This is a genomic window from Aeromonas sobria (genome assembly GCF_006243315.1).
In the GTDB taxonomy this organism is placed as follows: Bacteria; Pseudomonadota; Gammaproteobacteria; order Enterobacterales; family Aeromonadaceae; genus Aeromonas; species Aeromonas sobria_A.
Map to the genome: position 1 here is coordinate 1 of NZ_NKWE01000022.1, position 44091 is coordinate 44091.

Here is a 44091-nt window from a genome sequence, read left to right on the forward strand (position 1 = left end):
GTTCAGCTCCAACGGCAAGGACTTCGAGTTTCTGCAACAGCGCCGAGCCGAAGGCGTCGACATTCACGACGCGGTCTATGAGCTGGCACTGCTGCGCTTTGCCGACGAAATGGAGGCCCTTGCATCATGGCACCATTAATCCCCCCGCCGCCCACGGACAACTCCCCCGCAACCAGAGCCCCCCGGCGCACTGCCCTGGGATGGATGCTGGCACTGGCGGTGCTGACCGCCCTCAACCTGGCCACAACCGGCTGGCTGGCCCTGCACCGTACGCCAACCCCGGTGGCCTTTGATATGAAGGGCACCATCGATCAGTTCATGGAGCAATCGGCCAGCCAGTCCCTGACCGAAGTGCAAAGCAAGCAACTGGTTGCCCGCTTTACCCAGGCGCTAGATGCCAGCCTCTCCGCCTGGCAGCAGGAGCACCGCGCGCTCATCCTGGTTTCCCCCTCGGTGGTACGGGGGGCCGATGACATTACCCGCACAATCCAGCACGACATCGCCACCCGGATGCGAGCGCAGCTTGCCCAGCCAGCCACCACCTGGCATGAGGGGGCGCAATGAGGGTCGCCTGCCTGTACATCGCTCTGGCCCTCGGTGGTCAGGCCCATGCTGCCAATCTGGGCACCTGGGGCGATCTCTACCCCATCACCGAGCCGGATATGCTGACCACTATCCATGACCGCCTGCAGGCCATGCAGGAGAGTGGCGAACTTGCCGAGCAACAGGAGGCATTCAAGGAGCGGGTGATCAAAAACAGCCTGCGACCAGCTCCTGTCAGGGGGTTAAAGCTTGCTACCCAGAACAGTACCCATTTCATTGATCCCACCTTCGTGGTTGGACAGGATCTCGCAGATCACGAGGGTCGCGTTTTTGCACGCAAGGGCGACAAGGTTAACCCGCTTGATTCCGTGCCATTCATCCAAACACTCTTTTTCATTGATGCCGATGACGACCGACAAGTCGCCTGGATGCGCAACCAACGTCCTGCAACACCTATCTACAAAGTCATTCTCGTTAATGGGGATATTCGCAAGGCCACCAACACGCTCGACACCCGCATCTACTTCGACCAGGAGGGCGTATTGAGCCGCAAGTTTGCCCTGACGGCAGTGCCCGCCAAAGTGAGCGCGGCCCCTGGCGGACTGCGTCTGCAGGTCGACACCTTCACCCTGGAGCCACGGCCATGAAACACCCCCTGCTTGCCATCATGCTGTGCGCCGCCTTGCTCTCGCCCTCTGCGGGTGCAGCCGATGCCGAGTGCCAGGGCAACTTTGTGAACCCTATTACCGACGTCTGTTGGGAATGCCTGTTCCCCATCTCGATTGGTAGCGTCGCCCTCATGTCTGGCCCCGCGCCGGATACCAGCAATCCGTCCATGCCTATCCAGATCTGCCCAATGGGGATCTTGTATCGCGTAGGCCTCGCTATCGGGTATTGGGAGCCGATGGCGCTCACCGATGTGACCCGTGCCCCCTATTGCCTGGTCAATATGGGCGGGATCAGTCTGGGGATTGGCAAAGTAGGCACCGGGACAGCTGGACAGAGTGACAAGGATGTCGCGGGCGCGTTTTATCACGTTCACTGGTACAAATACCCGCTGACCTACTGGCTCAACATCATCACCTCCATGGGCTGCCTGCAGGGCGGCGACATGGATATCGGTTACCTCTCCGAGCTTGATCCCACCTGGAATGACTCATCTATCGCGCTCATTTTGAGCCCCGAGGCCATGCTGTTTAACAACGTGATTGCCCAGGGGGCCTGCGCTGCCGATGCCATGGCCAGTGCCTTTGGCAAGCCCATCGACGCGCTCTTTTGGTGTGCCGGCGCGCACGGCTCCATGTATCCCTTCACCGGCTACGTCAGCAACGAATTCAGCCCTATGCAGTCCTCCATCCTGCTCTCCGAGCGGATGGCAGCCAAGCTCCACCGCCAGGGCATGATCATGAACTCTGTCGGCAAGGATCGCGCCGTCTGTTTTGAATATCCCTCGGCCATCGTGCCCAAAGAGCGCTGGCGTTATCAGATGGTCAACGTCCACCCGGACGTGACGGCCTGCCACCCCTTTGGCAAAACCACCACCCTGTGGGGCACCGGCCACAACATGCCCAATGACCGAAAGAACTTCGGCTATCTGATGTGGCGCAAACGCAACTGCGTATTTTTGTAAGGATGACCGATGACACGTCCCTTGATCTTCACCCTGCTCGGCATGCTGATCTGTCCGGCATACGCAGCAGACCCGGCACAAACTGACCTGGCCCATGCACAGCAATTTATTGACGGGCTCATTGCCAATCCACCGGGTAACGCGCACCTGCAAGCGGCCAGCGAACTGGGCCAGCAGAGCAGTGGACAGATGAACAATACCGATAGCCAGTGGGCGCAATCCCTGGCCCGCCAACAACAGGCTGCCGCGGGGGCCAAACCGGTACCCCAAGCGCTCTACTTTGTCTCGTTTTCCATCCCACAAACCGGGCTTAAGCGCCTCATTCTGGACGCCGACCGGTTCGGGATCCCCGCCACGTTGCGCGGCATGGTCAATAACGACATGCGCCAGACAGCTAACGCGGTCTTGCAGCTGGTCAATGAAGACCAGCGCGGCGGGGTGCAAATCGATCCCCAGGCGTTTCGTCGCTACGGCATCAATGCCGTCCCCGCCCTGGTGGTGACCTGTGGTGAGACCTATGACCGCATTGCGGGCAACCTTGCCCTGCAACAGGCCCTGACCAAAGTGGCAGAGTCCGGCGAGTGCGCCGACACCGCCAAGGCCATCCTGGCCGCCCATCCCTAACTGCAAGGAGCAACACCCATGACAACGCAACCCGCCCACCTCTGTTTTAACCAGGCTATCCGCGAGGAGTACCGCAAGACTGAAAACGCGTTCGACCAGATGACAAACGTCGTCCTCGGCGTTTTTCGTTTCACCACCACCTTTGTGGTGCATGCACTCGCGGCCCTGGCGGCCTGGATCTTGTGTCTGCTGAGCGTGGCCCCCGATACGCTCACCCCCCTGTCTCCCCTGATTGAAGCGCGCGTTGAGCACAGCGCCCCTTTTGATGAGCAAACCCTCCCCACTGGGCGGGCTATGCCGCTTGATATCATCGAGAGGGCCGAGGAGCCCACAGCTGTATCTGACATCGACGCAGTGTCCGAGCCTATCAAGGTGCTGCGTCCTTATCCCGAGTCGTCATACGTGGCGGATCCGCAAGAAGAAGCACATGCCCTGCTGAAAAACTTGCTACTGAGCGCGGTACTTGTTGCCTTCTTGGTGGGTGTGACGTGCAACACCGGTCGTTTCACCTGGGTATATCGCGACCGCGCTTGGGCCAGAGTCCATACCGCGCAGCAGCAACGTGAACTCCTGGATCTCTGCCGACTGGCGGCCACCAAGGCGTTGGCACAGCATCGCGAAAGCACATTGATCAAGGGGCAGGAGGTAGCATGACTCAATGTCGTCTGCTCTTGACGCTGTGGCTGGCCGCCCTGTCGCTGGCCGCCTCGGTCGGGGCCAATGAGCAATACAACCAAGGCAGCGAGTTTGCCAACAGCATCAAGGGCCAGGAGCAGACGGCTATCAGCGGCTTTGACCCAGCCGGTTCGCTACCCAGCTACACCAACGCACCGTCTGAGTCAGGTTATTACGGGGGCGTCACCAACACCTCGACCGATCTGACTTCACAAGGTAATGCCGCCCTGAACCAATCAGACGCAGGTAAAGCCATTACCGAGTCCATTCTGAATACGCCATCCGACAACAAACCCAGCATGGATGCACCTTTCATATCGGTGGGAACCGATGCCCAGGACAAAGCCGAAAGCGTGACAGACGGCAGTTTTGATGGCTGCGTTGAACAAGAGGTGACAAGTACTGAATACACCAACCATGTTTGCTCGCGGGATACGCGGGTAGACCAATATTGCGCACGCACCGCAACCATAGAAGGTGACTGGGTAGGCTCTACCTATGACTATCCCGTCACCATCCCACACAGTGCAATCAGATACGCAATATCAGGCTCAGACGTAACATTCAGTTTCACTGCACCAGTGTCAGGAACAATGCGTTACGCAAAACTTCACTTCAACAGAAATAGGAATTGGACACATTACCCAACCTCAATTTCATTTCTTAATTCGTTTTATCCAGAATTTAAGTCAACAGGAGCGTACCCGTTACCCGGTGCGACGGGAATGAATGTGGTTGCCGGTGCTACGTATACAGGAACAATGAGATCAAACCATTCAACCGGTAGTGCGGCCTCATACTTATATCGATATTTTACCGAGGGTGATTACTATACCTATACAGTTGAGGCCGCAATCACCGTAAACGACCAAACATTTAGTCCTAAAATAGTCTGGAGAGAAAGTTGCCCATTTGATAAAGCCGAGGGCGCATTAACCGGCTCCCAATGTACCGAGCCAGGCGGTAACAGGACTATTTATGTAGAAGGTAAGCCTTACACGATGTACAGCGATTGCTGGGCTTATAAAGACTCTTATTTGACTCAATCTCAAAGCGAAGGCTCATGCAGTCAATATATCAATGACCCTGCTTGTACCGTTGCCAATCGACAGTGCGCTTATGAGCTCGATGGCTTCTGTCTGCATGAAAACCTGACCTATTCCTGCGAGCACAAAACTACCGGATCCGGTGTTATGTGCGGCGGGACGTTCTTCTGTAAGGACGGCAGCTGCGCACAGGCGGAGGCAGGCAAAAACAACGCCTTTCAAAAGGCCGTCTCTGAATTGGCAGCCGTTGCTGCAGCGGGCAAGGACGTTGCAGAACTCAATGGCGCAGACGTTCGTGCATTCACAGGAAAGGCCCAATTTTGTAAAAAGTTTGCAGCTGGCTTCAGTAACTGCTGTAAGGATTCAGGCTGGGGTCAAGATATAGGATTAGCCAGCTGCAGCAGCGAGGAAAAAGCCCTTGGCGATGCGCGCCAGCGCAAGCTCACCATCGATATCGGCGAGTTCTGCAGCAAGAAAGTGCTTGGCGTCTGCGTCGAGAAAAAGCGCAGCTACTGTGTCTTTGATTCCAAACTGGCGCAGATCGTCCAGCAACAAGGGCGACAGTGGCAGCTCGGGGTCGGCTTTGGTGGCGCATCCTCACCTGATTGTCGCGGGATCACCGTCGAGCAACTCCAGGCGATCAACTTCGACAACCTCGACTTCAGTAACTTCTACGAAGACCTGCAAAACGGCTCCACTGTCCCCGAGGACAATGCGCTACTCCAGCGCGTCCAGCAGCAGATCAAAGACCAAGTGAACAACCAGACCGGAGGCGCAAAATGAGCCTCAGGGCCAGCAACATGCAGCAGATATCAGGCTGGGCTCTGAGGTGTGGTATCCGTTCGCCACACCGAGCGAGCCAGCAGGCAAGCGTAGCGCGGCAGTGGGGGTGGATGTTGCCCGCCATGCTCATGTTGGCCATGCCGGTCTCTGCCGCAATCTCAGCCCCCGAGCGCAATGAGCCGCAGGGCTGGCAGTGGTATAACGAGCCCCAGGACAATACCGAACAGCAGGCACCGGCCCCGAAACAAAAATCGGCCAGCGAATTAAAAAAAGCCTATCAGCAAGCAACTCAGGAAGCGCTGGATAATGCCATCTTGAATAGCTCGCCAGATAATTTCGCTCGCTTTATGCGCTGGCAAAATTTCTGGACTGAGCGGGCGGGGCAATTTTCCCAGAGCGCCAAGTCGGCCATGCTCAAATACCCAGAGCTCGATTACAACCTCAAATACAGTCACTACAACGGCACAGTGAAAGAGCAGCTGGCAATGGACAAGCAAAAAGAACAGACCGCCATTGCCAAGCTGGCCTCGCAATATGGCATTTTCTTTTTCTATCGAGGTCAAATGCCACTGGACAATCTCGCGGGCAGCATCATTGCCAATTTTGCCAAAGACAACAACATCAGCATTATTCCGGTTTCTGTGGATGGCGTATTAAATCCGGCGCTGCCAACGTCCCGTTTAGATTCAGGACAACGCCAACGCATGGGCATCAAGTTTTTCCCTGCGATCTTTCTGGTTGATCCCAAACAGCATACCTATCGACCACTCGCCTACGGGTTTATTACCCCGGACGATCTATCGCGCCAGTTTTTAAATGTCGCCACCGGCTTTAAAGGAGAATTTTAATGAACTACCTGGAAGCACTGGAGCAGTTGCAACTGCTGGATATCGAACAACTCACGCTGCTGGAGCAGGCACACTGGCGCTATGTCGCCTTTATGGGGATCTGCTGTCCCGATGACGCGCATCAGCACCAGGCCATCCTCGACCGGCAGACCTATCCCCAGTGGTATACCCACACCGACACAGGCCACCCCCGCGTCACCGATGGAGGGGTCGCGGGATTCATGTCTGCCGTTTCTCACATGCCCCCCGATGTCTGCCTTGCCTGGTATGAGGTCGACTTTTGCCAGACCTTTGGCACTCACTTCCGCGAGCGCCTCGCGCAGGGGGAAAGCCTGTGAACACACTTCGCACGGTTGTACTCACCTCATGGCTGCTGTGCTTGAGCGCCACCGCCTCAACCTGGGATGATATCGCCCGCCTCGATGCTGCCAAAGCGGCCAGACAGGACTCCTCGGCCCAGACGCGGGCTGCCGACCATCCCCCGTTTCGGTTAAGCGATGGCCGCGCCGTCCGGGTTGAAGACTGGAAGCTGGTGCTGTTCATGCAGTCCACCTGCTCCTACTGCCACCAGTTTGACCCGGTGCTTAAACAGATAAGCGAGCAAACCGGGATCGCCGTGTTCCCCTACTCGCTGGACGGTCGGGGCGACGCCGCCTTTCCTGCTGCGCTACCGGCTGGGCCAGATGTGATGGTCGAGTTTTTTAACAACGGCCTGCCCATCGCTACCCCCACGGTGTTCCTGGTCAACGTCAACACCATGATGACCTTCCCGATGTTTCAGGGCGCGGTCGCCGCTGATGTGTTTATGACGCGCCTCGATGAGGTGTTTCAGGTAGCCCTGAGCGTAGGAGGCCGCCATGCGACCCGTTAAACAATTCGGTTATGCCGCCCTGATGCTGCTGAGCACCGCCGTCAATGCGGATGTGAACAGCGACCTGAACGATTTTTTCGGCAAGCTGGGCTTTGAAACCAACACCACCATGCCCCATGCCTGGCAAGGCCAAGCCGCAGGCTATGCCAGCGGCGGCTCTATTTATATGCGTACTGCCGTCAAGCAGGTGCAGCTGTTCTCGATGCAGGTGCCCAGCCTCAATGCCGGGTGCGGCGGCATCGATGCCTACCTGGGCTCGTTTTCCCATATCACCGGCGACCAGCTCCAACGTTTCGTCAAACAGATCATGGGCAATGCTGCCGGGTACTTTTTCGATCTGGCCCTGCAGACCACGGTGCCGGAAATGAAGCAGGCCAAAGACTTTCTGCAAAAGCTCGCCTCGGATGTGAACTCCATGAACATGAGCAGTTGCCAGGCGGCACAAGGCATCGTTGGCGGGCTATGGCCAAAAACTGCAGTCAGCCAGCAGAAGATCTGCCAGGACATCTCTGGGGAACAAAACCTGTTCAGCGACTGGGCCGCCTCCCGCCAGGGCTGCACCCTCGGTGGCCAATATGGCAGCGTGACCGACAAGGCAGACGCCAAAAACAAGGATCAGGTGCTGAAAAACAAAAACCTGATGTGGGAGTCCCTGGGGAAAAATGGCCTGTTCAGCAGTAACCGCGAGCTCAAAGAGTTTGCCATGAGTTTGACCGGCACCTTGATCTTCGATGACAAAGGCGAGATCAAACCGCTTGTCGCGCTCACCACCAATGAGGACATCATCAAGGCGATGATGAATGGTGGCAGCGCCAAGATCTACGCCTGCGATACCACTTCGCTGTGCCTTAACCCGTCCATTCGACCGGTCTCTATCAGTGAGGCCAACGCCCTGAGCGGCCAGGTGAAAGCCATGTTGACCAGCATCCAGAACAAGGCGATCTCCGACTCGCCCCTGACCGAAAAGGAGAAGGGCTTTATCAGCTCGACCTCCGTGCCAGTGCTGAAATACCTCATCGATCCGCAATCACTCGGGGTGGCCAACAGCCTGCTCTACCAGCTCTCCGATTACATCAGTTACGACATTCTCATGCAGTACCTGCAGGAGTTGATCCAGCAAGCCAGGATCATGCTGGGCAGCAGCAACTACCCTGAGCCTGCCATCGAACAACTCCATCAAAGTCTTAATCAGTCCAGCCAGAACATCGCCGTGCTGCAATCGCGTGTCCAGATCAATCAAAGTGCGCTGATGGTCGTGGACAGACAGATGAGCTACATGCGCCAGCAGCTCTCCAGCCGCTTGCTGGAACGCTATCAATCCAACTACCGATTCGGGGGCGCAGGATCATAATGGACACTATCTACACCATCAGCGGCGGGGCATGGTTTCGAGACTCGCTCAATGCCGTGGCGGCGTTTACCCAGTCCAGCGGAGACTGGGTTTACCTCATCAAGATGGCCACCATCTTGTCGGTGATCATCGCCGCCATCACCTATGTGCGCACCCACGATCTGATGACCACGCTCAAGTGGGTCGCCGCCTTCGTGCTGGTCACCGGCGTATTGCTCGGGAGCAAACGGTCTGTGCAGGTCATTGACATATCCGACGCCACCGCCGTCTATCAGGTCGATAACGTGCCGGTGGGGCTGGTGTTGCCCGCCAGCCTGATAAGTTCGGTGGGTCACGCCATCACCGTCGCTTACGAGACGGTCTTTCACCAACCTGACGCCATGACCTACAGCAAAACCGGCATGCTGTTTGGGGCCAATCTGGTCGGCAGCAGCACCGATTTTATGTCGACCAATCCGGCCATTGCCGGTCTGTTCTCCGATTATGTGCAAAATTGCGTGGTCGGCGACATCATGCTCAATCACAAGTACAGCCTGGACGATCTGATGCGAAGTCCAGACCCATACAGCCTCATTTTCTCACGCCCGAGCCCCCTGCGCGGGGTCTATGACCAAAACGGCAATTTCCAGACCTGCCAGTGGGCAGCGGGTCAGTTACAAAATGCAATGAACCTCGACAGCGCCCCCGGTGGAGAGACTTGGTCTTACTATGTGCACAAGCTCTTTGGCGGCAAACCCAATGCCACCACCCTCTTTGGCACCATGATGGGCGACAGTTACAGCTTCTTTTATGGTGGCGGTCAAAGCGCCAGCGAGATCATGAAAAAGAACGTGACGATGAGTGCGCTGCGCAAGGGTATTACCAGTTACGGTGCGCGTAACGGCGATACCGCCAGCCTGGTCAACCTCTCTACCGAGTCCAGTTTTGCCAAGCTGCGCATGTCGCAAGCCACCGGGGCCAACATGGCGACCCACACCTTGCCCATCATGCAAACCGTGCTGTTTGGCATGATGATTGGGTTGTTCCCCATCGTCATGTTGCTGGCCATCATGAGTGTGCTCACCCTGGAAGTGCTCAAGGGGTATGTCTTCACCCTCGCGTACCTGCAGACCTGGCCAATATTGTTCGCCATTTTGAACAACGCCATGAACTTCTACCTGAAATCATCCTCGGGCGGCATCAACGTCACGCTCTCCAATCTTTCCCAGGTGCAACAGCAATATTCCGATATTGGCACCACCGCAGGCTGGCTGGCATTGTCCATTCCGTTCCTGGCCTACGGCATTGTGAAGGGCATGGGCAGTGCAGTCTCGCAAGCAGGTAGCTATCTGGGCAATGCCATGCAAAGCGCATCGACACAATCGGCGTCGCAAGCGGTCGATGGTAACTGGTCGTTTAACAACATGCAGACCGACAACGTGACTGGCGGCAAGTGGGACACCAACTCCTCCTTTGCCAATGGCCAGATGACCGCCCAGACCAATAACGGCTCACTGGTGACGCAAACAGCGGGCGGTGGCAGTGTCTATAACTCATCCCCGGCCATGTCGAAACTGCCGGTTGATATCAACTTTGGCAAGGCGATGAGCAGTACGGCGCAGCGCCTCGCCAGAGAGAGTGAAACCCAGGCCGAAAGTTCACTCGCCGGGTACAACCATGCGGTCAACAGTGCCTTTAACCAGGCCAAGCAGTTCTCGACGCAGTCAGGCAACAGCAGCAGCATGACCACCGGCGCCGACAGCAGTCAGTCCACCTCACAAACAAAAGGGGCCAGCATGATGGTCTCGGCGGCCCAATCCTATGCCGCCCGCAACAACATCAGTGAAAACCAGGCATTTAACGAGTTGATGGATAAGTCGAGCCGAGGTGAAGCTCATGTTGGGGCTAAGGCTTATGGTCGCATTGATTCGGATAAAGCCGTCCTCGGCAAACTTGCCAGCTTGACCTTCGGGGGCTCAGTTGGCGGTGAAATTCATGGCGGTGGCAGTCAGACTTGGGCCAAGGGCTCAACGGACAGTACTACCCAGGGCGGACAACAAACCCGGGATCACTCTGCCGACCAGTCCAGCCAAGAGCTCAAAGACTTCCGCCAGGGCAAGGACATGGTGCAAAGCTACCGCGTGTCGCACTCAGGCAGCCATACCGACAACACCGCCAATACTCAGCTTGACCAGCTGGGCGCGACCCTGAGCGTGGCCGACAGTCAGTACAGCCAATACACCTCGAGCCTGAATCGCAGCCACGAATACAGCCAGATGGCGTCAAGTAGCGACACCACCAGTGCCAACATGCAGAGCAACTACGCCCAGGAGTTTGTCGGCTACGTGCAGCAACACGCCCCGGCCAAGGCGGACGAACTGCTCACCAATACCGCCAGCTCGGAAGTCCGCACTGAGCGCGAGCAGCTGGCAGGCCAGTTTATGGAAGACACGCTGCGCTCGCGGGTAGAAGGAGACTATCAACAACACCGCTCATCGCTCACTGACGGCATGGAAACCGTTCAGCCACAAGGACCGTCAGGCAACAATACGATGGCCAGTCACACGGATAAATTTAATAAACTGGCCAATATGGCCGGAATAGCCGATGACACACAGCAACGGGTTGATAGTCAAATAGGTGATAACGGTCAGGTTATTGCACGAAATAATGATTCGATTAGCCATACCCAAGATGATATATTAAGGGATCGCCAACATATTCAAACCGAACAACAACAAGCTACCGATAATTTTGAAAGTAAGCATGCTGCAGCTGTTGTAAACCAAGATAAAGAAGATCCCAGAGCAGCCGAAGCAGTTAAACAAGCCAACGAGCTGTTTGATAAGGAGAAAGACAAATGATGATAACTAAAAAAGCCATCAATGATGACATTGCCTTTATCGTCGCCACCTTAAAAAATAAGGAGGTAGCTATCCCATCATTCCTCTCATGTGCGGCTCCAGGCATTGCTGTTCTGGTCGGCATGCCGTTATGGCAGTTCTGTATAGCTTATGACATGTCAACATTTAAACTAACAAATCGAATGGGTTCATTGCTATCGATTGGCTTTTCATTATTCTTGGGTTTTTTGCTTTTTATTGTCATTACAAGCATGCGAAGTAAATACCTATCCTTGCCCGCTGAGATACGAAATCGCAGCCTCATCGTTAGACTGATCAAACACAAGGCTTTGTTTTACGCTGGATTATGGGTTTCTCTTAATCTGGCTGCTGGATTGTTAGTTAAACATCTTGAAATTGATGCAATCTTTTCATATGTGGCTCAATTTGCATCAACACTGATCCTTTGGTTCATCGTTTTGCTCGATTTGGGCCGTTATGATCTCGCTGTTTTTAGCTCAGTGATCAAAGCATGGCGAGACGGTGATAACTTAGATCCTGAACAATTGAAAGGGTTAGATATTTAACAACAAAAAGAGAGTACAACAATGATGAAAAAAACAGTTCTGGCCGTGGTGACGGTCTCCATGCTCGGTCTGGCTGGATGCTCAGCCGTACATACCGCAGTAGCCAAACGCAATCTCGATGTGCAAACCAAGATGAGCGAAACCATCTTCCTGGAGCCCGCCGCAGAGCGCACCGTATACCTGCAGATCCGCAACACCAGTACCGAGCAAGATCTGAGCCTTGAGCCCAAGTTGCGCCAGGCCTTGCAGAACAAGGGCATGACCATCTCCACCAACCCGGACACGGCGCAATACTGGATCCAGGCCAACGTCCTCTCGGTGGGTAAAATGAATTTGCGGGATGCCGAAAACACCCTCATATCCGGATATGGTGCCGGGGCCTTTGGCGCGGCTGCTGCTGCGGGGGTGGTCGGCTATAATAGCTCCTCTGGCGGGGCTGCTTTGGGCGCGGGCCTGGTCGGGGCGCTCGTCGGGGTTGCCGCCGATGCCATGGTGGAAGATACCAATTACACCATGGTCACCGACCTGCAAATTGCGGAAAAAGCCCCCAAGGGGGTCACCGTGACCACCGATAACATTGCCATGCTCAAACAGGGAACGTCTGGCGGTAAAGTGCAAACCAGTACCGCCCAGGGTGATCGCCATAAATATCAAACCCGCGTAGTGAGCAATGCCAACCAGATGAATCTGGAATTTAAAGACGCCAAAACGGCACTGGAAGACCAACTTTCAAAATCGGTCGCGGGCATATTCTAAGACCTGTTGACGGTTAATATCAGGGGGAGCTCCTCCCCCCTATCCTTGAGGCAATATCATGAGCTTAAACACCCGCGATGTGACGCAGGGCGGGCAAGTCGCGTTTATGCGTCTGCGCATGTTCCTGCAAATAAACAACATTCTATCCTATTGGCTTATTTTGTCCTTTATTGTCCTGACCGGGTCGATTTTGTTTTATCGCGTCAGCACCCAAAACCTGATCAACGGTCTCATGTACTGGTATGCAACCACCATTGAACCGTTGCATAAATTCATGACCAATCCGCCGACCTACAAGATCCAATATTATGAGCGTGTCCTGCACTACAACACCAAGCAGATATTGAGTGATGCCTACACGGTCTATTGCGGACAGCTATTCAAGAACGAACTCATTATTGCCGCTTTATCCTCGATGGTCATCGTGTTTGTCGCTGGCCTGCTGTTCTATTTGTATATTGGTATATTGGGCAAAAAGCAGAGTGAAGACGAGATAACCGGCGGGCGCACCCTGAGTGACAACCCGAAAAAAATCGCCCGCATGATGCGTCGCCAAAAAGTAGCCTCCGATATCATCGTGGATGATCTCCCCATTATCAAAGACAGCGAAATTCAGAACTTCGCCATGCATGGTACCGTGGGTTCGGGTAAATCGACGCTCATGCGCAAATTTCTCGACCAGTGCCGTCAGCGCGGGGATATGGTCATTATTTATGACAAGGGCTGCACCTTTGTCGAAGAGTATTATCAAGAAGGCCGCGACATCATCCTTAACCCCCTGGATCAACGCTGCGCCAACTGGGATATGTGGGAAGAGTGCCAGACCTTGCCCGATCTCGAATCGGCAGCCACCACCCTTATTCCGATGGGCTCCTCGGAAGACCCCTTCTGGCAGGGCTCGGCCCGCACTATCTTTGCCGAAGGTGCCCACCGCCTGCGCACTGAAAAAGGGCGCAGCTATAACTTGTTCCTGCGCACCCTCCTGGCCATCACCCTCGATAAACTGCGCGAGTTTCTGGCAGGGACGCCCGCAGCCAACCTGGTTGACGGCAAGATAGAAAAAACCGCCATCTCTATTCGAAGCGTGTTGACCAACTACGTCAAGGCGATGCGCTATCTGCAGGGCATTGAGCGCAAAGGTAAACCCTTTACCATTCGCCAGTGGATGCAGGGCGTCCGTGACGGGGGTGAAAATGGCTGGTTGTTCATCACCTCCAACCAAAAACACCACGAATCCCTCAAACCCTTGATCTCGATGTGGCTCAGCATTGCCGCCAACAGCCTGCTATCAATGGGCGAAAACCGCTACCGGCGCGTGTGGTTCTTCTATGACGAGCTGCCCTCCCTGCACAAGCTGCCGAGCCTGCCGTTCATCATCGCCGAGGCCCGCAAGTTCGGCGGCTGTTTTGCGTTGGGCTTCCAGTCCTACTCGCAGCTCGAGGAGATTTACGGCAATAAATTTGCCGAGGCCATGTATGACCTGCTCAACACCAAGTATTTCTTTCGCTCCCCCTCTGCCTCCGTCGCCAAATTTGTCGAGGAGGATATCGGTGAAACCGTGCGCAAGAAGTTCTCCGAGCAGACCAGTTTCGGTGCCGATCAGGTGCGTGACGGTATCTCGTTTGGCAAGGATGAGGAGCGCGTCAATATTGTCAGCTACACCGACATCCAGATGCTCGACAACCTGGACTGTTTCGTGACATTACCTGGCAACTTCCCGGTGGTGCGCATGACACTCAAATTCGTGAAGAAGGAGAAAATTGCCGAGTCGCTGCCAGAGCGGGATATCCAGTCCAGCCTGGATCCCGAAGTGGACGACGAGATCACCCAGCGTCTCAACGAGACTGGCAAGATCTTCGACAACGTCACCCCCGGCGTGCTCCCTGCGGTTGTCGCCCTGGCAGCAGAGGGCAGCACCCCCATGTCTGCACCGCCAACACCACCGAGCCCTGCGCCTGCAACCATCCCCGCTCAAGCGGCTCAAGCGGCTCAAGCGGCTCAAGCGGCTCAAGCCACGGACACCAGCGCCCAGAGTGCCGCGACGCAAGTGCAGCCTGCCGGTCGAGACCAGGAGATCACCATGCGCACCCCTCGCCCTGCGGGGGTCGATGAGAATGGGGTGCTTTACGACGAGGAGCTTTACGCCAATTACCAAAAATCCGAACGGACACAGCAAGAAGCTGCGCGGCGCGAAGAGGTCAACATTAACCATCACCACCAAGAGCCGGGTGGTGACGAGCCGGAGTATTACTGATGCTGTCACTCTCCACCATCAAGGGCAGCGCGGCCTACTACGCTGCCGAGGAAAACTACTACGCCATGGGCGATCTCGAGTCGGTCTGGATGGGGGAAGGGGCCGACCGCCTTGGACTGAGTGGCCCCATTGACGGGGCCACCCTCGATGCCATCGCCCAGGGTAAACTCCCCGATGGCACTGAACTCTCGCGCATCGTGGATGGCAAGCAGACCCACCGCACTGGCTATGACTTGACCTTTTCTGCCCCCAAAAGCGTGTCAGTGATGGCGCTTGTGGCCGGTGACGAACGCTTTCTCGATGCCCACCACCGCGCCGTGGCCGTCGCCATGAAGGAGGTCGAGGCGCTGGCCAGCACCCGCATCATGACCGATGGCGTCACCCGCACCGAGACCACCGGCAATATCGTGGCGGCCCTCTACACCCACGACACCTCCCGCGAACTTGATCCGCAGCTGCACACGCACTCACTGGTGCTCAATGCCACCTATGCAGAAGGCAAATGGCGGGCGCTGAGCAGTGATGCCGCCCACATGAACAGCGGCTTTGGCAAAGACATCTTTAACAACAAACTGGCGCTCGGGCAGATATACCGCCACGCCCTGCGCCAGGACGTCGAGGCGATGGGTTTTGAAACAGAGGTCACCGGCAAGCATGGCCTGTGGGAGCTCAAGGGGGTGCCGACCGAACCATTCAGCCAGCGCAGCCAGCAGATAAACGACGCGGTCGGCCCCGATGCCTCACCCCAGTCCCGCGATGCCGCCGCGCTCGATACCCGCAAGGACAAGGCGGTTGCCGACCCCGATCTACTGATCGCCGATTGGCGTGATCGCCTGGGCAAAGCAGGCTTTGAACTGCCCCTCTATCTCGCCAAGGCCGACGAACGTGCCCAGGGATACACCATCCCCACGCCAGCTGGCACGGATATCACCCAAGCCGTGAGCCAGGCGATATCCATACTTTCGGATAAAAAGGTACAGTTCTCCTACTCCGAATTACTGGCCGCCACGGTGAGCCAGCTCCCTGCCGAACAGGGGTTGATCACCCAGGCCCGCGAGGGTATCGAGCAGGCGATTGGGCGCGAGCGCCTCATCCCGCTCGACAAGGAAAAAGGGATCTTCACCTCCGATATCCACCTGCTCAACGAATTGTCCATCGCCCAGCTGGCCAACGAGTTCAACCAGCGCCCCCCGATAGCCACCTTTGCCGAGCGGGCAACCCCGCGTGATCGCCCCTATGCCGACGCCTACTCCGTGTTGGCCCAGGACAAGGCCCCGCTGGCTATCCTGTCCGGACGGGGTGGCATGGCCCAAACCATCGAGCGCATGGAAGATGCCGTGCTCATGGCCAGCGAACAGGGGCGTGAGGTCACCATCCTGGCCAGCGACAATCGCTCGGCTCGCCTGCTGGCACAAAGCCAGCCTCTGGCAGGCAATATCGCTCCGCGTCACACCCTCAATGCCGCCACGGTCTTTGCCCCTCATAGCACCCTCATTGTCGAGCAGGCTGAATCCCTGACCCTCAAAGAGACGCTGCTCATCCTGGAAAAGGCACGGGCCAGCGATGTCCAGGTGCTGATGCTCGACAGTGAGCGCCAGCGTGGCGTCGGCAATGCGCTCTCCGTCCTCAAGCAAGCCAGCGTGCCGCAGTACCGTTTCTATGATGCGCCCGACATCGAGGCCACCGTCCAGAGCGTGCCTGACAAGCCAGCGCGTTTTGACGCCCTGGCACAGGACTACGCGCATCGTCTGCAGCAAGGCGAGCAGGTGGTTGCCCAGGTCTCCGGGACACGGGATCAGCAGCAGCTAACCAGCCATATCCGCAGCGCCTTGCGGGATAGCGGCCAACTGCACGGACAGGATCACACCCTCAACGTCCTTGCCCCGGTATGGCTCGATAGCAAGACCCGCCATCAGCGTGACACCTATCGCGAGGGGATGGTCATGGAGCGGTGGGACGACAAGGGTAAAACCATGGATCGCTATCGCATTGATCTCGTCGCAGACAAGACCCACTCGCTGGTGCTGGTAAGCGGGCAGGGGGAGAAACACACCATCAAGATCCGCGCCCTGGACAGCAGCTGGTCGCTGTTTGAAAGCAAACGCATCGAGGTCGCGGCGGGCGATACACTCCGGGTGCTCGGGCGAGAGGCCGAGGGTACCCTCAAGGCGCAACAGACCCTGCAGGTACTGGACGCGGCCCCTGGCCACCTGCACCTCAAGACCCCAACCGGTGAGCTGCAACTGCCAACAGACAGGGCACTCAAGCTCGACCACAACTATGTCACCGGCGTGGGCGTTACCGCCAGCCAGGACGCCACCGTACTGGCCGCCATGAGTGCCCGCCAGATGAGTGGCACAGGGCTTAACCAGCTGGCCAGAAGTGGCCAGCATATTCACATCTACACCCCGCTTGATCAGATACGGGCACAGAGCAAGCTAGCCAGTCATCCCCAGTTCCAGCTGGCCAGTGAAAAGCTCAAAGCCCACGGCGACAGCGACCAGCTCGATACTGCGCTCAAGCAGGCCACCGCCAGCCTGCACACAGCGGCTGAGCAAGCCCTGCATTTGGGGCTGGCCCAGGTGGAAGCCAAAGGCATCGTCTTTTCCACCTCAAGCTTGCTGGCCGCCGCCCTGGATTTTGCCCCGGCAACCCCGATTGACTCAATCAGCGCCGTGCTCGATGACAAACTCGCCAAGGGTGACCTGCTGCCGGTGCCCGGCAAGCGCGGCGACGTGGTCTCTCGAGCCAGCTTTGACATGGAAAAGTTCATTATCGCCACCATTGCCCAAGGCAAGGGAACTGCGACCCCCTACCTGCAGCAGGTACCCGACCCCCAACTGGCAGGGCTAACCCCCGGCCAGGCACAATCCACTCGCCTGATCCTGGAGAGCAACGACCAGTTCATCGCCATCCAGGGCTATGCCGGTGTGGGTAAAACCACCCAGTTCAAGGCTGTGCTGAGTGCACTCGACACCCTGCCCCCGGAACAGCGCCCGACCGTGGTCGGGATTGGCCCCACCCACCGGGCCGTCCATGAAATGCAGTCCACCGGGGTCAAGGCACAGACGCTGGCCTCGTTTCTCTCGGAGAGTCGCCTGCAGGCCATGGCAGGGGAGCAGCAGGACCACAGCCGCACCCTGTTCCTGGTGGATGAAAGCTCGATGATTGGCAACCGCGACATGGCTGAGTTTTACCAGCGGGTGGCCGCCAGTGGCGCAAGGGTGGTCAGCAGCGGTGATACCGCGCAGCTCAAAGCCATCTCGTCAGGTGCCCCGTTCCAACTGATGCAAGAGCGCAGCGCGGTCGATGTGGCCGTCATGAAAGAGATTGTCCGCCAGCGCCCGGAGCTCAAACCGGCGATCTACAGCTTGATAGATGGCAACCTCACCCAGTCACTGGCACAGCGCGAAGCGGTGCAACCGGCTGTGGTACCCCGAGACCCGGCAAACAAACCGGATGCCTGGACACCGGATCGCTCGGTGATTGAGGCAAAGAACCCCGCCGAACTGGTGGTCAAAGATTATGTCAGCCGCACCCGTCTGACACGGGATAACACCATGGTGATCGTGCATCTCAATGAGGTGCGCCACGGTATTAACGCCGCAATACACCAAGCACTGTTTGATAAAGGGGAATTAGGTTCACGCCAGACCAGCCTGACCATTCTTGATCCGGTGCGCATTGAAGAAAATAGCCTGCGTAGCAGTGAGCAGGTACAGAAAAATGCGCTCCTTGGTAAAGTGGCCGTGCTTGACCAGCACTATTACACCATCAGTGGTATCGACCCCCAGGCCGGGACAATGACCATCAAGGATAATGAGGGCAAGGTGCGACTCATCTCCAATATCGAAAACACCGCCCATGATCTCGCTATCTATCAACCGAGGGAAATAAAGGTCAGTGAAGGCGATAAGATCCGCTTCACCCGCACCGTCAATGAACACGGCCATGTGGCCAATAGCCAGTGGCAGGTAAAACGCATCGAGGATAATGGCGCGATAGTGCTGCACGATGGCAATAACGAGAAAACCGTTCGCCCCGACCAATTTAAAGAAGACCAGCACATTGATTTGGGATATGCCATTACCGCCTATGGTGCGCAAGGAGCGAGCAGTACCTACGCCATCGAATTACAGGCGATCAAAGGCGTAAATAGAAACTTGATTACCCTGTCGTCTGCGTATGTCCCCGCCTCACGTGCCAAAGAACATATGCAGACCTATACCGATGATAAGGAAGGCTGGATTAACTTGCTCAATAAAAACCTCAAGAGCCAGGTTAGTACCGCCCACGATGCGCTCGAAGGCGACCAGATTAAAGGGCAGAAGGTCGCCGATATGTTATTGGGCACCGCCTCGCCGATGCGCTCCACAGCATTGGGGCGACATGTGCTAAAGACCCATCAACTCGATGAGCAGCAGCATATGGGCAAATACATTGCACCAGGCAAAAAATACCCAACCCCGCACGCTGCCTTTCCGGTGTGGGATAATAATGGCAAACCGGCAGGGGCTGCCATGGTGGAACTACAAAGCCATCACCAAAATAAAGGACCTACCCTGGATGGTGAATATCGACTGGTGGCAAATGAACGCGCCGAGTTTATCGGGATCCAGCGTGCCAGTAATGGCGAAACCCGTATCACCACCAGTTTAGAGGATGGCATTGCCATGGCGACCAAGCATCCACAAAGTGGCATATTAGTTAGCATACATGGCGCTCCCGCCCCCTTTAACGTTAATCGAATGACTGGGGGGAAGTTAGTGATCTCTGATACGGATATTCAGCATCTGAATAAAGATAGCGAACGGGAGTTACCGCTACCACAAGATATGGCGACCAAGGATGCCAAACGTCAGGATGAACTGATAAAAGCCGTGGCTAGGGAGAAAGAACAGCCGGATATCAAACTGCCTGATGATAAACAGCAAGCGGTCAATCGCGACGACAAGCGACTCCACAACGATATCAATCAACTCAATAAAGACGCGGAGTTAAGTGAGCGACAATTGCGTAAGCTGGCAGAAATCAGAGACATGGCCAAAGCCAAATTTACCCATGAACTCCACGACAAACTGGATAAGCTGGAAAGGGAGATAATCAAGGAATTGACCAAAGGGGAGTAAAAAAGAAACCGGCCATGGGCCGGTTTTTTACATCAGCGACTGCTACGTGCAGTTAACTTTCTTCATCATCAGTGGAAGGGAAAAATTGCTCCATATCGTTCTTGATGGTTCCCTTCACCTTTTCCTTTATTGCCGCCACGTCGATACCATTTGCCTCCCCCAACGTTTTGGTTAAAAACTGGGTCAGGTACTTTGCCTCAAGAACTCCGGACAGCAGCATCCGGTCAAACTCATCGTGACTACTTCCTGCATGTTCAGAGCGGCGAAGATTGTAAACGCGCAAGCCCAACTCCAATAACATACTGGTCTTGCTTGAAAAGCTAACCTCGTCTGGATGCGCGCCAGCTTGAATATCTTCTTCGACCAAGCCCTTTATTTCATCGATAACAGCATTCTTCAAGTAAACCGTTACTTTTGCCATTTGCTAACCTCTATTTAAAATAGCAACATCACAATGTACCATAACCGTGCATGCACCGCTAGGGACTCGAGGGGGTAGCCGTGCATGCGCCGCCATGTAGCCGCGCCACTTTCTTGAAGCCCAAGCATTTACGTTGGCAGCGCATCCACCGTGCAGTTCATAATTCATTGATATTATTGATGTATGCTTTTGCACTGCTAGCGGCGCCGTGCTTTGTCGGTGCTGGCACGGTGCTTACACTGTTGTTTTCTGTCAAAAACGCTAAATAACACCATAAGAGTTGGCTTAATATGATGATTTTAAATGATTTATCTGCAAATCGTAGATTTGCTACGGGTGTGGAGTCTTATGGTTGAAGAGTAGGCTATCTATAAATATCGTGCTTTGGTTGACTCGGTATATGGCCGCAGAGGGTGACGAGGGAATTTTCGGCATCAGTTCGCCGTAAAATTGGCGAGTTATCCTTTGCGGGTTGTTTTTCCAGAGGAAACGGGATTGTCTTTTTCTATTGCGTGGCGAGATGTTAGGAAAGGGTGACGGGGGAATTGTGCGGCATCAGTTCGCCGTGCAATTTGCTCGTTACCCTTTCCGGTGATAAAGGGGGAAATACCTATTGTTTATTTGCTCGCCATCTCATTTACTGGCAAACTGGTTGCCTTGTTTAAGGGGGATACGATGAATAGATGGTTGCCGCTGGTCATGTTGCTAAGTCCCGCCGTCGTGGCTGCCGATTGTTTCGATATGGCGGGGCAGGCTTACCGTATTGACCCTGATTTACTACGCGCAACGGCCTTTCGTGAATCCAGTTTTAACCCCCGCGCCTTGAATGTCGTCTCCGATACAAAATATGCCGTTGGATTAATGCAAATTCATTCCCAGCACTTCGCCAAACTGGCACAATTCGGGATCACGCCAACGGGCCTATACAACGACCCTTGTTTGAATATCTACACGGGAGCCTATTACATGGCACACGCCATTAAACGGATGGGGTATAATTGGGACGCGGTAGGGGCTTACTATGCTGGATTTTCCACATCAGCCAAGCAGGCAGAAAAACGTAAATGGTACGCCGAACGGGTCAAGCTCACATATGACGAGATCAAAAAAAAGCCCCAAACATCAGGGGCCAAATAACAGCAAGGGAAGCAAACCTGATTAATCTAATGCGCTAAAAATCAAACTATGTTCTTCTAACGTCAAGGCATATTCACGAAGTGCGTGATAGAGTGTTACAAAATGGTCTTCATCTGTCATTTCCCACATGTAATAGTATGCAAAAAGACAAGCCACAACACCGGTAGCGTGGGCAGTCAACACCCCCTCAAAACCATTACCATCAATGGATAACGTGTAACCTTCTTTTTTCAAAGGGGGAACCATGAAGAATGCACCATTCGATACCTCCCACATATCCCAATAACCGCCGCTGTACGATGCGCAGATTTCTTTCATCCAGCCATAAATGTTACCTTCAGTTTTCATCATCCAGCGCCCGAAATATTTAGGCATCATGTCCATACGTTTAGAATCAATAACCAGACCAGCAATTAAAGTATCCATAAATCACCCCTTGTTCGGTCTGGGCCACTCCCAGACCGTTATACATTGATGGTTTTTGTTGCCTGAATTTTAATGCCACTGCGCCGCCGCAATCGCCTTACCTGCGAGCACAATTAATTCTTCATTTGTCGGCCATCTGCCAGACTCTTTGACATAATCAATAATGGCGGTTCCATACTCCTCACACACCTCATAAAGCCACGGTGTGCCAACCATTTCGATATGGGTCTTTTCTGCTAATTCCTTGAGGATGGGAAACGCATCATTCATTGCCCAATAGGTTGTTTCAACCATACCGCCCGGGCAACCATCACACATTTCGTAACCGCCTTGGTGAATGATCCCCGCAATTTGCTTACCGCGTAACATGCGCACGTTATTATCAATACTAATGCAGATATAAATGAGTGATTGAATGTCGTATTCGTTCATGGTTTACCTCTAAGTTGAATCTGAATATGTGTGTGGCGTTTTCGTGTTAATCAATATTGGCTTGATATATTGATGTAGACATAACCAAAACTTCCGAGTGTATCTGCCTCGCATATTAATCCGCCCTGTTCTATCCGAATGGCTTTTTGACAGCGTGGATCCAATTCACCGGATAACAATCCGCCCTCAAGCTCTTTAACTATTTCTGGAAAGACCGCCTCTAATTTAGCTTTTTGGTGGTCGGTCCATTCCCCGATGAATCCGGCTCTATCTGATAGGAAATGCAAGCGATACCGCTCTTGAACCAGCCGAGCCCCAAAACTAGGGCTAATTTCACGTAATAAACCCCATTGGCTCGCCATTCCATTTTCACTATTAATTTGCTCGATGCTGTTCATGGTTATTCCTTTTCTTTGTGAAATTTGCCTTTCTAGATTCTGAGCTGCGCTCTAGGTTTTCAGCGCCCGTGGCTCTTTACTGCGTTGCTTGATGTGATTTGCCTCTCTGAGTTCTTCGCCGCAAGAAAGGGAAACAACACGCGACAAGGGAGACGATGCCTGTGCATCCCCGCAAGCCGCAGCGCAAGCGAACGAAGAGAGTGCGAACGGGTGAGGAGATGGCGAAGCGAACACTGGCAGCGGCGACCGGCGTGTTAGTTTGCCTGGCGGTGAAGAGCTTAGAGGGGCAAGGCAGAGCGATTAAGCTGGCCACGGGTGCGGCAAGCGGAGCGCGCAGCCTCGCAGAGGCGTAGGCATGAGCGATGGAAACCCGAAGGGGCGAGACAGCATCTTTTCGCTGACTCGATGCGAAGCATGACAGCGCGACCGCTCGCGGTCATGTCCAAGTCATTTTGTAGAATTGAATCATCAAAAGCGGCATTTGATTGGTAAGGGGAGAGCAGACCCAGCAGACCAGGATGATTTACCCGGTCACACCATCGAGCAAGCACCAGGCTTAAAAAGTGATATTGAAGCAACAGCCCCCGGAGCCTAACCGCCTGTAAGGCGGCCAAGCCGCAGCCGAAGGCTGAGGCTTGGGTAAATCGATCTCATTCGACTGACTCGGGTTGATGACAGGTCAAGTGCTGCCAGGTTGCCAGATTTCGCGCTACCGACCGCACAGCCCCCTCTTCCTCGATGATCAGGTGGAGCAACAACCGCTCAACGGGCTCGACGCTTGTCCCTGCCAGACTTGCCTCGTTGGCCTCCATTCTGACCGCCTCCATGGTCTTGAGCAGTTCAAGCGCTTGCTTTGCCATGTCGCCTAACCGTGTTTCAAGTTCTCGCATCTTCTTTCCCTCCCCTATGCGGCCCGCAGTCCATTGGCCAGACTCAGTCGGTTTAACCCTGCCTGGTGATATTGCGGCAGCAACTCGATCCCGATGTAGCGCCGTCCACACTTGGCCGCCGCCACACACGTAGAGCCGGAGCCTGCGAACGGGTCGAGCACAATGTCACCCGGACGGGTAAACGACTCGATAAGCGGCTTCAACGAACCAACCGGTTTTTCAGTCGGGTGATGGCGATTGCCTGAATACTCCCAGGGCATCACATCCGGCAACGGCTGCGCGGGCACCTGGGGACGGCCTTTGGCGAGCAGGTAGGCGCATTCATGGCGATAGCCGACAAAGGCAGCTTTGGACGCATAGGACTTTGTGAACACCAGATGACCGACAACCCGAAACCCGGCCTGCTTCCAGGCGGCCATAAAGGTATCAATCTTGTTCCAGCCATAGAAGCTCACCGCCAGCGAGTGGGGCTTTAACACCCGATACATCTGCGTAAAGGCAGGCAGCACCCATTCATCATTAACGTCATTGGCAATCGTTCGCCCGGAGCGGTCTTTAAATCCGACTAGGTACGGCGGATCGGTCAAAATGAAATCCACGGCGGCATCTGGAAACGTAGACATGATCTGAACGCTATCACCCAACATGAATCGTGACATGGTATTGGCCTCGTCATAGAAGGGCGGCAGGAGGTCTCCGGGATGGTTGCCATTCCCTGCTGCCCGAGGCCAACACGCAATGCATCGCAGCGGGTCAAGCGGACGTGGAATACCGCAGCCGTATGCTTTTCGCGGCGAGGATATGCCGCGAAAGCCGCTTGAAGGCTGTTTGCGTCCCGCAATGCGGGGCATTGCACGATGGCAGAGGGCAGCAGGGTTCCCCGGCGTCACCATGTCATGGAATATAAAAAGGGCCGCCCCGCAACGTGCCAGGATGCTCCAGGGGGCAGAACCAACGGTAGTCACCCGGCAGCAACAAAGAGCGGGCGCGAGCGCCCAGCCTTATCTAGAGGGGAAAGCCCCGACAAGCCGGGGCCAGGATGAGATGGGTTTAACCTTCAGCAGGCAATGCGCGAGCTAATCGGCGAGCCTCATTAACGGCCCGCACGGTCACTTTGCGCACCCATGCACACCGGCTAGGCGACCAGACGAACCCGGCCCCCTTGCACAACTGGCGCAGCTCTGCCGCTGGCTTGCCATCAAAGCTGATTTGGATGCGTCCATCATCCTCGAACATGCGCCAGCCCTGGCCCGCCTGCTCGATCGGTGCTGCGCTGTGCAGCGCTTCGACCTGCTCGATACGCTGGCGCAAGCGGCGGATCTCAGCCCCGTTGTTGCTCAGCTGCCAGGTTTTGAAGCTGCCACGCTGGGCCTTGTTGGCGTCTTTCATCGCCTGCTGCTTGGTCTCACGCTGTGCCAACCTGGCCCGCAACAGCTCGAGCGCCTCGGGGTTATCACTGGCAATGCCGCCACGGCCTACCACCTCAGCGCGGGCGCTCAGGTACTGGGATTTTTTATCGAGGGCAACTGATGCCCCCATGTTGCGATCTACGTTTTCGAGATCACGACGGTGGCGGCGCTCGCTGTGATGCCCCATCAAGATGGGTTGCCCTGGGACGATGTAGCTCAGGATCCCCATGCCGTGGTTGAAACGGGCCTCACTGGCGCGGCTGGCGTTGATCGCCCGCACCTGCAGGCGCTCGCGCTTGGCGTCGACGCGGTCGGCATACTTGCCCAGGGTATCTGCTCGGGTAAGGGTGGGGGCCTCGGCCCCCTGCGCTGTCTGCGTGATGAGTTCTGTTATCGGAGCCACCGGCACAGGCTGGCCACCGTCGGGATCATCCTCTGGCGGGGTTGGCTGCGTCAGCATCGCCCAGGCAATCCGGCAGGCTTTACCCATGCTGTCGGCGGCGATGTAGTCGAACTGGTGGCGCTGCTCGCCCTGCTCGATAGTGACGTTCCAGAGTGCCCCCACCGGCTTCGCGGTAAACTTGGGTTTAACAGCGGCCACCGGTGCCACAACGGCCAGCGCCTGCGGGGCCTCCTGCCAGACAATGGGCTCCCCCTTGCGGTGCCATACCCCGCCCACCAGGGTTACCTTGTTCGCTTCACGCGTCAGCAGACATTGCGCCCACTCCCCCCAGATGAGCTGGTTTGCATCGCCGGTCACTCGCTCGCCGCTGCGCTGCTCGAGATAGCGGGTTGCTACTGCCATCAATTCGTCGCTGTGCTCGCGCTTGATGAAGGTATAACGGCAGCCGCCGAACACCGCATTAAACGGGGTGGTGTCGAAGTTGAAACAATCGGTCATGCCGTCGAATTTGCCGTTTTCGTACTTGCCGATCACCGCCTCAACCTCTTGGTGGGTCGGGCCATCCTGCCAAGAGACGGTGATGGTGTCATAGCTGCTTTTCACTGAAAACTTGATGCCTGGTAAGGCATTTTTCAGGTCGCGGCGCACGTTCTTTGCAGCGGGTACCCCGCCGCGATCTTGCTCGCCAAGCGGGGTTAAATGGGCATATTCAGGGGCACCGGCTTGCAAACGGGCCAGTTCGGCGGCGTAGGCATTATTGGCTGCGGTTTCCTGGGCGGTGGCCTCGATGCGGCGTTGTTCCTCAATGGCCAGGCGGGCTGCGGCTTCCACGTCGCTCGCGTGGGCGCGGCGCTCGACATGGTCAGCAGCACTACAGCCCAAATCGATACCCTGCATAAAGGCGATCAGATCTTCGCTGGCGGTGGCCACGTAATAATCGCGGCCCTTTGGTGTGTCATAAAACGCCAGCATAGACAGGCAATGATCGGCAAATCCGAGCTCATCATGCGCAGCCAGATCAATCCGGCACTGGTAGATCTCGCCATCATCAAACGTTACGGTGACCTTGGTTTTGAGGTACCCACGGCCAGCATGTTCGAGGGCCACGGCAAAGGCGTTTTTTTCAAAATCGGCATAAGCCACGACCTGCTCCTTTTGCCACGCGCCGGACTCTGACCAATGTACGGTCACCGTGACAGGGCGGCGGACAAACTGGGCGGCCTGCTGGGCCTGTGCGGCTGCTGCTTTGAAATCTTCCATGGTGATGATAGTTGCGCTCATGATTGCCTCTCTCTGCTGGTTGCCGGGTCTTTAAACCCATTTGCGTCTCTAGATTCCGAGCCGCGCTCTAGGTTTTCAGCGCCCGTGGCTCTTTACTGCGTTGCTCGATGTGATTTGCCTCTCTGAGTTCTTCGCCGCAAGAAAGGGAAACAACACGCGACAAGGGAGACGATGCCAGTGCATCCCCGCAAGCCGCAGCGCAAGCGAACGCAGTGAGTGCGAACGGGTGAGGAGATGGCGAAGCGCACCCTGGCAGCGGCGACCGGCGTGTTAGTTTGCCTGGCGGTGAAGGGCTTAGAGGGGCAAGGCATAGCAATGGCGTTGGCCACGGGCGCGGCAAACGGAGTGCGCAGCCTCGCAGAGGCGTAGGCATGAGCGATGGAAACCCGAAGGGTCGAGACGGCATCAGTTCGCCGACTCGATGCGCAGCATGACAGCGCGACCGCTTGCGGTCATGCCCATCCCTTGTTCGTTTTTGACTATTCGAGTTGCAATGTCGATCCTGCTAATCTAGCGATTCAAAAAACGCAGCATTGCACCGACATGGAGATATTATGCATGAATGAAATAGCTATAAATTTCAGTAGCCCTTCCTGGTGGTTTAACATGGGCTTCCCATTATTCTTTGCCTTGATTGTTTCTCGCGCCTTCTTGTTTTTCAAAAACAAGATGAAAAAAGCCTTCAGATATAATAAATTGAAACTTGCTAAATACATCAAGAAGAATAGGCACAACCTCGCAGCAGTGAATTATCAGATGATGAAGTCGCTATGTTGCTTTATAACGTTCCTCTTTACCTGCGCACTATATTTATTCTTGGTTATCACAGGTCCCTTGACACAAGTTAAAGAACAGAGCACAGCGGCCTTTTTCATCTGTTTGATCCCTTTAATTATTATTGAGCTCATTTACCTGAATCAGAGAGACCGCGCCATGCGTCTCGTATCTGAATACAATAAGGTTCGCATCAAGAGAACATGCGCACATGTTAGAAGCCAATGTTAACCACAACCGGTTTCTGCCGCGCTGCGCTTGCCTGCTGGCTTGTTCGTCGCAGCGCAAAGATGCCGCGCCTCAAAGCCCAGTCTTTACTCTCTCTGGCCTGCCAAGTGGCAGGTCAGATGCCTGTATTGACCCTTCCAGGTAATGCTAACGCTTGGCGTCACCACGAATGATTGCTTTAACGGCCACAACCGACGCATCGGGGGGCACACTGAGCGAACCGGCCAGTTCCCCCTCAATACTTCTCGTTATCTCCGAGTCCCCTTTAAACCAACACCATTCATACCCAGTCTTGGTATCAGCAGCTTCCAAAATGCCGCTCCGATAGTCGAATGTCACCATGGTCGTTTACCCAATAAACTCGAGATAACGGTCGGCGATCTGTAGATCCTCCCCCCCCTCAATCACGCCCGCCGCCAGCAAGATGCGCCGCCAGGCGTTGTATTCAATAGCGCGATGATTGTTTGCATCAACAGGGCGCTCCCAACGCCTGACTGTCGGGCAACCTTTTAGATCGATGGGATAGCCCAAAAACGCCCCTAGCTTGGTTTGTGGCCAGCCTAACAAGGCAGTACGGACAAACTTGATTTCATCCGGCGTAGGCAGCACAAATTCAGGCGAATAGCGGTGTCGGACACAGGGCCGCATTTTGAATTCCTCGATAGAACAATCCAGGCCAGTGACATCGTAGATAGCTTTATGTTCAGACATGATAAGGCTCCAGCCGCCCCGTCAGGGGCGGCGCAGTGTTTAAATTAATCCCCGCTCTGCAAATGACATGCTGTTTTCACCGGCGACCACAATATGATCCAGCACCCGAATATCAACGAGATCCAGCGCGGCTTGCAGTCGCTCGGTGATTTGGCGATCTGCACGGCTTGGCTCTGCGACACCGGACGGATGATTGTGAGCCAGTATCACGGCAGCGGCGTTATGTTTCAGTGCGGTTTTGACGACTTCACGCGGATACACGGCAGCGGAATCAATCGTGCCGTGGCTAAGGTCAACGGCGTTGATAACGCTGTGCTGATTGTCCAACAGGATCATGGCAAAGGTTTCATGTTCCAGTGTGGCGAAGCGGGTTTTCAGATACTCGACCACCATCTCGGGGCTGTTCAGTGAGTCCAGCCGAGTGAAGCGGCGAGCAATAATGCTGTGCGCCAGCGCGATAATCCGTTTTTCTCTTTCAGTGAACATACAGGCAATCCTGTTTTTTGGGTCCAGGCCAATCCCGTACCACAAAACAATTATACCATACCATTGGGACGGTTAAATCATTTTCACCTTAATAAGAAAATAAATGTAATAGGCGGGTATCCCGCCTATTTTTTATTTCACATTATCTGTGCTGTGATATCTGGCGATAACAGTGTTTTGCCATTGCCTCCCTGACCCATGCCGCTTTTTGCATGAGCAATATGATGGCCTGTTCGGCGGGCATGTGAGGAACGTCCATTAGACGTATCCCCCGCTTTTTGTTACTGTGAGTGGTCATGTTTACTCCTGGAACGGGTTTACGTGCTACCCCCTGTTAGCGCAGGGGGTTTTCTTTTTGCACAACGGGTATGCCTGTTATTACGAGCTGGGTATATCCGTGTATAAACACCATACCGTACCAATGGGATGGTTAAATTGATTGAGATCACAATTCTGAGCAGATAGCGGCAAGTAGCGGCTGGGCTTTGAGGCGCGGCATCGTTTCGCTGCGACGAACAAGCCAGCAGGCAAGCGATAGCGCGGCAGTTGCCTCCCCCGTGCCGAATTCATGCACAGCTAATGGGGTCACTTTTGCACCGAATTTGTGGATAACTCTCCCTCCCCTACACCATCTAAGTTTTCCGTGAGTGTTCAGTGGGGCTTTCGCCCCGCGCTTTATCCTCTCCATCAGCACAGCCCCGGCATCAGTGCAAAAACTGCCCACACGTTGACGAGCGCCGACATGAGCGATGTGGGCTTTAATGCACGGAGTCTGGGATATAGACGTTGTGCTAGGGCTAGTATTTGACCCGGTGGATAAAAGAGGGAGATGAGACAAAAATACGACATGCCGCCGTGGTAATGATGTCGTGTTTTTGCATGCAAAAGTGTCGTATTTTTGTATAATTGGGATAGATGTAGAAAGGAGGACTCATGATGACCATTGCAGACCGTGTTGAAGCACGAATCAAACGATCTAAGCGAGATGTGTTTCTCCGTGAGGATTTCGATGACTTGGGCGGTTATGACCAAATAGGCAGAGCTTTACGCCAGATGTGTGAAAAGGGTCTGCTTCTGAAGGTCGGCTACGGCGTGTATGCAAAGGCACGGCGTAACCGGATCAATAGTCGCTTGATGATCGCCTCCCCTGGTGGTCCAGACGCCGTACTCATTGCTACGCTTGACCGCCTGAAGGTGCCTTACGAACTGAAGGGCCTGACCGCAGCTTATGCCGCGGGGAAATCCACTCAGGTTCCCGCCTTTATGGAAGTTAAGCCTAAAAAGCGTTTTTCCAGAAAGCTGAAAATAGGAAGCCGAGTGTTCAATGCAGCCTAAAGACTCTTCGATTTTCGCCGACGTTTCTGACTACTTCGGGATCGATAACCCTGCGATAGCAGAAAAGGACTACTACGTCGTCCAGCTGCTCAAACTGCTTGCAAGTCATTCTTGCCAGCACCACACCATGGTGTTTGCAGGCGGGACCGCATTAGCCAAAGCTGACGTCAAGCTTCAGCGCATGTCTGAAGATGTCGACATCAAGTTATCTGTTAACGATAGTGCTAAAGATGAATCTCGAAGCGCGATGAAGCGCCATCGCAAAGCCATCCGAGATGGTTTGATTGAAGAGCTCAATGCGACTGGCGTTTTCCAAGTAGAGAAGGCTGAGGTCACTTGTCGGGATGAGCACAGGTACATTGAAATGCCGGTGAGATACCCGCAGGCCTTCAGCAAGGCCCCCTGCCTTCGGCCTTTCATCAAGCTCGAACTCATTGAGACTGATCTGCTTGCAGGCCATAACCCCATGCCCATTTGTTCGCTGCACAATGAAGCGATGCAGCAAGGACCAGAAGTGCCAGCTTTCAACACGGTTCCCCTGATCTCCACCCAAGCCGAGAAAGTGTTGTCGATGCTGCGCAGAACAGCCAGCGTCAAGCATGACCCAAAACGATTGGACGATGAGTCGTTGGTTCGCCACATTTATGACACTTATCGCCTGCAACAAAGTACCACCTTTGATTTGGCCGAACTGTCAGGGCTGATAGCTGAAGGGATGAAGATGGATCGTGATCGCTATGGTCCCCAACACCCCGAGTTTGCAGCAGATCCTATCGGTGTGATGCGGTTTGGCCTGGATGTGATTGCTGGTGACCCCCTATACAAAGATCGTTATGAGGCGTTCGTGAAGCCGATGGTGTATGGGGATGCGTTGACTTGGGATGAGGCATTTCGCGTGTTCGAGGCTGTTGCGCGCCAGGCTCTAGATCACATTGAGCAACACGAACTTATTTAGTGGTGCGCGAGTGCTAGCGGTACTTCACCAACTGATCGAGGAAAAATGATGAACGGGTTAGCCCGAAATGCAAAAGGGCATTGGGTAGCCACCCACATGGGCCAGCGCGTAACCTTCACCGAACAGCGCTTCGGCGATGCTGCCGAGTTACTTGCCCGCCGTGTCCTGCAGGCGATGCAGGCCGGTACATACGACGAGTTGAGGGATAGCGCCCTGCTCAAGCAGAGTTACAGTCGAGAGCTGGCCGCCCAGGTGTTGGGCATCCACGTAGGTGAGCTGAATGAATGGCTTCTGCGCGGTGTATTGCGGGGTCAGGAGATAACTCCCCCCCGCCCAGACAACCGTAGAGGGGCAGGGAAAATTAGCGGTTATGAACTGGCTATCGTGCAAGAGCGCATGAAGGCAGACTGAGTTAGTTAAGGAAAAATGATGGATATGGAAGCTCTGAAAGAAGAGATCCGCCTTGCTATGGATGGGTTTGGCGGAAGTGACATTGCCTGTGCGGCTGCCTGCCTCGCGTTGGAAGATCTGGAGTGCGCCCAAGGAAAGAACTGGGACTGGGTTCAGACTGTTTTGTCTGACTGCCCAGCCGCCAAAGAGGCCGCCTTAGCCATTCGGCGGGAGATGGAAGAGAGAAACATCCTGTCTCGTGCCCCAGCTCAAGATCGCTTTGAAAGCTGGCTGATGAAGAATGCCCCATATCTCTCACTCCTCTGGGACTTTGAAAAGCACGAGCTGAGCCTACCCATGGTCGATAGTTATCTCGCCACAGCATCTCACGGACAGGCGATTATGTGCCGGTTCGCAGCGGGTGTTTGGCTGGGAAGCAACGATTACCAGTTCGACATGATCGACGCTGCGGGGGTTCTGGATCACGAGCAGAAGACCGCTATCACAGCTTGGTTTACATCACCCTTCTGGCCGTAGGCCGATAACCGAGGAAAAAGCACCGCACGGCGTTGGCAATCATCGTCCTCAATCAGTTCTCGGACGGCTCTGGGGGCAAACCGCAGGGCTCAGTGTAGATGACTTGTAGCTCAGCTACAGTATCCAGAACCGCAACCCGTTATCGGGGCCGTAATCCGACCAGCGTCCTGGCTTGTCGTAGTAACGCCCTATATTCCAGGACAAGCGGATTTTTGCCCTCAAACGACCAACCGCCATACTTAGCTAACCAACGGCGGGGCTGATCTGGTCGCCATTGTGCAATGGCTTCCTGCAACAACGCATTGATGTGAGCTTGTTCGGTGTCGCGGCAGTATTGGGACATTGGGGCAGAGGCTGTATCATAGTGGTGGGTGCTTGAGGCTGTCTGTCTCAAGCGCAAGCAAGAGCCAGATAGACGAAAGCCCCGAAGGTCAATTTTCATTAACCAACGAGGCTCTTATCATGTACGTAGCAATACTGATGTTAGCCTCTCTCGACGAAGGAGGCAAGTATGCCTGGAAAAACCGCCGTGATGGCGTTGCTCATTGTGTGTGTCACGGTGCTGGCGTTTACCGCGCTGGTACGAGATTCACTGTGTGAGCTAAGTGTGCGGCAAGGCGGCACGGAAATCCGGGCATATCTTGCTTACGAACCGAGAGAGTAACCGGCAAGGTGGGGGTTCCGAACCCCTGCCTTTTCGGCGACGGAGGTTGCGATGGTCATGCCTGCAAGCACCCAATTTTTTATGGCGGATGGCGGGGGAAGAGCAGTGTACCCTGGGGAAATGGATACCTGCCTGGCATCCGCCACCTATTTGAGAGCGTAGAAATGAGCCTGAAACAGTATCAAAACTGGCTATCCCATTACTTGGTAAGCCGCCGCGATGGTGACCATGCCTTGGCTGCCGAGCTGGCAGGGATGATATGTGGATTTTGGGAACGGCAAGGTAATAACGCTGAACAGCAAAAGTGGCTACGGGTCCAGGAAGAGCACCATCAAAGTATCACCTGACCGCCCACAGATAATCAAAATAAAAAATGAACAATCAAAACAAGATATTGATGATTGTTAGGTTTCCATCCCCTCACCAGCTTGGGTAGGGTAGCCCGCCGCTTGGCGACTACTATTCAGTTGACTGATTGGGCAGGCGCACACAGCCAAGCGGCACATCTGAATGACACCCGCCCCATAGATGAACACGCAAGGCCACCACTGCTCAATAAGAGTTATCTGATGGCACCAGATTCCCCCAGCTTTAAGGCACAGCGTACTCTGGATTTCCCCAGGCAGCTCTACTGACCGCGCTAACCCGGGGACAGCCGAACAGCTCAACCCAACATACCAGCCAGCCCTGCACCAAGTAGTGGCTGACCACCGTCAAATCAAAGAGTAATCACCGAGAAAATCCGATACCGAGTGACATAAACACCCGTTTCAGCTCCTCCAGGGACATGGCCACCACCAAACGCAATAATTGCGGCACTATCCCCATGTGGTTTCCCCCTATTCAGCCACCGATACACCTGAGAACGAGACCACCAAATCAGGATGCCTGGGTGGTTAGGATAGTTTGAAAAGCGATGTCTTTCTCAAAAAGTAACGTGTCTAGGAGGCTGGGCGATTCACTTATTGACCTGAGCTTCATATAGATACAAAGTGCCCATGAAAATTATGGGCGATTCAGGGCTTCCACTTTCGCTTACTGGACTTGCCTCTTCAGCGTATCGATTTCTATAAATGACAAGGGGGGTTTACTTGCATCTTCACTCATATAGCCTAAGGAATTTTCGCCGTCTAAAGCACGCTCATATTGAGTTAGCCGACGATATATCTATATTCGTCGGGTCGAATAACAGTGGAAAAACATCAGCAACGCAAGCCATCCATTCGTTCATTACAAGTGGAAAGGATCGTTTTAGCCTTTACGATTTCAGCTCTTCGTGTTGGAACGACTTTGAGGAAGCTGGAAATATCAACCTTGCTAACCCGATCCCACCGGACTTCTCGCTGCCAAGCATAGATCTTGACCTCTGGTTCGAGGTCGCAGCACCAGACCTCTATCTAGTGATCCCCTTGTTACCGAGCACCTCTTGGGAGGGGACTAAAGTTGGTATACGAGTTTCCCTGACAGCTCGAAACCAAGCTGACCTCATTCGGAACTATCAGAACGCCAAAGCAAAAGGTGCAGAGCAGATTGCTGAACTGCCGCAAGATTCACAATATGTCCCCTGGCCATGTTCCATGACCGACTATCTCCAACAAGAGCTAAAAAGTGAATACGAGTTACGCTATTTCATATTAGATCACTCGCAATTTGACGAAAACTTCCGCGCAATTGACGGCTATATTCCTAGCGAATTAAGTGGAGAGCCAGGCGGTGGCACAATTCTGAAGTCGCTCATCCAGATCGACAGCCTCAGTGCTCAACGACACCTTGCTGATCCCAACCCTGAAGCAGGTGGCCGATCGGAAGATCTGTCAAAACGCCTCAGCCGTTTCTACAAACGTAACCTGAATCAGCGTCAAGATGACCATACGGCCCTTAAGGCACTGTTCGACTCCGAGCAAGCATTGAACGTTCACCTAGATGAAGTATTTGAACCGATGCTCAATCAACTCGCCGAACTTGGCTATCCAGGCGTCAATAATCCCCGGCTGAAGATTAAGTCCGCATTAAATCCTGCTCACATCATGAGCCAGGACGCACAGGTCCATTACCAAATCGGAAATGGCGCTGATACGGCAACCCTTCCTGATAGTTACAATGGGCTAGGATTCAAGAATCTAATTTATATGGTTGTGGAGATTCTCGACGCCCAAGCAAGGTGGGCAACAATGGAGAACCGCCCACCGTTGCACCTAATTTTCGTGGAAGAGCCGGAGGCACATCTCCACGCTCAGCTACAGCAAGTCTTCATTCGCAAGGTTCTCGATCTCCTGAAAATAGAAGGCGACAATGAAGGTATCTTCGGCAGTCAAATGGTCATTACAACCCATTCACCGCACATTCTTTACGAGCGAGGCTTCACGCCAATCCGCTACTTCCGGCGCAAGAAAGTCGGCACAGAACAACAAACTGAAGTTCTAAATCTATCGGCCTTTTACCAAGCCCAGCCAGATGACCGTGATTTTCTAGAGCGATATTTGAAGCTAACACACTGCGATCTGTTCTTCTCAGACGCAGCTATCCTCGTGGAAGGCAATGTAGAGCGGTTACTCCTGCCCGTCATGATCCAGAAAAGCGCAAAGAGTCTCCGTTCAGCATGTCTCTGTATTTTGGAGGTCGGGGGGGCCTTCGGACACCGCTTTCAGTCGCTTATCGAGTTTCTCGGTCTGACAACGTTGATTATCACCGACATTGATAGCGTAGCCCTCGTGACTTCGGATGCAATAGCTGAGGTTGACGATGAGGACATCGAAGAGTTTGAAGTTCCCGCTGACGTGGATGAAGCAGTGGAAGAGGTGGCAGGTGAAATTGCTCCAGCGCCGAAGAAGAAGTATGGCAAGGCATGTTTACCAAGTGAAGCTGGTGCTGCGACCTCGAATCAAACTCTCATTAAATGGCTCCCCGGCAAGCGCACAATCGAAGACCTGAGTACCGCCTTAGATGCGGACAAAACACACGAACTTAACGATGGTACTAAGGTTCGTGTGGCCTATCAGACTAGACGCGCAGTCACTTTCAAAGAAGTTACTGAAAACTTGTGCGGACGAACGCTAGAGGAAGACTTTGGTCTCGAAAACCCAGAATGGTCTCAAGCTACAGCAAGAAAGCAACTCGGCCTAATAGTAAAAGGAGGGGCTGTCGACCCTAAAGCTCTTGCCCAAGGTCTTCACAAAAAGGTTTCAGGTAAAAGCTTCGATAAAACGAAGTTCGCGCTCGCAGTTCTCACCGAAAACGAAGAAGCGTGGGATGTCCCGAAATACATCCATGATGGGCTTGTTTGGCTGAAAGACGAAGTGCGAATTGAACTAGAGCCTGTACTGACAGACGAGAATATTAATGCCGCAGTAGTCGTATTAGGAGGCGAAAATGAGTAGCCGGGCAAATAAACCGGACACCCAAGCAGACATCAACCTGCGAACCTGCCTAGGGAACGTTCCGCCACGTAGCTTCATTATGAAGGCCGGTGCAGGGTCTGGCAAAACAACTTCTCTTATTAAATGTCTATCGTCAGTTATTCAAATACATGGAGGCAAGCTAAAGAGGGCTAGGCAGCGAGTTGCCTGTATTACCTATACAGAAATTGCAGCCGGAGAAATCTGGAGAGATGTTGGCAATGACCCACTAGTACACGTCTCGACAATACATAGCTTCATGTGGCTACTAGCCAAGCCGTTCCAGAACGACATTCGCGGTTGGGTATCTGGGCGCATCGCAGAAAAAATTGCGTCGCTTGAAGAGACACAAGCAACCTATGGCCCCAGGATTCAGCAGCGGACGAGGGACAAGGATACCAGAGATCTCGAGCGCCTCCGCTGGCAGTCTGGGCGGATCGCTGCAGTCAAAAGCTTCCGATATGGGACCGGTAGTAACTACGCAAAGGGGATTTTAGGCCACGATGACATTCTGAAGATCGTGCCTCACCTCATTGCCGAACGGCCTCTCTTCCGAACCCTTATCGCACAACAGTTCCCTTTTGTATTTGTGGACGAAAGCCAGGACACGACCACGGAGGTCGTGGAAGCTTTGAAGATCGTCGAGCGTGAACCTGGAGCCCAGCTTTGCCTCGGTTTTTTCGGCGATCCGATGCAGCGCATTTACGTCTCAGGGACCGGACTCGTTGATGCGGAACCTACATGGGCTGAAATTCCGAAACCTGAGAACTTTAGATGCTCAACAAAAGTTCTGAATCTCGCAAACGCCATTCGCCGCGACGGTGACGATCTTATTCAGGTCCCAGGCCATCGTCTAGGCCCTGATGGCCTCCTTCCGAGCCCTGAAGGCTCTGCCCATCTTTTCATTTTACCTGCGGACGATATGCGGGATGCCAATCTAATTCGAGTACGCGAATGGATGGCTGCACGAACCGGTGATGACTATTGGCTGCCAGCTGCTGATGACCAAGAACGGGTAAAACTGCTCGTTATCGTTCACCAGATGGCGGCAAGGCGTCTAGGATTCGGAGACCTCTATACTGCGCTAAACTCCAGAGCCCCGTCAGCATTCAAAGATAATTTTTTAGATGGCTCTGCATGGCCCATTTCGCCGTGTGTGAAATTCCTCATTCCGATCGCAATTGCCCATACAGGCAACCGACCGCTCGAAGTAATGCGACTGATCCGGGAATACTCACCCCTTTTAGCTAAAGAATCCCTTGACGGGGTGGACATAGCTGAACGCCTTAAAACGCTTGGGGAACTTGTCACGTCGATTGCAGCGGGCATCATGGGGAGTTCCAACATAACGATCGGCGACCTTCTGAGGCAGGTACATACCGTTGAGTTACTGACCCTTGACACCCGTTTGGTATCGTATTTGGATCCGGAAGCAGCGGTGCCCGCAGTGCCCGCCGAGCCCCAAGAGGAAGAAGAGTATAACGACTTCTATAACGATGAATCTGAAAAAGAGATAGCTGCAATGGACGCATTTCTGGCGTGCCCTGCTAGTCAGCTTCTGGCATATCAAACTTACATCTCGGAACGCTCACCATTTTGGACTCAACAAGGCATCAAAGGGGCAGAGTTCGATCGGGTTCTCGTCGTCCTGGACGATGCCGAGAGTACACATGTCCAGTTCTCCTACGAAAAATACCTAGGCCTCAAAGCACCATCCGGTAACGACCAAAGGCACATAGATGCGGGTGAAGAGACAACAAAGGATCGAACTCGCCGTCTTTTTTATGTGAGCTGCACAAGGGCATTGAAAGACTTAGCCGTCGTTTTATTTACGGAAGATCCTGAATCGGCAGAGGCACATATACGTACGCTGAATCTTTTTGAAGATGATAGCATCAACAATACAACTGTTTTCGAAAGGAAATAAATCGAACGTCCATTTTTGGAAAAGCAGGGTTGGCAACATCAAGATCGATGTGTCAACTGTTCATGGGGTTTCAACCCTGCTTGATAAAGTTAAAGAGTTTCCGGCGTTTTTCAAGATAGCTGCCGACAGTACACTCGAGCTATTGTCATAGATGGTCGCCCCGGTTTGCCAAGCCCTCAATCCATGAAAGTGAGTCAGGTGGAGATTGCAGCCATAGATCCGGATTTCAATCGAGGCTACCGCCTCTATCCCTGATGGAATTCGCTGACTGGCTCCTCTATCAAATGTTCGCACTTGAAGGTGCTTTGACAATATCGGGTTTTGCCAGCCACGGTCTGACCTGTCTCGCCACCCCAATATTGATCAGTTTCCTGTCAAGGTGGCCAGCCACTTCAGCACCAGATCGCTCAGCACACCGCCGCCAGCGCCTTCCAGGATCGCCACCACAGTGCTGGCCACTATCACCGGCCATTTCCACTTGAGGGTGGCAGCCAGGGGCTTGAGGGTGTTCTGCTCGTTCTGTCGCGCGTCGCGGTCTGCCGGCTGACGTGTCGCATTCGTGCTCCCCTGCGCCAGCCCGGACGGGTCCGTTGCCTTCTGCTCGCCAGTGATGGTTTGCTGTTGCTGGCCCCCGGGCGAGCTCACCATCAGTTGGCCACCGTTGAATCCGCCCTCGATGCGAATTGTCACCGGCGCCAGCGGCTGGGGTGAGGAGGGCATTTCGCCCCCCTCGATCCCGGCCTCGGCCAGGTCGAGCGCCCAGGTCAGCAGTTGGTCCCGGACCACATCGACAAGTGCGCGGATCTGATTGCCGCCAACCACCCGTACCGGTTCCATGTCGAGGTTCAGGTCTTTCATCAGCATGGCCATCATCTCCGGCGGGAGAACCATGCTCACATTTTTTCCGGGAATAGCCACGTCTTCCAACCCGCTGATGGGCTGACCAATGCTGCATGTCGAGACCGCTTCTGCGAATTCAGGGTGGTCGATGATGATGGGGATCAGCCCTCTAAAGGGATTCCGAGCTTTCAACTCACAGCGTATGACTCGATAGGAGGGCAGCTTGGCATCATCCGGATAGCCCCGCAGCTCATGGTCGATCCAGGTAGCCCACTCAGCCTGTTTGAGTATACGGGCGACCACCTTGGCCTTGCGCAGCAGATCGGTGGTCTTTACTGCAGGATCACCGGCCAGAGCAATCAAGTCAGATAGCGGGGTGGACATCGAGGCGCTCCTGGGCGACAAAAGAGCCCCAGTGTACCCGATCTGGCCCTGTCGGTTGCAGCGCTGCAAGCGGGGCGGATCCAGCTCGCCCTCGCTGTCATTTTCAGAAGACGACTGCACAAAATATCAAAAGCCGACTGCGCGAACAGAACACTTCATCCACTGTTGAGCAGCTTTGCTCCATCCTCGCGTAGCTCGCCTTTTGGCGAAACATGTCGATATAAGGTCTGCCGAGTGATCCCTAGCTCCTGACACAGAGCACCGACCTTGGTTTCAGGTTGCCCCATCGCGGCCATCGCCAACCGTAGCTTGGCTGCGGTCATCTTGAACGGTCGGCCACCTTTCCTGCCGCGTGCCCGTGCTGATGCCAACCCCGCAATGGTTCGTTCGGCGATCAACTCTCGCTCGAACTCAGCAAGCGCAGCGAAGATGCCAAATACAAGCTTGCCTGCGGCAGTGGTGGTATCGATGGCCGCGCCGTGACCGGTCAACACTTTGAGGCCAATGCCACGCCCTGTGAGGTCGTGGACTGTGTTGATCAGGTGGCGCAGGTCTCGCCCGAGACGATCCAGTTTCCACACAACCAATGTATCGCCTTCGCGCAATGCCTTCAGGCAGGCTGCCAGTCCAGGGCGATCTTCTCGTTTACCGGAAGCCTGATCTTCGTAGAGATGGGAGGGGTCGAGGCCAGCAGCAATCAGTGCATCACGCTGTAAGTCGGTTGCTTGTGAACCATCCGCTTTCGACACCCGCATGTAACCAATTAACATTTCGCACCTGTCACATATACGTTCGATTAAGTGACATTCTGCGCTGCAGAGTCTACAGTGTCAAAAATTGACACTTAATCCGTCATTTATTCTAAGGAATGTAAAAGGGCCTGTCCGGGTCATAATGTGACAAAAATTCCTGAGGGATCCCCTCACGAGTAAACAGAGCACGCAAGCTGGCCAGTGATTCGGGATCCCGCCGCCCGTAGGAAGCCAGTGCAAACAGTGAACGTGCTGCTTCGGGATTGTGTCGTGCTTCAGCTAACGCTTCATTGATGACATTGAGCAGGTGTTTGGCGGGATCCTTTGTACGCAAGCCTGTGTTCGGTTCAGGCCAAAACAGTGCGGCCTGTTCGCCGCCTGGTATCAGTTCATTTGATTCGATCAGGTCGATAGCGGTGGCCGCCGCTTCCAGCATCTGCAATTGTAACGCCGGGGCCAGAACTTCGTAGGGACGCCACAGGTTTTGACCCGCACGTAATGGGTGTTCGCAGCACGCCCAGATATAGCGAATATTGCTGGAGTCGCTCCCGCACTGCGAGAGCGGAGTATTCAGCTCGTCGAGTATTGTGCGTAGCAGTCGAAACCAGAGGCCAGCATGTATACGCCGAAACGGTAACTCGACGTAGCCTGTTGTCAGCGCTTGCCAGGTACGCCGGTCCATCGTGGTAATCGGGTCGCTAGCTGTGCGTGGCGCAGTGTCGGTGTACTCCCAGCCAAGAAACCGACCTGATACGCCCCAATAGGGTTCCAGCCAGCAGCTATGCAGTGGACAACTCAGCATCAGGGGCAGCTTCCACGCGAGCAGTACGGCTGGGTTCTCCGGAACGTTCAGGCAGCGCGGACAGGCGCGGTGTATCGGCTGGCTTGGCAGCCAGGCACGCCAGCTCGTGATGAATCGCGCCCTGCGGCGTAATTTCGGCAGTAGCACAGAAAGCTGGAACGCATAGGTTTCCAATGCTTCTGGGATCTGATCATCAAGGCTGTCCAGTAGCCACGGCACCCAACCTGCGAGGCTCATGCAGCGCAGCCGGTCCAGCTCGATGCCGCTACGCTGGGCGAGCGTCGTCAGCAGTGACAGCGGCGGCGCGCCATCTAGGTCATCGACCTGGCAGTGCCCGAACTCATGTGCCAAAAGGTCGTGCACGTCCATCTGATATATGGCTGCGACACGATGGAGCCAGGATGATAGAGCCTCACCCTCCTTGGGGGCTGGATGGAGCGGCCAGCGTGGTGCCGACTTCAAATCAGTTCCCGCTCGAACTGTCGTCTCCGCTCACTGGGGCCGGTGTAGTTGGCCATGCTGAGTGTACGGTGGTTGATCGCTTCTTCGCCGCTCTCCACGGCGGCGATAGCTGTCGCCATCAGTAGGTGCGCCAGTTCACCGATGGTGCCCTCGCAGCGCGTGAGCAGGTAGCGAGCCATGTCCTGCGTGGCAATCTGGGAAGGATGCCGCAGCGGGAGAGATGCCGCGAAGCTGGCTAACAAAGAGCAGCAATCGTCGTTGGCCTCCCAAACCGGCAGCATCATCGGCTCGAAGCGGTTTTCCAATTGGTCATCCGAGCGGATGGCTAGATAGGCGTCACGCGTGCCGACCCCGACCAGCGGAATGCGCAGTTCGTTGCCCAGAAAGCGCAGCAGATTGAGGAATTCCCGGCGGGTGACGCTGTTGCCAGCCAGGACGTTGTGCAACTCGTCGATCACCAGCATGCGCACGCCGACTTTTCGAAGCAGTGCCAGCGCCAGTTGCTCCATTTCCGGCAGCCGTGGGCGAGGGCGCAGCGGCGCGCCCATCGCCGCGAGCAGCGCGACGTAGAAGCGGATCACCGACGGCTCAGACGGCATCTGCACGACCAACACCGGGATGTGCTCTTGGTCGGCGTCGGAGCTGGCCGGGTGGGTGCGGCGGAACTTCTCGACGATCATCGACTTGCCGTTGTTGGTTGGACCGACCAACAACAGGTTGGGCATGCGTTGTTTATTTGGCCACGCATATAGTGCTTCCAGCCGGTTCAACGCCTCGACTGCTCGCGGATAGCCGATCCAGCGGTCAGCGCGAAGGCGATGGATGCGTTCATCCGCCGGGAGACGGGCCAGGCCCTGCGCTGATGGCAGCAGGTGGGACAAGTCGATGATGGGATATTCGTCCATGGCTACCACTCCTCAATTTGGTCGAACGGTTTGGCCAGTGGCTGGTTGTCTGCTTGAGGGTCAGCCATGTCCGCGTCCGGTGGTGGCGAGATTTTGATGGTCGGGGCCGTGGCCTTGAGGTGCTGGCGTCGATCCGCATCGCGCCGCGCCTTGCGGGTCGCCTTCTGCGCGGTGGTCACGATCTCGCGCATCTGACCTATCATGCGGAACAGCGCCGACTCATCCACCTGTTCGCGCCCTTGCTGCCGCAATTTCGCCAGCGCCTGCTTTTGTTCCCAGAGGGTGACAGCCGGGTGTGACAAGGTACGGTAGGGAATTTCCAGGTAGTGCTGCCCATCCGGTTCCAGCACCCAGATGCGGCTAATGTCGCGCGGGTCGCGCCGGATCAGAAACGCGGGTAAGCGGTCGCGCCGGGCAATCCATGGCTTGAGGGCATCGGCGTAGTAGTGGATGTGGTCTATAACGAAGCCGGTGCGGGTAAGCGAGCGGCGAATGATGGGCAGGAAATCGACCAGAAAAGCCGTGGTGCGGGTGATGACGGTTGGCACGCCGGTTCGCGCGATAGCTTCGGCCCATTGCGCGGCCGGCGGCTGGAGCAGGCCGTTGTGTACGGAGCCGTGATAGGTGCCGACCGCCAATGTGAGCCAGCGCTCCAGCTCGCGCAGTGTCAGGGCTGCCATCTTCTCGGAGACGTATTCCCCGCGCTGGTCAGGGTTGGAGAAGGTCGTCCCCGGCAATTCGTCGTGGATCATCTGCATCGCCGTGCCGATGATCCGTTCGACGATACCACCGTAATGTGGCTGCCCGAGCGGACGATAGCTCAGCTTGATGCCATGCTGTTCGCAGCCACGCCGCAGTGCTTCGCTTTTGAATTCGGCTGCGTTATCCAAGTAGAGCAGCATGGGCTTGCCGCTCATCGGCCAGCTCATTTCCACCCCGAGCCTCTCCAGCCAAGGACGCTTGTCGCAGGCAACATGCGTGAGGCATAGGCCGACAGAGACGGCTGACGGCGCTTCCAGCGTGACAACCATGCCGAGCACGCAGCGGGTGAACACATCGATGGCGATAGTGAGGTATGGACGGCCAATCGGTTGCCGGTCGCGTTCGTCCACGACGATCAGGTCGATGACCGTATGGTCGATCTGCACCTGCTCCAGCAGTGTAGTCATAGCGGGAGGAGTGCCGCCGACACCTTGCTGGCAGCGGGATGCATCCTGGCCTTCCCGGCGGCGAGTTGCTTCGAGCGGATCGAGGCTTGCGATACGCAACGCCACGGTGTTGCGCGCCGGTACCCGCAGCTTTTGAGCTTTGCAAGCCTGCGCAATCTCGCGGTGGAACGCCGCCAGGCTGCGCTTCTGCTTGGTCAGAAAGCGCTTTTGCAGCAATTCGCGGATAATGCGCTCAATCGACTCCGGCAGGCGCCCCCTGCCTTTCCCGCCGCCGGATCGGCCGCGAGCCAGGTCTGTTACAAGACCCGAACCTTGTCGAGCTCGGTGGATCAGAACATACACCTGCCGCCTGGACAGACCAAGTGCTTGAGCGGCGGTGTCGGCCATGTCATGCCCGATCACTTCAAGCGCCGCCAGCGGCCCAATGATATCCATTCGATGCCTAGCTTGCGCCCATGCCGCGTCGGGCAAGGTGGCCACACCTTGTTCGGTAATAGGTGATGTGTCTGACGTCATGCCCACACCTCACTTTGGTGCACACGAGTGTTAAGCATAGTCGAGATTGGTGCAGGTAACTTCTGATATTTCGTTGTCAGGAGCCAGCTGCACAACGGCTGTTACGCCCAGTCAATTGGTGCAGTCGTCTTCTGAAAATGACA

General features: G+C 55.0%; 38 protein-coding genes. 24 read left to right on the forward strand and 14 right to left on the reverse strand.

Going from position 1 to position 44091, the window contains the following annotated elements; translation table 11 throughout:
* The first annotated feature begins 126 nt into the window (after positions 1-126).
* Genes trbI through traI form a run of 15 tightly spaced genes read left to right on the forward strand, consistent with a single transcriptional unit; the run spans position 127 to position 19919 of the window.
* Positions 127-564 (forward strand): type-F conjugative transfer system protein TrbI, encoded by a 438-nt coding sequence (gene trbI / locus CF137_RS06920; RefSeq protein WP_240038522.1) that lies wholly within the window; start codon positions 127-129, stop codon positions 562-564.
* Positions 561-1190: a type-F conjugative transfer system protein TraW gene (gene traW, locus CF137_RS06925; protein WP_139718493.1), complete on the forward strand. Its 630-nt coding sequence runs from the start codon at positions 561-563 to the stop codon at positions 1188-1190. The genes trbI and traW overlap by 4 nt, the downstream gene beginning before the upstream one ends.
* A complete protein-coding gene (gene traU, locus CF137_RS06930; protein ID WP_139718494.1) occupies positions 1187-2173 on the forward strand; it encodes a conjugal transfer pilus assembly protein TraU in 987 nt (328 codons plus the stop codon). Before traW ends, traU begins: the two co-directional genes overlap by 4 nt.
* Positions 2174-2182: 9 nt before the next feature.
* Positions 2183-2797 carry a type-F conjugative transfer system pilin assembly protein TrbC gene (gene trbC, locus CF137_RS06935; protein WP_139718495.1) on the forward strand — a complete coding sequence of 205 codons (615 nt, stop codon included), beginning with the start codon at positions 2183-2185 and terminating at the stop codon, positions 2795-2797.
* An 18-nt stretch (positions 2798-2815) separates the two neighbouring features.
* Entirely contained in the window at positions 2816-3451 is a 636-nt protein-coding gene (locus tag CF137_RS06940; RefSeq protein ID WP_139718496.1) for a hypothetical protein, read from the forward strand.
* Complete coding sequence (gene traN / locus CF137_RS06945) at positions 3448-5301, forward strand: type-F conjugative transfer system mating-pair stabilization protein TraN (RefSeq protein ID WP_139718497.1); 1854 nt, start codon at positions 3448-3450, stop codon at positions 5299-5301. The genes CF137_RS06940 and traN overlap by 4 nt, the downstream gene beginning before the upstream one ends.
* Positions 5298-6149, forward strand: a complete 852-nt coding sequence (traF, locus tag CF137_RS06950) for a type-F conjugative transfer system pilin assembly protein TraF (RefSeq protein ID WP_240038523.1) — start codon at positions 5298-5300, stop codon at positions 6147-6149. The genes traN and traF overlap by 4 nt, the downstream gene beginning before the upstream one ends.
* Positions 6149-6487: a hypothetical protein gene (locus CF137_RS06955; RefSeq protein WP_101318677.1), complete on the forward strand. Its 339-nt coding sequence runs from the start codon at positions 6149-6151 to the stop codon at positions 6485-6487. Before traF ends, CF137_RS06955 begins: the two co-directional genes overlap by 1 nt.
* A complete protein-coding gene (gene trbB, locus CF137_RS06960; protein WP_042468498.1) occupies positions 6484-7020 on the forward strand; it encodes a type-F conjugative transfer system pilin assembly thiol-disulfide isomerase TrbB in 537 nt (178 codons plus the stop codon). Before CF137_RS06955 ends, trbB begins: the two co-directional genes overlap by 4 nt.
* Complete coding sequence (gene traH / locus CF137_RS06965; RefSeq protein WP_042468500.1) at positions 7007-8371, forward strand: conjugal transfer pilus assembly protein TraH; 1365 nt, start codon at positions 7007-7009, stop codon at positions 8369-8371. Before trbB ends, traH begins: the two co-directional genes overlap by 14 nt.
* Entirely contained in the window at positions 8371-11214 is a 2844-nt protein-coding gene (gene traG / locus CF137_RS06970; RefSeq protein WP_127008490.1) for a conjugal transfer mating-pair stabilization protein TraG, read from the forward strand. The genes traH and traG overlap by 1 nt, the downstream gene beginning before the upstream one ends.
* Positions 11211-11780 carry a conjugal transfer entry exclusion protein TraS gene (locus CF137_RS06975; RefSeq protein ID WP_127008488.1) on the forward strand — a complete coding sequence of 190 codons (570 nt, stop codon included), beginning with the start codon at positions 11211-11213 and terminating at the stop codon, positions 11778-11780. The genes traG and CF137_RS06975 overlap by 4 nt, the downstream gene beginning before the upstream one ends.
* Before the next feature lie 21 nt (positions 11781-11801).
* Positions 11802-12536 carry a complement resistance protein TraT gene (traT, locus tag CF137_RS06980; protein WP_139718498.1) on the forward strand — a complete coding sequence of 245 codons (735 nt, stop codon included), beginning with the start codon at positions 11802-11804 and terminating at the stop codon, positions 12534-12536.
* 58 nt (positions 12537-12594) lie between these two features.
* Complete coding sequence (traD, locus tag CF137_RS06985) at positions 12595-14790, forward strand: type IV conjugative transfer system coupling protein TraD (protein WP_139718499.1); 2196 nt, start codon at positions 12595-12597, stop codon at positions 14788-14790.
* Positions 14790-19919 carry a conjugative transfer relaxase/helicase TraI gene (gene traI, locus CF137_RS06990; RefSeq protein ID WP_139718500.1) on the forward strand — a complete coding sequence of 1710 codons (5130 nt, stop codon included), beginning with the start codon at positions 14790-14792 and terminating at the stop codon, positions 19917-19919. Before traD ends, traI begins: the two co-directional genes overlap by 1 nt.
* A 52-nt stretch (positions 19920-19971) precedes the next feature.
* Here the strand turns inward: traI and traM are convergent, their stop codons facing one another.
* Positions 19972-20340, reverse strand: a complete 369-nt coding sequence (gene traM, locus CF137_RS06995) for a conjugal transfer relaxosome DNA-binding protein TraM (protein WP_139718501.1) — start codon at positions 20338-20340, stop codon at positions 19972-19974.
* Positions 20341-21015: 675 nt separating this feature from the next.
* Here traM and CF137_RS07000 point away from each other — a divergent pair.
* The gene (locus tag CF137_RS07000) at positions 21016-21477 is read left to right on the forward strand and encodes a transglycosylase SLT domain-containing protein (RefSeq protein ID WP_139718502.1); all 462 of its coding nucleotides are present in this window, start codon (positions 21016-21018) and stop codon (positions 21475-21477) included.
* A gap of 21 nt (positions 21478-21498) precedes the next feature.
* On the opposite strand, the gene CF137_RS07005 is transcribed toward CF137_RS07000, so the two are convergent.
* The 8 genes from CF137_RS07005 to radC all read right to left on the reverse strand — a co-directional run bounded on the left by CF137_RS07005 (position 21499) and on the right by radC (position 28915).
* Positions 21499-21903 carry an antirestriction protein gene (locus CF137_RS07005; protein ID WP_102665548.1) on the reverse strand — a complete coding sequence of 135 codons (405 nt, stop codon included), beginning with the start codon at positions 21901-21903 and terminating at the stop codon, positions 21499-21501.
* Positions 21904-21972: 69 nt separating this feature from the next.
* The gene (locus CF137_RS07010; RefSeq protein WP_005321056.1) at positions 21973-22335 is read right to left on the reverse strand and encodes a hypothetical protein; all 363 of its coding nucleotides are present in this window, start codon (positions 22333-22335) and stop codon (positions 21973-21975) included.
* A 50-nt stretch (positions 22336-22385) separates the two neighbouring features.
* A complete protein-coding gene (locus tag CF137_RS07015; RefSeq protein WP_139718503.1) occupies positions 22386-22733 on the reverse strand; it encodes a type IV toxin-antitoxin system YeeU family antitoxin in 348 nt (115 codons plus the stop codon).
* Positions 22734-23383: 650 nt separating this feature from the next.
* The gene (locus CF137_RS07030; protein WP_225854527.1) at positions 23384-23593 is read right to left on the reverse strand and encodes a hypothetical protein; all 210 of its coding nucleotides are present in this window, start codon (positions 23591-23593) and stop codon (positions 23384-23386) included.
* 44 nt (positions 23594-23637) lie between these two features.
* Positions 23638-24282 carry a DNA methylase gene (locus CF137_RS07035; RefSeq protein ID WP_139718506.1) on the reverse strand — a complete coding sequence of 215 codons (645 nt, stop codon included), beginning with the start codon at positions 24280-24282 and terminating at the stop codon, positions 23638-23640.
* 391 nt (positions 24283-24673) lie between these two features.
* A complete protein-coding gene (locus CF137_RS07040) occupies positions 24674-26716 on the reverse strand; it encodes a DUF3560 domain-containing protein (protein ID WP_139718507.1) in 2043 nt (680 codons plus the stop codon).
* A gap of 1350 nt (positions 26717-28066) precedes the next feature.
* Entirely contained in the window at positions 28067-28429 is a 363-nt protein-coding gene (locus tag CF137_RS07050; protein WP_063968043.1) for a helix-turn-helix domain-containing protein, read from the reverse strand.
* A 39-nt stretch (positions 28430-28468) separates the two neighbouring features.
* Positions 28469-28915 carry a RadC family protein gene (gene radC, locus CF137_RS07055; protein ID WP_162850431.1) on the reverse strand — a complete coding sequence of 149 codons (447 nt, stop codon included), beginning with the start codon at positions 28913-28915 and terminating at the stop codon, positions 28469-28471.
* Positions 28916-29848: 933 nt separating this feature from the next.
* Here radC and CF137_RS07060 point away from each other — a divergent pair.
* The 8 genes from CF137_RS07060 (at position 29849) to CF137_RS07100 (ending at position 38118) form a co-directional block, all read left to right on the forward strand.
* Positions 29849-30250, forward strand: coding sequence for a DUF6088 family protein (locus tag CF137_RS07060; RefSeq protein WP_005321450.1), 402 nt, complete (start codon positions 29849-29851; stop codon positions 30248-30250).
* Positions 30240-31205, forward strand: coding sequence for a nucleotidyl transferase AbiEii/AbiGii toxin family protein (locus CF137_RS07065; RefSeq protein WP_101318705.1), 966 nt, complete (start codon positions 30240-30242; stop codon positions 31203-31205). The genes CF137_RS07060 and CF137_RS07065 overlap by 11 nt, the downstream gene beginning before the upstream one ends.
* Before the next feature lie 96 nt (positions 31206-31301).
* The gene (locus CF137_RS07070; protein WP_240038524.1) at positions 31302-31616 is read left to right on the forward strand and encodes a hypothetical protein; all 315 of its coding nucleotides are present in this window, start codon (positions 31302-31304) and stop codon (positions 31614-31616) included.
* A gap of 24 nt (positions 31617-31640) precedes the next feature.
* Entirely contained in the window at positions 31641-32132 is a 492-nt protein-coding gene (locus CF137_RS07075; RefSeq protein ID WP_235664784.1) for a hypothetical protein, read from the forward strand.
* Positions 32133-32643: 511 nt separating this feature from the next.
* Positions 32644-32796: a Hok/Gef family protein gene (locus CF137_RS07085; RefSeq protein WP_005322083.1), complete on the forward strand. Its 153-nt coding sequence runs from the start codon at positions 32644-32646 to the stop codon at positions 32794-32796.
* Positions 32797-32960: 164 nt separating this feature from the next.
* Positions 32961-33143, forward strand: coding sequence for a hypothetical protein (locus CF137_RS07090; protein WP_080697447.1), 183 nt, complete (start codon positions 32961-32963; stop codon positions 33141-33143).
* A 744-nt stretch (positions 33144-33887) separates the two neighbouring features.
* Positions 33888-36173, forward strand: a complete 2286-nt coding sequence (locus CF137_RS07095) for an ATP-dependent nuclease (RefSeq protein ID WP_139718510.1) — start codon at positions 33888-33890, stop codon at positions 36171-36173.
* Entirely contained in the window at positions 36166-38118 is a 1953-nt protein-coding gene (locus CF137_RS07100) for a UvrD-helicase domain-containing protein (RefSeq protein ID WP_139718511.1), read from the forward strand. The genes CF137_RS07095 and CF137_RS07100 overlap by 8 nt, the downstream gene beginning before the upstream one ends.
* Before the next feature lie 363 nt (positions 38119-38481).
* On the opposite strand, the gene CF137_RS21965 is transcribed toward CF137_RS07100, so the two are convergent.
* From CF137_RS21965 to CF137_RS07125, 5 genes are all read right to left on the reverse strand, one after another.
* Positions 38482-39342: an AbiTii domain-containing protein gene (locus CF137_RS21965; RefSeq protein WP_162515880.1), complete on the reverse strand. Its 861-nt coding sequence runs from the start codon at positions 39340-39342 to the stop codon at positions 38482-38484.
* Between the two features lie 155 nt (positions 39343-39497).
* Positions 39498-40112 carry a recombinase family protein gene (locus tag CF137_RS07110; RefSeq protein WP_139718512.1) on the reverse strand — a complete coding sequence of 205 codons (615 nt, stop codon included), beginning with the start codon at positions 40110-40112 and terminating at the stop codon, positions 39498-39500.
* 91 nt (positions 40113-40203) lie between these two features.
* Positions 40204-41358: a TniQ family protein gene (locus tag CF137_RS07115; protein ID WP_139718513.1), complete on the reverse strand. Its 1155-nt coding sequence runs from the start codon at positions 41356-41358 to the stop codon at positions 40204-40206.
* Entirely contained in the window at positions 41355-42263 is a 909-nt protein-coding gene (locus tag CF137_RS07120; protein WP_139718514.1) for a TniB family NTP-binding protein, read from the reverse strand. The genes CF137_RS07115 and CF137_RS07120 overlap by 4 nt, the downstream gene beginning before the upstream one ends.
* Before the next feature lie 2 nt (positions 42264-42265).
* A complete protein-coding gene (locus CF137_RS07125; RefSeq protein WP_139718515.1) occupies positions 42266-43948 on the reverse strand; it encodes a Mu transposase C-terminal domain-containing protein in 1683 nt (560 codons plus the stop codon).
* Positions 43949-44091: the final 143 nt, after the last annotated feature.

Excerpts from the sequence above, each read along its gene's own strand:
- CF137_RS07100 (WP_139718511.1), top strand. The coding sequence starts at position 36,166 with ATGAGTAGCCGGGCAAATAAACCGGACACCCAAGCAGACATCAACCTG.
- CF137_RS07125 (WP_139718515.1), bottom strand. The coding sequence starts at position 43,948 with ATGACGTCAGACACATCACCTATTACCGAACAAGGTGTGGCCACCTTG.
- CF137_RS07110 (WP_139718512.1), bottom strand. The coding sequence starts at position 40,112 with ATGTTAATTGGTTACATGCGGGTGTCGAAAGCGGATGGTTCACAAGCA.
- traN (WP_139718497.1), top strand. The coding sequence starts at position 3,448 with ATGACTCAATGTCGTCTGCTCTTGACGCTGTGGCTGGCCGCCCTGTCG.
- traG (WP_127008490.1), top strand. The coding sequence starts at position 8,371 with ATGGACACTATCTACACCATCAGCGGCGGGGCATGGTTTCGAGACTCG.
- CF137_RS07070 (WP_240038524.1), top strand. The coding sequence starts at position 31,302 with ATGGGCCAGCGCGTAACCTTCACCGAACAGCGCTTCGGCGATGCTGCC.
- CF137_RS06975 (WP_127008488.1), top strand. The coding sequence starts at position 11,211 with ATGATGATAACTAAAAAAGCCATCAATGATGACATTGCCTTTATCGTC.
- traH (WP_042468500.1), top strand. The coding sequence starts at position 7,007 with ATGCGACCCGTTAAACAATTCGGTTATGCCGCCCTGATGCTGCTGAGC.
- CF137_RS06940 (WP_139718496.1), top strand. The coding sequence starts at position 2,816 with ATGACAACGCAACCCGCCCACCTCTGTTTTAACCAGGCTATCCGCGAG.
- CF137_RS07015 (WP_139718503.1), bottom strand. The coding sequence starts at position 22,733 with ATGAACAGCATCGAGCAAATTAATAGTGAAAATGGAATGGCGAGCCAA.
- CF137_RS07085 (WP_005322083.1), top strand. The coding sequence starts at position 32,644 with ATGCCTGGAAAAACCGCCGTGATGGCGTTGCTCATTGTGTGTGTCACG.
- traT (WP_139718498.1), top strand. The coding sequence starts at position 11,802 with ATGATGAAAAAAACAGTTCTGGCCGTGGTGACGGTCTCCATGCTCGGT.
- traF (WP_240038523.1), top strand. The coding sequence starts at position 5,298 with ATGAGCCTCAGGGCCAGCAACATGCAGCAGATATCAGGCTGGGCTCTG.
- CF137_RS07050 (WP_063968043.1), bottom strand. The coding sequence starts at position 28,429 with ATGTCTGAACATAAAGCTATCTACGATGTCACTGGCCTGGATTGTTCT.
- CF137_RS07010 (WP_005321056.1), bottom strand. The coding sequence starts at position 22,335 with ATGAACGAATACGACATTCAATCACTCATTTATATCTGCATTAGTATT.
- trbC (WP_139718495.1), top strand. The coding sequence starts at position 2,183 with ATGACACGTCCCTTGATCTTCACCCTGCTCGGCATGCTGATCTGTCCG.
- CF137_RS07005 (WP_102665548.1), bottom strand. The coding sequence starts at position 21,903 with ATGGATACTTTAATTGCTGGTCTGGTTATTGATTCTAAACGTATGGAC.
- CF137_RS07090 (WP_080697447.1), top strand. The coding sequence starts at position 32,961 with ATGAGCCTGAAACAGTATCAAAACTGGCTATCCCATTACTTGGTAAGC.
- traU (WP_139718494.1), top strand. The coding sequence starts at position 1,187 with ATGAAACACCCCCTGCTTGCCATCATGCTGTGCGCCGCCTTGCTCTCG.
- traD (WP_139718499.1), top strand. The coding sequence starts at position 12,595 with ATGAGCTTAAACACCCGCGATGTGACGCAGGGCGGGCAAGTCGCGTTT.
- traM (WP_139718501.1), bottom strand. The coding sequence starts at position 20,340 with ATGGCAAAAGTAACGGTTTACTTGAAGAATGCTGTTATCGATGAAATA.
- CF137_RS07000 (WP_139718502.1), top strand. The coding sequence starts at position 21,016 with ATGAATAGATGGTTGCCGCTGGTCATGTTGCTAAGTCCCGCCGTCGTG.
- CF137_RS21965 (WP_162515880.1), bottom strand. The coding sequence starts at position 39,342 with ATGTCCACCCCGCTATCTGACTTGATTGCTCTGGCCGGTGATCCTGCA.
- traW (WP_139718493.1), top strand. The coding sequence starts at position 561 with ATGAGGGTCGCCTGCCTGTACATCGCTCTGGCCCTCGGTGGTCAGGCC.
- traI (WP_139718500.1), top strand. The coding sequence starts at position 14,790 with ATGCTGTCACTCTCCACCATCAAGGGCAGCGCGGCCTACTACGCTGCC.
- radC (WP_162850431.1), bottom strand. The coding sequence starts at position 28,915 with ATGTTCACTGAAAGAGAAAAACGGATTATCGCGCTGGCGCACAGCATT.
- CF137_RS07065 (WP_101318705.1), top strand. The coding sequence starts at position 30,240 with ATGCAGCCTAAAGACTCTTCGATTTTCGCCGACGTTTCTGACTACTTC.
- trbI (WP_240038522.1), top strand. The coding sequence starts at position 127 with ATGGCACCATTAATCCCCCCGCCGCCCACGGACAACTCCCCCGCAACC.
- CF137_RS07120 (WP_139718514.1), bottom strand. The coding sequence starts at position 42,263 with ATGGACGAATATCCCATCATCGACTTGTCCCACCTGCTGCCATCAGCG.
- CF137_RS07035 (WP_139718506.1), bottom strand. The coding sequence starts at position 24,282 with ATGTCACGATTCATGTTGGGTGATAGCGTTCAGATCATGTCTACGTTT.
- CF137_RS07060 (WP_005321450.1), top strand. The coding sequence starts at position 29,849 with ATGATGACCATTGCAGACCGTGTTGAAGCACGAATCAAACGATCTAAG.
- CF137_RS07075 (WP_235664784.1), top strand. The coding sequence starts at position 31,641 with ATGGAAGCTCTGAAAGAAGAGATCCGCCTTGCTATGGATGGGTTTGGC.
- CF137_RS07040 (WP_139718507.1), bottom strand. The coding sequence starts at position 26,716 with ATGAGCGCAACTATCATCACCATGGAAGATTTCAAAGCAGCAGCCGCA.
- CF137_RS07030 (WP_225854527.1), bottom strand. The coding sequence starts at position 23,593 with ATGGCAAAGCAAGCGCTTGAACTGCTCAAGACCATGGAGGCGGTCAGA.
- CF137_RS06955 (WP_101318677.1), top strand. The coding sequence starts at position 6,149 with ATGAACTACCTGGAAGCACTGGAGCAGTTGCAACTGCTGGATATCGAA.